Origin of the sequence: Pseudomonas sp. RL_15y_Pfl2_60 (genome assembly GCF_963970595.1) — a bacterium.
Lineage (GTDB): Bacteria > Pseudomonadota > Gammaproteobacteria > Pseudomonadales > Pseudomonadaceae > Aquipseudomonas.
Map to the genome: position 1 here is coordinate 115,343 of NZ_CAXAOE010000002.1, position 54,249 is coordinate 169,591.

A 54,249-nucleotide genomic window follows, 5' to 3' on the forward strand; every position below is an offset into this window, starting at 1 on the left:
TGGCCATGCCAGACCGTTTTGAGCGAACTCTGGGCTGTGTCATTGCCGAAGAAGTAGCAACCGCTGCAATCAACGCCCTCAAACAGTCCCGTATTTTCCCGCTGCAAACCCTGCTCACCGTTGCCGAACTGACCGCCAACGAAGACATGCCCGACCAAGCCAGAGCCAAATTGCACCTGGCCATGGGCAAGATTTACAGCGGCCTGGTGAGCGACGACAAACCGGCCGAAACCGACCACGACAACCTGGAAACCGCCAAGCTGCACTTAATGCGCGCCATCGAGCTGCACACCAACTGCGGTGGTAAAAAAGATTTGGATCGCGTTGAGCGCTTCCTAAAAAAACATGCTGCGCAACAACAGGCAGCTGACTGAGCGTCCCCACGCACCCCGGCGGCTCGGGGCCGATCCAAGGGTTATCTCCTTCCCAAAGTGACGCCCCGACCACCGCCGACTAATTCAACACTGCAGGCCAAACAATGAGCGGATTCATTGCCGGTGGCACAGCCGCCGCATTCACCCTGAGCAATGACGGCTTTTGGCCTGATATAGATGCAAATGCCGTGCGTGAAGCCCAACGCATAAATACCAGCGTCACCAACAAGCGCTTAGAAGTGGCCATCGTAGGCGCGCTGATCAACGTCAACCGCCTGCTCAAGCCGCTCAAGGCCAGCTGGCAGGCCGAAGGCTACGCCACCCTCGCAGATGTACCCGACGAGCAGCTCAACGGTACAAGCATCCTGCAGGCCCAGTACCAGCGCGCCATTTACTGCAGCACCTCAGTCGAAGTGGCTGAGCGTTACCGCAGCTACGACACCACCAACACCGGCGAGAAAAACGCCGAAGAACTCACCACCTCGATTGATGAGCTGCGCCGCGATGCCCACTGGGCGGTTAGTGATCTGCTCGGCCTGCGCCGCACAACGGTTGAGCTCATCTGATGGAAACCACCCACGCCCTGCAAGGCGACACCCTCGACCAACTGTGCTGGCGGCATTACGGCCGCACCGCTGGCGTGGTTGAGCAAGTGCTATTGGCCAACCCCGGCTTAGCCGAACTCGGCACCACCTTGCCCCATGGCACCCGCGTGCAACTCCCTCCAGCCCAAGCCGCTGCTGAGCAACGCCAAATGGTGAATTTATGGGACTGAACACGCGCATTAATCAACATCCAACACTAAGGAACCACCATGCCTGAGCCAACCACCGGCGCTGCAGTAGTCGCCACCGCAACGGCAGGTGTTGGCCTCGCAACACTCTTGCCCACGCTCGACGGCAATGCACTGTTCGGCTCGATTATTGGTGCTGCGCTCATCGCCCTGCATCAACGTGAAATCAAGCCTTGGCAACGCCTGCTTGGGCTGATTATCTCCGCTTGTGTTGGGTACGTCAGCGCCACAGAGATAGTCACGCAAACCCCAATCACCCAAACCGGCCCTGGTGGCTTCGTTGGGGCAATCATTGTTGTGCCCCTTGCACTCAAAGCCCTTGAGCTGATCGAGAAAACCGACTTTTCGAGCATGCTTCCGGCTTGGTTCAAACGAGGCGGAGGAGATTAACCATGATCACCACCCTGCTCCCACTGCTAGCCGCTGTTGCCTACATTGCCTCGGCAATCCGCCTTGTGTGCTTCAAGCGCAACGGAGGCCGCAAACGGCGCGGTATCTCACTCATTGCCTGCATGCTCATCGCCTCCCTGCTGTGTTCCGGGCTCGAAATTCTGCTGTACCAACCCACCGTCAGCCCATGGCAAACCGCGATAGCCGTGTTGTTGTGCATCCTCGTATATCGCTCACGCGGCAACCTCGCCGCAATTTTGAGGCTCAATCAATGACTACAACTTTACGCCCCGGCGACCGCTCGCAAGCAGTGGCCCAGCTGCAGAAAAAACTCAATGCCAACGGCGCCAAGCTGGAGGTAAACGGCAACTACGGCGACGAAACCGAAAAGGCCGTGCGCGCCTATCAACGCAAAGTCGGGTTAATTGATGACGGCGTAGCAGGCTCCAAAACTCAAGGCGCGTTGGCTGGTGCAGACTGCTCACACCTGCTTAGCCATGCCGATCTTGCAGCCGCGGCTAAACGCCTGGGCGTAGACCTCGCCAGCATTTACGCCATCAACCAAGTGGAAAGCCTCGGCAACGGCTTTGCCAGCAACGGCAAGCCTACGGTTTTGTTTGAGCGTCACATCATGTACCGCCAGCTATGCACCCCAGTGCATGAAGGCGACAACGCAGTACAGCTCAAAATGCATGCAGATGAACTGGCTATCACTTACCCCAACCTGGTCAACCCCAAGCCAGGCGGTTACGCGGGCGGCACAGCTGAGCACCAACGCCTGGCGCGTGCCCGCATGCTCGACGACACAAGCGCTCTGGCATCGGCCAGCTGGGGCGCGTTTCAGATCATGGGGTTTCACTGGCAGTTGCTCGGCTACAGCAGCGTGCAAGAGTTTGCGGAGCGCATGGCCAAAAGCGAGGCCGAGCAGCTTGAGGCGTTTGTGCGTTTCATTGAGGCAGACCCAGCCCTGCACAAAGCACTCAAGGCAAAAAAATGGGCCGAGTTTGCCAAGCGCTACAACGGCCCCAACTACGCCCGCAACCAGTACGACACCAAACTTGAGCACGCCTACTCGCAGCACGCTCAATGCCAACCTGAGCCTGTCGCCGCATGAGCACCCTGCGCCAAGCCCTGCTGGGCATTGCGTTGCTTGCAGCCCTTGGCTTGCTTGTATGGGGCCAGCAACAGCGCATCGTGTCTGCTGACTCCAAAGCAGATGCCAGCGCACAGTTGGCCAGCCACTGGCAGCAAGAAGCAAACCGCGAAACCGGCAAAGCCAATCAACTGGCCCAGCTGCTGCAAACCGAGCGCAACGCCCAAGTCAGCCTGCGCCAAACCCAAGACCTGCTGCGCCAAAGCCTTAGCGAGCGTTCGCAACAAATTGAGAGGCTCAAACGTGAAAACCAAGCCTTTAAAAACTGGGCTACTCAGCCTTTGCCTGAGCCTGTTGGCAGCTTGCGCGAGCGCCCCGCCATCACCGGCGCCGACGCTTATCATCAATGGTTGTTCAGCGGTAACGCCCTGCACTCTGTCACCGACCAGCCCTAACAGCAACGGCGCTCTGCTAACCGATATCGAGCGAATCGAAACAGACTGGGCCACCTGCGCAGCACAAGTAGACGCCGTTTACGCCTGCCAACAGCGCCTGGCTATCCCGGCAGAGGCAGCCCAATGAATAAACTCAACAGCCTGCGCACCCACTTGCTGGCTAACTTGCCGGAGCTCAAGCACAACCCCGAGCGCCTGCTGATATTCGTAGACCAGGGCCGCATTCGCGCAACAGCAGCGCCGGGTCTGTCATTTGAATACAGCTACACCCTCAACATCATCCTCACCGATTACACCGGCTCACCCGATGCCGTGGCAGTGCCGTTGCTGGCATGGATCCTGGTCAACCAATCCGAACTCATGACCAACCACGAAAAAAACAAAGAGGCCATACAGTTTGAAGTGGATGTAATTGATGAAAATCAGGTCGATATGTCGCTCACTCTGCCCTTAACCGAGCGCGTGATAGTTGAGCGGCTGGATGACGGCACCCTGCAAATCACACACCCACCAGAGCCGCAGTACACCGAACAACTGCCTGCTACATCCATGCAACTGATCGCAGACGGCGAAGTACTCAGCAGCTGGACCTGCGCCGAGCCCACCGGCGTAGACATCGAAACACCGCAACCGGGGCCAAGCCGTGGCTGATGACCTAAGCGCACTCGAAGACTGGGCCGGTGCCCTGCTCAATAAGCTGCAGCCCAAAGAACGCCGCCAGCTCAACACCCGAATCGCCCGCGAACTGCGCCGCAGCCAACAGCAACGCATGGTCGCCCAGCGCAACCCAGACGGCACAGCCTATGCGCCACGCAAAGCCCGCGCCCAACTGCGCCAAAAGCAAGGCCGCATCAAACGCAAAATGTTCACCAAGCTACGCCAAGCCCGCTATCTAAAGGTACAAAGCACCGCAAACACCATCGGTATTGGCTTTCTCGGGCGCACCGCACGCATTGCCCGTATCCACCAATACGGCTTGCGTGATCGCCCAGGAAAAGCCTCACCCGACACCCGCTATGACCGACGTGAGCTGCTAGGCTTTAGCAGCGATGATCTGGAGATGATTCGCGATAGATTGGTTGATCATCTCTCGGCAAATTAAGTTTTAGGCAGCAATCGTGGGAACAGTTCAGCAATACTGTCCTTTACCAGCGCGGCATGGCACATTTGTACACCAGTGCCACACCTCACCTGGAGTAACCAATGAAAGTAGTCTCAGCAAGTGAAGCCTGCGAGCGTTTATTAAGCGAAGATCCTCTAGGTGACTATTTTACATGGTGGGATCAGGTGAAGCAGAGCGATGTTGAGGCGTTCACGAGTGCTCTTGATAACGCCACTTGCGAAGAAGACATACAACAGTTTCTACAAAATCATCCTCAAATACTGATACAGCATTTCGGTGGTGGCCATGGTCGATGGGTCATCCCGAAGAAAAAACTAGGTAGCGAGCATGTAACAGATTTTATAATAGGACAAAAAAGTTCTATCGGGTTTGAATGGCAAGTAGTTGAACTTGAAAGCCCGCTCAGGCCACTATTCAACAAAAGCGGCGACCCATCCCAGTATCTAAACCATGCAATACGACAAATACAGGATTGGCGCATTTGGTTAAATTCAAACCAAAACTATGCTTCCAGACCAAAATCTGAGAGCGGACTTGGTTTGACCGAAATATCAAGCTCAGTACCTGGCCTAATCATTATTGGGCGGCGAGATAAAACCTTGACAAATAACAATGCACGTCGCAAACAAATGGCTCACAACTTAAATATTGAAATACGCACATATGATCACCTTCTTGACACACTACAAGGACGAATTAACGCTAACAAGCTGCATGAGAAAGAAATAATACTTTGATAGATGCAACAGCATACTGTGCTTCTAGAAGCAAAATAATATAACTAACTACTAACCAACAAGGAAACCCATGTGACGAATGAGCGTTTTGTAAGATGGCAAGGGCAAACTATTAGTCAGTTGTCTACTGCCTTAGCACTATTTTCAGGGCTTTCTGTCGCTGGGCTAGGCTTTCTATTTTCGCTTGTGCATGAAACATCATTCAAACCGACAGGAGTGGTCGCCGCTTTATATCTGTTAGCAATTCTATCGCTCTTTATAGGAACGATTGCAGGCTCTACAGCGGTAGTAACTCGCCTGCTTGACTTCCGTCTAACAGCTAAAAAAACAATCAACACCAGTTATGAACCGCTAACGCTTTTTGGAGCGAACGCCACAACTTTAGGCAAAGCTACATGGGTATCATTCTGGGTTCTTTTAATCTCATTCACCATTGGCATATTACTAAGCAGCCTAGTTATTGGAAGCATCTACCTCAGTGATATATTTTGTTCCATTGGTACCTAACTATTTTCCTATAGTCGACCACTAATATGAACTGCATGATCGCCTAGAAAAACAATTACCCTACAGCTACCAAAGCCCTTGTGGGTAACGAGTCTTTAGCTGGATAACCAAACACATCGCTCAACTACCTCATTAAGGAAGCAATCATGAGCCGAGCCAAGATTATACCTGCCCCCCAAAACAATCGCAGCGCCTTTGGTACCTCTATAAAAAACACTGAGCTTTCACAAAGAGAAACGCTTGAAGAAATAATAGTTAATTTAGCCACTACGCTAGGGGCTAAAAAAATATACAAACAGGAAAGTGCGAGGGGTAGTTATTTTTATGAAGTTCAACTGCCTAGACTTTCTTGCTTTCAAAGCGCTTCAAATACAATACTTGAGCTCTCCAGAGAAATAGTTAAACTCCCTTGACATAGCGATTCAAATCTTTTGACGTGCTCACTTAAACGGCCTAAAACTTACCCACTAACATCCGTTTTTACATTATGGAGCTCCCATGTCACAAGAGAGTTTTAAACTATGGACACGCCGAGCTTTCGCGGCTTACAAAGGATCAGTAGCGTACATCGTTACAACTGATAGTAACGGTGACGAAGGAATCGGAAGTGCTTTCCATGTAGGGAATGGCGTGTTTATTACCGCACGGCACGTATTAGAAGGGCGGGAGCTAAATGAAATAGGGTTTGACGATAATTCAATCTCTCAACTGCTAATTAATAATGCTTTACGGTCAGAGACCTTCTGCATTCCAAAAACATGTATTACTAGCGGACCATTTTTCCATAACAATCCTGAAATTGACATTGCATGCTTCACCCTAAACGTTACGCCCAATTCATTTATTCCGTTGGGTAGCCACTTAGATGACTTCCTTACCCAATATGAATTAGTTCTGTATAGAACGTTAGCTCTGGGTTATCCTCCAATCCCTTTTTCAGATCGGCCCATTCTTTTCGCGTCAAGTGGGGAAGTTAATGCGCTTGTTGATCTTTACGCAGGCACCAAGCATCCTCACTTCATAATATCGAGCATGGCCAGAGGCGGGTACAGTGGCGGCCCTGTAATGGTTGCCTATAACGAAGACAATGAAAAGAGTGGAACCGCACTACTTGGCATGGTTACGCAATCCCTAGTCAAAGATGGGAATTCTTCAGAAACAGGTTATTTTGCTGTTCTCACAGTAGAGCCTATTTATGACTGCCTTGAGCAAAACAGCCTTCTGCCTGACTTCCAGAGTTTTGATTCATCCACATAGTAATACATGACTAATATTACTAACGATGTTCAGTCTTCTCGTAAAATCTGCGTATTATTTTTCCTAGTACTGCACTGTCTCCAACAACTAGCTCTCATTGTAACCCGCCCCGCTACAATTCCCACGCAGTGCACCGCACACGCGAGCAAGCAATCATGGCGACATGAACTTGCTCACCGAAATAACCCGCCGCCTCGACAACATGATCCGCCTTGGCACCATTGCCGAGGTCGACCATGGCGACCCAGCACAGCAAAAAATGCCGCTCTGCAGGGTAACTACTGGCGCAATCACCACTGGTTGGTTGCCGTGGTTCAACCTGCGCGCCGGTACTACTCGCATCTGGAACCCGCCAACGCTTAACGAGCAATGCATGGTGTTCAGCCCCAGCGGTGACCCAGCGCAAGGCATTGTGTTGCTCGGCCTCAACTCGACTGAAAACCCAGCGCCAAGCAACAGCCCAGCAAAAGACCTCACCACATACCCAGACGGCGCGCTAATTGAATACGACCACGTCGCCCATCACCTGCGGGCCATTCTTCCGCCTAAGGGCACAACTGAGCTGGAAAGCCTCGGCGGTATCTCCATCAAAGGGCCAATCACCCATGAGGGCGACTACACCCAAACCGGAAACCAAAACGTCACCGGCAAAGTAACCGTGAGCGTTGATGTCATCGCCGCTGGCGTTAGCCTGGTTAACCATAAACACACCGGCGTAACCGCAGGCAATGCGCAAACAGGTAACCCGGTATGAACCGCAACAACGGCAGCGCCATTGGCGACCTCGACCACCTGCGCCAGAGCGTGAGCGACATTCTCACTACGCCCATTGGCAGCCGAGTGATGCGCCGCGATTACGGCAGTCAGTTGATGGAATTGATCGACCAGCCATTCAACGGCACTACCAAGCTGCGCGCCTATGCCGCCATTGCCATGGGCGTCATGCGTTGGGAGCCACGGCTCAGCATCAGCCGCGTGCAAATCAGCCAGGGCAACGAGGCCAGCCAAGCGATTATTGATCTAGAGGGCACCCGCATCGACACCAACGAAGCCATCAGCCTGCAAGTACCGTTGGTAATGGGAGCAATTGCATGAGCAGTTTCAGCCCGATAGACCTGTCACTGTTGCCCGCACCCGAGGTAGTTGAGCCGCTCGACTATGAAGTGATCTTTGCCGAACGAAAAACTGCACTGATTAACTTGTTCCCAGCAGATCAGCAGGCCACCATCGCCGCCCGCCTGGAGCTTGAGTCAGAACCCCTGGTCAAGCTGCTGCAAGAGAACAGCTACCGCGAACTGAACTGGCGCCAGCGCGTCAATGAATCGGCCCTCGCCGTGATGCTGGCCTTTGCCACTGGGAATGACCTGGAACAGATCGCCGCCCGCTATAACGTCAGCCGTTTAATCATCACCCCAGCGAACCCAAACGCTACGCCACCGGTTGCATCTGTGCTGGAAGGCGACGACAGCCTGCGCGAACGCACCCAAATGGCACTCGAAGGCCTGAGCACGGCAGGCCCACGCAACGCCTACATATTCCACGCCCGCAGCGCTGATGGCCGTGTCGCGGATGCATCCGTCATCAGCCCAGCGCCGTGTTACGCCACCATCACGGTGCAATCAGCCATCGGTGATGGAAGCGCCGACCAAAGCGTGCTCGATGCAGTGACCGCTGCGCTTAATGATGAAGACGTGCGCCCCGTGTGCGACCGCGTAACCGTGCAGAGCGCCACCGTAGTGCCCTACACCGTCAACGCTCAACTGTTTGTAGACAATCTAACGCCCGAGTCAGAGCTTGTGCTGCAAGCTGCTCAAGACGCCCTCGCCGCCTATGTAAATCAGCGACGTCGCCTTGGCCAAGGTGTTTACCGCTCAGCATTAGATGCGGCCTTGCATGTTGAGGGCGTGCGCTATGTCGAGCTGACTGGTTGGGTAGACATCCCGCCGAATGAGACCAGCGCCGCTTACTGCACCGCCACCACCGTCACCCTCGCAGAGCTGCAAGCGTGAGCACCTACCATTCGCTAATGCCCGCCAACAGCACCGCACTTGAGCGTGCTGCAGCACAGGCGTTGGCCAACATCGAGCGGGTACCGGTTCCACTGCGCCAATTGTGGAACCCCGCCACCTGCCCGGTCGATTTATTGCCGTATCTAGCCTGGGCGTTTTCGGTGGATCGCTGGGACAGCAACTGGCCAGAGACAACAAAGCGTAAAGCCATCGACGGCGCGTTTTTCATTCACGCCCACAAAGGCACCATCGGTGCGCTGCGCCGCGTGGTTGAGCCGCTGGGTTATCTGATTGAAGTACTCGAATGGTGGGAAACCGTCCCCCAGGGCGAGCCCGGCACCTTCCAGTTGTTGGTGGGTGTGCTGGAAACCGGCATCACCGAAGAGATGTACACCGAGCTTGTGCGCCTTATAGACGACGCCAAACCCCTCACCCGCCACCTCACCGGCCTCGCCATTAGCCTGGAAACCAGCGGCTACCTGCATGTTGGCAGCTGCATCACCGAAGGCGATGAACTCACCGTGTACCCGCCGCAATCGCGTGACATCGAAGTCACCGGCTCCTTTGGCCATGCAGGCCGCGAACACAGCATCGACACAATGGACATAGCCCCGTGGACATAAAGCCATGACAGACCAGAACAGCCAGTTTTTCGCCATCCTCACCGCTGTTGGTGAGGCCAAACAAGCCAATGCCGATGCCCTGGGCATTGCTTGGCAAATTACCCAGCTCGGCGTTGGCGATGCCAATGGCACCGAACCAATCCCAGACCGCGAGCAAACCGCACTCATCAACGAGCGCCGCCGCGCCCCGCTCAATCAACTCAGTATTGATCCACAAAACGCCGCGATAATCATCGCAGAGCAAGTGATCCCTGCAGAAGTTGGCGGCTGGTGGATTCGTGAGATTGGGCTATACGACGCCGATAATGACCTGGTCGCAATCGCCAACTGCGCGCCCAGCTTCAAACCGCTGCTGAGCCAAGGCTCAGGCCGCACGCAAGTGGTGCGCATGAACCTCATCGTCACCAGCTCGGCCAGCGTGCAACTGAAAATTGACCCCAGCGTGGTGCTGGCAACACGCGCCTATGTTGATTTAGGTGACGCCATCGCCACCAAGCCGCAAGCAGAGGCAGGCGAAGACAACAGTAAGAAAATGACACCGCTGCGTGTATTCCAGGCGCTGCGCTCTGCTACAGCAAATGCAACAGAAGTACTACGTGGGGTACTGCGAATTGCCACACAGGCAGAGGTCGAAGCTGGGATTATGGATGACATTCTCGTCACGCCTAAAAAGCTTCGTATGGGCTTTTCCACAGTACTGAGTAGCAGCGGGTATATCGCATTTCCAACATGGATGGGCGGACTCATTCTTCAATGGATGACAGCTCCTCCCACTGCGTCTGGCTCGTCTTCAGTTGTGACTTTTCCAATCGCTTTCCCAAGTAGTTGCAGACAGTTATTTGCGGGGTATCGCGGAGGAGTAGTTGCCGGGCTTTCTATGCCGTCATTCGGTGATGTGGGTCTAACTCAAGCCACTATTTATAACAACAACACATCAGCCGGAAGCATGAGCCCGGCTGTGCTTGCCATCGGTTATTAGCCCCCGGGGGATTTATGCTCTATTTTTCGAAAGCTACTGGTGGATTTTATGACGGTGCAGTCCACGCGAGCATGCCGTCTGACGTGGTTGAAGTCTCTCGAAAGTCTCACGAAGCATTAATGGCTGGGCAATCTGCTGGTCAAGTAATCACGGGGGATGACTCTGGCAACCCAATCCTGACTGCCCCAGTACCTATTGTCTTAACTACCCCAGAACTCTGTAAGAACATTGATGCCGCCGCCGACGCTACCCGCCTTGCCATAATCGGTGACCCATTGCGGGCAACTGAATACGAGCGTGCCGCAATCGAGGCTCAAGACTTCAAAGACGCTGGCTACCCTGATGAATCAGTCCCGCGCACCGTTTCCGCCTGGGCGATCAATGGCCGTACAGCGCAGCAAGCGGCAGATAGCATTCTTGCTAAGTCGGCAGCGTTTGATGAGGCGCTTTACAGTCTGCGAGAAACCCGATTGAGCGGCAAAGAGCAAGTACGTGCGGCTATGGCCGCTGGCGATTATGAGTTAGCGAACGACATAGCGGCTTCAACAGTTACAGCGCTTGAATCCATCATCAAAAATACAGGTGATAATTCCATATAGCTGCAGCAATTGATGATAAGTTCGACAACCTATCTGTGCCTTCTAGCATCGAGCGTGAGGTTGTATGAACCTAACTGAACTGTCCATTACCGAGCTCCTCAACCTCCAGGTGTCCGCTGTTGAGGAACTCAGAAGCCGTGGGGTTGTACGAACGTCAAACAATCCGATTGGGGATTACACTGAGTGGCTAGTCGCAAAGGCTTTAGGGTTGGAACTGGCGAACAATTCATCTGCCGGTTACGACGCGCTATCCCCGACAGGAACACGCATCCAGATCAAAGGGCGGCGCGTAACTCAGCGCAACAAATCACGTCAGCTAGGCGCTATCCGTAACCTTGCGATGAAAGACTTTGATGTACTTATTGCCGTAATATTTGATGAGAACTTCAAAATCATTGAAGCTGTATCTATCCCTCACGGTGTTATTAACGATTACGCCCCATTCAGGAAGCATACAAACGCCAACATCCTTAATTTACGAGGCCCAGTACTTGACGATGAAAGAGTAATTGACATTACAGGGCGATTATTGTCACCCCTAAACAACTAAGATTTTGCTAGGCAAGAAACATAATCCTAAACAAATCTAATTGGATCCTTATATGACGCTAGATCTTTTTTACAAGCTATCAACCATTATCATTCCACTAGCAACTGCATGGGTAGCGTTTAAGAATTTGTCTTTTACAAGCAGCTCAAAGCAAAAAGACGAATATCGATTCGCTAAAGACTTCATAGAAGATATAACCAGAACGCCGAATCAGCACCCACTTGTGATAGACAGAGGATTTAGAGCTATTGCAGGGAGTACTAAACTGTCCGCAAATGAAGCGGCATATATAATCAATCAAAAAGATTCGCCCGAAAGAGCCTTACAGAACTATATTTTTTCTCATGAATATTTAAAGTTTTATGAGAATGAACAGTCGAGCAAAATTGATTACCGGCCGTGTTATCAAAACAAATATAAACGCATGGGGCTTAAAGTTCTCCACTGGATAACCTATATTGTATTTAGTTACTTTGCCCTCTCCCCACTATTACTTATCCCTATATCAAAAATGGATTTCGAAAAAATCACATTACCTTTAATTTTCACATTAACAGTTGGTGGTAGCTTCGCAGTTTACTCATTACTATCCCTTGTTAAGCTTTCATTAGCTAAGAAGCTAATTGCTAAGTTCTCGACAAACATAGATGAATTGCCAGAGGGATAAATCCCATCTCCTCATGAGTCTTAACCTAAGCGAGAGGGTGTAAACCTTTCCCTGACAACGCCAACCACTCGCCCTGCTCCCGCGCGCGCGTCACCCTGCAGGCTCAATGGCTCAGCACTCTGGGCCGCGACTCAGCCACAGATTCGCTCAACAAGCCGCGCAGGAGCAGCCGCCCATGGCAACCGATTACCACCACGGCGTTCGCGTCATCGAAATCAACGTGGGCACGCGCCCTATTCGTACAATCTCAACCGCTGTGATTGGTATGGTCTGCACCGCTGCCGACGCCGACGCGGTGACCTTCCCGCTTAACACCCCGGTACTGCTTACTGATGTACTCAGCGCCATTGGCAACGCCGGAACCCAAGGCACACTGGCCGCTAGCCTCGACGCCATTGCCGACAACGCCAGCCCGTTCACCATCGTTGTGCGTGTGGAAGAAGGCGAAGACGCCGCCGGCACAACCGCCAACATCATCGGCACAGTGACTGCTGAGGGCCAATTCACCGGCCTTAAAGCGCTTCTCGCAGCTAAAACCAAACTGGGCGTTACACCGCGCATTCTCGGTGTGCCTGGGCTTGATTCGCAGGAAGTCACCACCGAACTGGTTGCCGTTGCTCAACAGCTGCGCGCCTTCGCCTATGCCAGTTGCTGGGAGTGCGCCACCAAAGAGGATGCCGTGGCCTACCGCGACAACTTTGGCGCCCGTGAGCTGATGCTCATCTGGCCCGACTTCTTGTCATTCGACACCGTAGCCGAAGCCACGGCCACCGCCCCAGCTGTTGCCCGCGCACTTGGCCTGCGCGCCAAGCTCGATGAGCAAGTGGGCTGGCACAAAACCATTTCCAACATCCCGGTAAACGGTGTCACCGGCATCAACAAAGACGTGTTCTGGGATATGCAAAACCCAGCCACCGACGCAGGCCTGCTCAATGAAAACGATGTAACCACCCTCATCCGTGAAGGCGGCTTCCGTTTCTGGGGCTCGCGCACCTGCAGCGATGATCCGCTGTTTGCCTTTGAGAACTACACCCGCACTGCACAGGTACTGGCAGACACCATGGCCGAGGCGCACTTGTGGGCAGTAGACAAGCCCATGCACCCAAGCCTGGTGCGCGACATCATGGAAGGCATCAACGCCAAGTTCCGTGAGCTCAAGTCTCAGGGCTACATCATTGATGGCGAGTGCTGGTATGACGAATCAGCCAACGACGCCACCACGCTCAAAGCCGGCAAGCTCTACCTCGATTACGACTACACCCCCGTGCCGCCGCTGGAAAACCTGCTGCTACGCCAGCGCATCACCGACCGTTACCTGGTCGACTTCGCCAGCCGCATCGGCGGTTAACCATAGGCCGCACCCGGCAACTATTTAGGAGAGCGCCACCATGGCCCTGCCCAAAAAATTAAAGAACATGAACCTGTTCAACGACGCCAACAGCTACATGGGCGTTGCTAAAACCGTCACCCTGCCAAAACTCGGCCGCAAGATGGAAGCCTGGCGCGGTGCCGGTATGGATGGTCCAGTGAAAGCCGATATGGGCCACAGCGATGACGGCATCCAGCTTGAATGGTCCCTCGGCGGATGGGATCTAACCGCCATGCGCCAATACGGCGCCATTTCCGCCACCGGCGTGCAACTGCGCTGGGCAGGTGCCGTACAGCGTGACGACACCGGCGAGGTTTCCGCTGTTGAGGTTGTAGTGCGTGGCCGACACGAAGAAATCGACTTTGGCGACGCCGAGCCCGGTGAAGACACCGAGCACAAAATCACCACCACCTGCGCCTATTACAAACTCACCGTAGACGGCAACACCGAAGTAGAAATCGACCTGCTCAACTTCGTGTTCCTGGTCAACGGTGAAGATCTTCTCGCCGAGCAGCGCAAGGCCATCGGCCTCTAACCCACCGCTAACCCCATGCGCGCCACCACCGTGGCGCCATTTCCGGCAATACCCAAAGGAGCAACCCCATGAGCAAGCCCGAATACAGCGCCCCCATTGAACTGGTCAACGCCATTGCACGCGGCAGCAAAAAAACCACCTCTATTACCCTGCGCAAACCCGGCGCCGGTGAGCTGCGTGGCCTGCGCCTGAGTGACCTGCTGCAAGGCGATGTCAACGCAGTAATCCGCGTGGTACCGCGCATCAGCGAGCCGAGCATCACTGAGCAAGACGTTGCCGCCATGGATGTTTACAACCTCACCGAATGCGCGGATGCCATTGCCGTTTTTTTGCAAGTGAAGGGCACGCCTGCGCAGGCGGACTCCCCCGAGGCGTAGACGACGCAATGGCAGACATTGCTCTGGTGTTCCACTGGGCGCCAGAGCACATGAACAGCATGTCATTAACCGAACTGATTGGATGGCGCGAGCGCGCCCGAGAACGCTGGGAGCTAATGCATGGCGCGCGATCTAACCCTTAAAGTCACCCTGCAGGCCTTAAATCGTGTATCCGGGCCGTTCCGCAGCATCAGTCAACAAGCCCAGCGCACTGGCCAAGCCATGCGCGACACCAATACACGGTTAAAGGCACTCAACGCCACTCAAAAGCAAATAGGTGAGTTCCGCGAACTACGCGCCGGGCTCACCTCTACCCGCACCCAGCTCGATGCAGCGCGCAAGCGCACCCAACTGCTGGGCCGTCAGCTGGCGCAAACCAGCAACCCGTCACGCGCACTACGTCGAGAATTCGAGCAGTCCCGCCAAGCCCTCAAACAGCTTGGCCAACAAGAAACCGAACAAAACAGAAAACTCCAACAGCTGCGCGCAACCCTGCGCGAAACGGGCGTTAATACCCGGCAGCTGGGCGACTCTGAGCGCCGTTTGCGCGAGGAAATCCGCAGCAGCAACAACCAGCTTGAGCAGCAACGCAGGCGTATGCAGCAGCTCACCCGCCAGCAAGAACGCCTAACCCGCGCTCGCCAGCAATACAGTCGAACCCAGCAAATGGCCGGTAGCATGGCAGGCAGTGGCGCAGCTGGGCTGGCCACCGGCAGCGCCATTCTCTATAGCGGCGCCCGCATGCTGGCACCTGGTCTTGAGTTCGACGCCAGCATGAGCAAGGTGCAAGCCCTCACCCGGCTTGATAAAGAGTCACCCGAGCTCAAAGCCCTGCGCGCACAAGCCCGCCAGCTCGGTAGTAGCACCCAGTTCACGGCTGTAGAAGCTGCCAACGCCCAAGGCTTTCTCGGTATGGCGGGCTTTAAACCGCAAGCCATTCAGGACGCCATGCCCGGCATGCTCGACCTGGCCAAAGCAGGTGACAGTGACCTAGCAGAAACCGCAGACATCGCCTCAAACATTCTCACCGGCTTTAACCTGCAGGCCAAAGAAACGGGGCGTCTTGGTGATGTGTTGGTCGGCAGCTTCACCCGGTCCAATACCAACCTGCAAATGCTCGGCGAAACCATGAAATATGTGGCGCCCGTAGCCTCAAGCGTTGGTCAAGACATTGAAACCGTAGCGGCCATGGCCGGTAAACTCGGTGATGCGGGGATACAAGGCAGCATGGGCGGTACCGCATTGCGGGCCATCATCAGCCGCCTATCGGCGCCGCCCAAAATGGCAGCTAAAGCCCTCGACAAACTCGGCATCAGCGCCAAAGATGCCCAGGGCAACCTGCGCGATATGCCAACTGTACTGCAGGAGATTTACGAAAAAACTAAAACCATGGGTGACGCCGACCGCGCAGGTTTGCTCAAAGGCATTGCCGGCGAAGAAGCCGTCAGCGGGCTGCAGGTGCTGGTCAAACAAGCCGGTACCGGTGAACTGCAAAAGTTCATCAGCACATTGCGCGATACCCGTGGAGAAGCACATCAAACTTCTAAGGTGATTGGCGACAACCTAAAAGGCGACGTCACCGCACTAGGCAGCGCTTGGGATGACCTCGGCATTCAGATCCAAGAGCAGCAGGATGGCCCGTTCCGACAGTTAGCTCAATCAGTCACCAGCGTACTGGGTGGCATTAAAAATTGGGTAGCAGAAAACCCAAAGTTGGCCAGCGGAATCGTCAAAACAGCAGCTGGCCTTGGTTTAGTAATGGCCGTTATGGGTGGCCTTACATTAGCCATGGCCAGCATACTCGGCCCGTTCGCTATGGTGCGTTATGGCCTCATGCTGTTCGGCATCCGCAGTGCTGGCCTGTTGTCGCCGCTGCTAGCCCTTGGCCGCAAAGCTTTGCCCTTAGTCGCCAAGGGCATCATGCTTATTGGCCGTGCGCTGCTACTCAATCCAATCGGGCTGGCCATCACCGCTATTGCTGGTGGCGCCTACCTGATTTACCGCAACTGGGACACCGTAGGCCCCTATTTCAAAGGCCTCTGGGCGGAGCTTAAACAGGGCTTTAGCGGTGGGTTGGGAGACATGGCCACAACCATTCTTAATTTCAGCCCCGTAGGTTTGTTTTACCGTGCCTTCTCGGGCGTTATGAACTATTTCGGCGCTGAGCTACCGGCAAAGTTCAGCGACTTTGGCGCCATGCTGATTGCCGGTTTGGTGAGCGGCATCACCGGCGCGATGGGCAGCGTTAAAAGCGCCATCACCGGCGCCGGTGAATCCACCATCGGCTGGTTTAAAGAAAAGCTGGGTATTCACAGCCCATCGCGTGTATTCGCAGAGCTGGGCGGCTTCACTATGGCAGGGCTCAGCCAAGGCATCGAGCGCAATCAGAACGGCCCACTGGCCAGCATCACCAGCATTGGCAAGCAACTCGCGCAAGCAGGCGCACTTACCCTGGGTATGAGCGCCGGTAGCGCCGTCGCGCTAGACCAACGCCCACCGCTTGCAGCAGGCAACAGCAAACCGGCCATCAGCATTGCGGGCGACAGCATACAAATCACTATTCAAGCCACGCCCGGTACCGACACCGCAGGGCTGGAGCAAATCATCAACAAGCTGCTCAACGAGCGTGAGCGCAGCAAGGCCGCGCGTGTGCGTAGCGCCCTGTTTGATACCGAATAACCGGAGTACTCCCGCATGATGATGACCCTCGGCATGTTCGTATTCGGCATGCAAACACTGGCCTACCAAGAGTTTCAGCGCGAAACAGACTGGCGCCACAGCAGCACATCACGCATTGGCGCCCGCCCTGCTCGGCAATACATTGGCCCAGGCGATGATCTCATCACCCTGCCCGGTGTGTTGCTGCCCGAACTGGCGGGCAAAACCCTGAGCCTCGACGCCTTGCGCATCATGGCCGACACAGGCAAAGCCTGGCCGCTGATCGAAGGCACTGGGCGCATCTACGGCATTTACGTGATCGAATCCATGAGCGAAACCAAAACTCTGTTTTTCAGGGATGGTGCCGCACGGCGCATTGAGTTCTCACTCAAACTCACCCGCGTAGATGAAGGCCGTATTGATTTACTTGGTAGCGTGCTGGGCAACATTGGCGACCTGCTGCGATGATCGATCAAGCCCTCGGTGAGCTACGCAGCCAAGCCGACCAGCTGCGCCAAGATCTCAGCTATCCAACCCCGGTTTGTCGCCTGATAGTCGATGGCCGGGACATCACCACCATGGTCAACGCCCGCTTGAGCAGCATCAGCCTCACCGACAACCGAGGCCTTGAGACCGACACGCTCGACATAAGCCTCAGCGACCACGATGGTCTGCTCGCAATCCCGCCACGCGGTGCGGTGGTGCGCTTATGGCTTGGCTGGAGTGACACCGGGCTGATCGACAAAGGCACTTACACCGTGGATGAAGTCGAGCACAGCGGCGCGCCCGACGTGCTCAACATCCGCGCCCGAAGTGCAGACATGCGCGAAGGCCTGGCACGCAAGCGCGAACGCAGCTGGCACGAACAAACCCTTGGCCAAATCATCAACGCTATTGCCGTGGAATACGCCCTGCAACCGTTAATCGAAGTGGCGCTGGCGGCTGTAAGTTTGCCGCACCTCGACCAAACCGTAGAGAGTGACCTCAACCTGCTCACCCGCCTGGCACATGAAAACGACGCCATCGCCAGCATCAAAGCTGGCCGTTTGTTGTTTTTGCCCACTGGAGCCAGCACATCGGCCAGTGGCCTGGCCTTGCCGCACATCAGCCTCACCCGTAAAGACGGCGACCAACACCGCTACCTGGCGGCAGACCGCAACAGCTACAGCGGTGCCAAAGCCTATTACTACCAAACCAACAGCGCCCAGCGCCTGGAAGCCATTGCCGGTACCGATGACAACGCCAAAACGTTGCGCCACACCTTTACCGACCGCGACAGCGCATTACGCGCAGCCAAGGCTGAGTGGCAACGCTTACAGCGCGGCAGCGCGACGCTCAGTTACACATTGGCCCGAGGCCGAGCTGATCTAATCCCAGAACTCACCTACAGCCTCAGCGGCATCAAAGCCGATATTGGAGCCATTATTTGGCTGGGCAGCAACGTCACCCATTCATTTACGCCCGAGGCCTACACCACAAACCTTGAGCTTGAGTCGCAGTTGCCCGATGACGATGCTCTGGTCAGTGATGCAGAGCAGAAGTACACAGGCGTGCTGGCGTGGTATCGAGAGATAAAAACAGGAGTTCAGAAGAAAATCACAGCGGGTGATCAAACCGCGCCAAAGCGGCTTACGACCTTGTATGCAAGCAAGGGCGGTGCTCAAAAGGCGGTTGACCGGGAGGCGTTAAAAATTTTGTAGTGGCGCTTTACTAAGAAAGTGAAATTCTTCACCCTCCTCACGAGTTAAAAATCAATGCGAGGAGAACACAGACATGGAAGGCTTCTTTTTTATTGCGCTATTTTTTTTGTACATACCATTTCTATTCGGATTGAGTGCTCACCTTGCAATCAAGCAGGGCTTCCCTAACAAGTCAGCAATTGGCTTTATCGCAAGAAAAATACGCTACAGCGACAATCAATCACGCCACCTCATTTTAGTGGCTGTCGTTTTTGCAGTGCTAATGCCCGCGTTCATTTACAAAGCTGTAGTGAACTCTCATAGCGCAATTGCGACTTACACCGGAATAACATCCCTCACCGTAATACTAATACTATCCATACTAATAATTGCAAACTCAGCAACAGTTAAGGGCACTTACAAGAAATACACTTACCTGTTCAACTCTGCTCTAGCATTAGTAGTGACAATTAACATATCACGTGCAACGAGTTATGCAGAAAACATTGTCGTCAACTTAACCAATATAAGAGCAAGCGAAATACCAACGGGCTTGGCATGGCTTACGATAGTTATGCTGCCTGTCGCTTGGATTATTACCACTGCTATATTTTCAATAGCAGTATATGCAGTAGCCCTTTTAGGAACTACCATTAAAAACCCGAGCCCTAGCTCCAATAAAAAAACTTACTCATTAACACCCTTGCCAAATAATAAAACTAACAGCTCGTCAAATGGCTACATACTTGCCTGCGGCTTTGCAATGCTTGCCCTGGCCCCACTAAACTTAATGGAATACGTATTAAAAACACCGTGGGCAGAAAAACAAATTCGAAAAGAACTGGTGCAAGCTAGCTTCCATTCCAGGGCTGAGAAATGCGGAGTCGAAAATATTGATGGTGCAAAAATTGCCTACGTAGAAACGGGGAAGGCAATAATCGCAGTTCCAGATGAGAAGCTAGGTTATACGTTCACTCCCATTGAATGTGATATAAAATGGAGGACAGTCCAGAGTGTTTCAGAAGAGTACAAAAGGGTAGAAAAAAATTAGTTACTTGGATGGAAGCTCCATTTAGAGCTTCCACCACATTGCATCATGGATAACCTTGGGCTAACACATCAGCCGCCAGCGTTCACTTTGTAACCAAAAAACCTCACATAACCGCATCAAATCCTGTTGCTGTTGGCTAGTCATACATCTAAACCTAGAAACCAATAGCAGCTCGTGCTCGTCAAGAATTTCGATCTGGCTGGTGCCTTCCTTTGAGGCTGGCAAATTATTATTTTCCATAGCATTACTCCATACAGATTATACAGGCGATCGATACAATTGCAGTACCGTGAGACTTGCCCTGGGAGCAATCTATTATCTGTGTGACTTTGCAGTAATATCAGCACCTATCAAAATAATTTTTCTTTTCAAACAACTTAAAACCGCACTTCACTAATAGTTCTTCTAGGCGATGCTATGTGCAAGATCAACATAATTCGGATATTTTTTCATAGTTCCGTATCCCTTTCCATTGAATCGCCATAGAACAAATGACTTCATTGTTCCATGACTTTCGTCTTGTTGAATTAGCTTTTGTATTTCAGAGGTGCTTTTATGCATCAAGTGAAAGTATCTTTTCGCAAGACTATGAATAGGATCATTAGCTCCTCCAGAGTAAAGCTCCCTCGATGGATATTTACTTTCAATTATATTCCAGTCTTCAGTAGCATTATGCTCCAAAATTTGTCTGTATTGAGTAGGAGCCTCATCTCTGAATACAATAAGATAAAAAGCAAAAAACAGATCAAAATCAAGCTCAGCAACTGTGCGAATTGCTGTTAACTGTTTGAAACACTTCTCAAACTCACGAGGCTTAATATTGAATGTTTTAGCCACTGCCAGAAGCACAACTTGATATTTATTCAGATCTAGCGCACCGGCGAGAACTGATTTTGCAGACGGTGCAATCGATGATCTATCCCTAGGCCGATAAAAACCATTTTGATCTTCCTGGCTTACCAACACAGGAATATCCGCCAAACTACTTTCATCAATCTCTAACGACTTAATCAGAGCGTCAAGGTTAGAATAACTGAGTGAATATTCGGCATCAAAAAACCGTTTAAGATACTTACCTCCTTCAAACCCACTACCATAAACTGCACCAATAGAATGCTGAAGCTGTTCTAAGTCACATGCAATAATAAACTTGCACCCTTTAACGTCAAAAAAATGCTTTACTCGCTCAAGTAACTCAATAGAAAATGTTGGTCTACACCTATCAAGCTCATCAATAAAAATATAGAGAGGTCTTACATCAACATTTGCCTTTTTAGCCTGAAACTCTGAAGCTTGACTAGCTAAACTAGAAAATTTTTCTTTGAAGTCGTCTACCACTTGCATTGTCTTGCGGTTACTTTTCAACAGCTCTTCTAGAGCTTTCTCGGTTGCATCACCCAACGCATCAGACTCTAAAATTTCTGATAAAACCGAAACATCAACACCGGTAAATTTTTTAATAACTCCTTTGGCTAACGCTGGGGTTGCTGCCTTAATTACACCAACAGCCTTACCTCTGAACTCTTTAAGCTCTTCCTCCGCTTTCGCTAAGGGAATATACTTCACCAACGCATCATTTATTGAGGCTGTTAATGCAATGAAAGCATCACCAGCATAATCATGCTTCCAAGCATTAAAATAAATTACTGCTCTTTCTGACTGTAATCCAGCACACCAGTTTTCGAGAAAAAAAGTTTTACCGGCTCCCCATGGAGCATTCACATTCAACACATTTATATCAATATTGTTGTCGAGGTAATGAGTTAAGAATTTTGCAACCCCTTTCCTCTCCATTTTATCTTTAGACCATGGTTCTCCAATCTCAGCTGTCATACACACTCCATAACCATTCATAATTCAGTGGAAATAAAAAAGGTCAACACAGTATTTAACCCGTATCAAGCAAATGCAGAAACTCAATTTCGCTTAAAACAAATGCACCGGCAGCACTACCGGCTATACGTATCGTCGTGCCCATTTTTTGGGGCTGAGTATCTCGCCTGTTTTGCATTCAGTCAGATCACCAATAACTCGTTCCAGTCGAAAGGTTCTCTCGGCCTGCTTTTCATGACACTCACCTTTGAGGTGCGTAGTGGAAACTGAGTGAACTGTAACCGTCCGATAGCTGATGTCACCCGACGAGTCTTCGTAAGTAAAAGCCACCTCGCCAATGCTCCAACCTGCGCTAATAGCACGGGTGTTGGCTCTTGACTGTCTCGGTGAAGATTTAGGAACGCTTATGCTTCGGGGCAGGTCGCCCGTATTAGTTTTTCGCTCTTTAAGCTTGAGAGCCCTACGCTGCGCTTCAGTAAGAGGTTTAGGGCGGTGGCCCAACTCCCGTCCTTTGGCATTTGTACGCCGAACATTCATCACAAACGCCGCAACAGCAGCAATCGAGACAACAAATATCAAAAACACATCCATGCTGAACTCCCCAAACTAAGCTTCCCTACTTCCCTTCTCTACCCATCGCAGCCATAGCTGCAGCCATCCGCCGCATTGAAGCGCGGTCGGCTTCTGGTAATTCACGGTAATGCTCGATGAGTTTTGCTTCTTCGGCTGAGAAGCTTTCCGCTGCTTTAGGTGTGCGAGCACCAGTTATGACGTAAAGCACGTCAACACCTATGCCCGCAACTGCTGACAGGTATGCAAGATCGGGGTTTCTTTCCCCTTTTTCGTATTTGCCTTGGGTGTTGCGATTCACTCCGCCTATTTGGCCAAGCTCTTCTTGTTTCAACCCCAAACGCTCCCGCTCTTCGCGCAGGCGATCACTAAATGCACACGTTTGCACGCAAAATCCTTTGACACGCACATCAATGCGTGCATAATCAGTACTTCATGAACACGTTTGAACACATATGAACACTATGCACGCACTCCTCACACCCGAGCAAGTACGCACAGCTTTCGATAGGCAAGGACTTTCCATTGCCGAGTTCAGCCGATTGCACAGACTCAACAAAAACCTTGTGAGCGACCTGCTTAACGGCCGCAAGAAAGGCACGCGAGGAGAAGCTCACCGGGCCGCCGTTCTACTCGGCATCAAAGAAGGCGTAGTTGCACAGTAGTGCGGCTGAGCGCAGGGAGAAACGAGAACATGCCACGCCAAATACCCAACAGCCGCCGGAAAGTCATTAGCGCGATCATTCATGCTTACCCCGGTGGACGTGAAGGTGCCGCCGCCCTACTCGGTATAGAGCTCAAGAAGTTCGACAACCAAGCCTATGAAAGCACTGGGCATCGCCCGCTTTCAGATGACCAACTGCACGCCCTTGAGCAAGTAACCCAAACCAGCTACCTGCCCGACTACCTTAGCGCCGTGTATGGCGGTGTGTTCGTTAAGCAGGCGGATGCAGAGCAATTAGACAACCTCGACCTCTACACACGCGGCATGGCCACCGCCATCAAACGCGGTGCGGTTGATGCATTGATCGCTAAAGCCTTGGAAGACGGTGTGATCAATGAAGCCGAGCTGGCTGAGATAGTCCACGCCCACCGTCAGCACATCGCCGCGCGCCACTCAGAGGTTGATGCAGTCATCACCCTGCACCGGAGGCCGCAACAGTGAGCACGTACAAGCTAGTTTGCCCGCACTGCCGTGGCTCTATCCGTATTCGTACAAGTGAAGGCCAGCACATTTGTTTACGCACCGCTTACTTGCAGTGCACCAACGAAGCCTGCGGGGCGACATTCCGGGCACAGTTTGAAATCACTCACCAGATGAGTCCATCAGGCATGCCCAACCCACAGGTGCAGCTTCCCGCTGCGCCTACGTCAATACGGCGCGAGTCGATGCGCAATAACGACGAAACCCAGCTCGATCTGTTGGAGGCTTAAACGTGAACGAACAAGCGCTAGACCTTGCCGATTACCGCTCAACCATGCAGCACGCCGCACTGTGCTTTCTGCAGAACCATGACGCCGAACACCTTAGTGGTGACACACAACTAACAGACCGGGCAGTACAGCATTTGATGCACGTGCTCGATGTACCGGTGTTTATGGCGACTGAGTTTGTCCAGGCGGCACTCAAGCAACTACCTATCAACTCACCTCAGCGGGTATCCATCACGGCGCATGTAAATCGTGCATCCGTGATGATCACTGACCGACTCACCGGAGATGCTGTTTTGATTCCGCGCCGCATCCTGCCTGAGCGTTTTCTGGCTGTAGCTTTCAGCCACGCAACACCGACCCACTAAGTATTTTTTAACCCACCCATGCTGTGGGTTTGGGGATGTTTTGCCCGCATTTCGAGGAGGTAGCCATGCAAAAAGCCGTAGCGATTCATCTAGACCTACCTCAATCGGTGGCTGAGGCATGGCTTGTTGACCTTCGTAGCGAGCTACGCCGCGCAATGGCGGAGCACTGGTATGACGACCGCTATCGAGCTGTGCCGGACTTCCAGCGCACCAACCGCATTCTTGATGACTACCCGGCGCTTGCGGGCCACAAACGCACCATCGGCGCCCTAAAAGCCGCCCTCAAATCGACCAATCAAGGCCAATCATGCACGACCAACTAAGGGCCGAAGTTCTCACCCGCCTGCAACGCGACTATGGCCTCACGCATATCGCAGGTACCAACTACCTGCGCAAAGGCACATGCCCGGTATGCAACAAAAAGGAGCTGTACAGCTTCTTTGATAAACCCTGGATGTTGCACTGCGGGCGCCTGAGTAAGTGCGGCTCGCAGATCCACGCTAAAGACGTATACGCCGACCTCTTCAACGACTGGAGCGAACGCGCACCAGTCACCAGCGACAACCCAACAGCAACAGCCCGCGCCTACCTTGAATTTGCACGCGGCTTTCGCCTGGAGCTGCTAGAGGGGCTGTTTACCCAAGAGCAATTCTGGTGCCGCGACATTAACGAAGGCAGCGCCACGGTGCGCTTTGCTTTGCCTAAAGGCGGTTATTGGGAGCGCCTTATTGACCGCCCCGAGCGCTTTGGCAAACAGAAAGCACGCTTCAAACCGGGCACCAGTTACAAAGGCCAGTGGTGGTGCTCACCACAGGTCGATTTAGCCGCGGTTAGTGAGGTGTGGATTGTTGAAGGCATCTTTGATGCCGTGGCCCTGCAGCACCACCACTTCACTGCCGTTGCTGCAATGAGCTCTGGCAACTTTCCTGATGAATCACTCAAGCAGTTAATCAAAGACCGCAGCAGTGCCGGCACACGCTTGCCAAAGTTGGTATGGGCGTTAGACAACGAGCCGAGCGGCCACCGTTTCACCCGTAAATTCGTAAAGGCTGCACGCGAGCTGGGCTTTACCTGTGAGGCGGCGCAAATCCCCCAGCGTGATGGGCGCAAAGTTGACTGGAATGACCTTCACCAACGCTGGGTGTTTATCGAAGACGACGCCAAACGAGCTGACCGAGTAACCGCCGACCTCAAAGAAGCCCGCCACCACGGTGCTTTGCTCATTGCTGAAAGCCCCGGCGAGAAGGCTTTGATCATGTACGAATGGCAGAAACGCGCTGAGTTTCACTTCGGTTTTAACAGCCGCTTGTACTGGTTCAAGCTCGACCTGGAGAAATTCAACAAGGCCATGACCGCGCTGGAAGACAGCGAAGATCATGACGATCAGCAGCTCAACGACCGGCAAATGCGTGAGAAGGCGCTGCAGGAATCGGGCTGCACCGCAGAAATCGCCAACTGCTACCCCGAGGCACTCTACTACCAACGCAATGAGGTAACCGATGAGTCCTGGTACTACCTGCGTGTTGATTTCCCACATGACGAACCCAGCGTAAAGAACACCTTCACCAGCACCCAACTTGCCGCTGCAAGCGAATTTAAAAAGCGCCTGCTGGGCATGGCTGCGGGCGCGATGTTTACCGGCACCGGGCTACAGCTCGACAAAATCATGAAAGACCAACTCTACGGGATCAAAACAGTGACAACTATCGACTATGTGGGCTACAGCAAAGAGTACAAAAGCTATGTGTTTGGCGATGTTGCCGTGCGTGACGGCCAAGTGCTTGAGGTCAACGATGAGGATTATTTCGAGTTCGGCAAGCTGCGTTTAAAAACCCTGCAGAAAGGTGTACGTGTTCACCTGCAACGTAACGATAAAGACTACAACGAAGAATGGCTAGACCTGCTCTGGACGTGCTTTGCAGAGCAAGGCCTGGTCGCCCTCACCTTTTGGTTTGGTTCGCTGTTTGCTGAGCAAGTTCGGGTTAAATATCAATCCTTCCCGTTTTTGGAAGCCACAGGCGAAGCCGGGGCCGGTAAGACCACCCTGCTTAATTTGCTGTGGAAACTGCTGGGCCGCGACGGTTATGAAGGCTTCGACCCCATGAAGTCGACCAAAGCAGGCCGTTCACGCCTTATGGGCCAGGTTTCAGCCATGCCGGTGGTATTTCTTGAGGCTGATCGCCACGGCGATGACAAAAGCCACGCCAAAACCTTTGAATGGGATGAACTGAAAGACTTTTACAACGGCGGCACGCTGGCAACCAAGGGCGTTAAAACAGCGGGCAACGAGACTTATGAGCCGCCGTTTCGCGGCACCATCGCCATCAGCCAGAACGCGCCAGTAGTTGCACACGAAGCAATCATGACGCGCATCTGCAAGCTGCATTTCAAGCGCCCGGAAGTAACACCCGCAAGCCGCGCTGCAGCTGCGCGCCTGAATATGCTCGATGGCGACACGCTGAGCCACTTCTTGCTGCTAGCCGTTAAGCATGAGGCCAAGGTGCTGGAGATATTTGAGCAACGCTTTCCTGAGCATGAGCAGCGTTTGCGAACCCTCAACAGCCACTGCATCAACTGCGGCACTGATTACCAGGCTGAACGTGAGCAAGCGGCCTGCCACAAGTGCGGTAACACGCTGCGCGGCTATATCCGTGTTGAACGAATCATCAAAAACCATGCGCAACTGCTGGCTTTGCTCGATGGCTTACGGTTGATCGTTGGCCTTACTGACGCTCAGGTCAGCAGCACGCAACGCAAAATCATCAGCATGGCCATCGAGCGCCAAGTCTCGATCAGCGCAGATCATCCGCAAGTGGCTGAGTTCTGGGAAGTCTACGACTACCTGGAAAGCCTCGATGCCGAAGGCCCGGTGGTCAATCACAGCAAAAAAGAAGACCTCATTGCCATCAACCTCAACGAGTTCTGTGAACGCGCCGCAGAACACCGCCAGAAGCTGGCAGACGTTGGCGTACTGCGCGACCTGCTCAAAGAGAGCCGCAGCCGCAGATTTGTAGATTCCAACCGAGCAGTTGATAGCGCTGTGCGCGGCTACCAGGCCGCCAGGCACAACAGCACCATCACCAAATCCCCCACCGTTAAATGCTGGCTTTTTAAAGCGCAATAACCCCGCTTGAGCGCGGCAACGCTCGAGCAAACGACCCAAAAGGAGAAGCACCATGCAGCAAGACCAATACCCAGAGCACCAACCCAGCAAGGGCGAAAAGCTGGCAACCCTGACCTGCAGCGCCCTCGCCCTGTTAGCCCTCATTGCCATCGGCAATCAAGCGCCAGAGTTGCTGATTGCCCTGGCCAAGTAACGCATCTGCCCTGGTGCGGCAACATCAGGGCAAAACAACCAAAGGAGAAGCACCATGCAAGCAGCAAACAAGTGCATAACGGACGAGCTCAACCGGCTCGCCGTTGAAGAAGCTGAGCGGCCCTACATCCGCACCGCAGGGGTAAAGGCACTTCAACGCTTAGTGCCTGTTGCACAACGCGACTCAGGCCAAAGCGGTGTGATCGCCCGCTTTCTGCTCAGCCTTTACAACGGCAGAGCCTATCCATTCTCACTAACTGATTTGCGCGGGATAGACAGCACCTTATGGGATGACTGCCTGGCAGTGCTGCGCCTGGACCGCAGGCCTGAACAAGAGGTGCATCAATACATTGAGAACGGCGATGTGATCTGGGAGGGATTCAAAACGGTTTGGCGTGCCTGGCACACCCAATACAACTGACAACGGCAAAGCCGGAAAGAAGCGGCGCCTGGAGGCGGCAACCCCCAGACGCCAACCGACCCAAAAGGAGAAGCACCATGCAAGCACATCAACCCAAAGGCGGCACCGATAAGGCTACCACAGAGCGCACCCGCCCGCCGATGGCAAGCCACAGGCTCTGCCTACCAAGCATTTGCGACATTTGCGGCCATGCCCGCTCAACACGCAAGCACAGCACCTGCAGTCGCATACGCCAACAACGCAAATCAGCTGAATGGGCTGCGCGAATGGCTGAACATGCAGCCGCAAAACTGGCCAAGGGGAAGCGTTATGCTCGCTAAATTACTGGCAAAACTCACTAGTGAGCGTGCCCTCAAGTACTTCTCGCTTTCACTTCTGGCCGTTTTAATCGGCTTCATGGTGGTAATGGAGTATCGCCAGCACCAAGCCATGCTGGCCAACTACTGCGAACGCCTTCACGCAGGCAAAGACAGCAACTGGCGTGTCCAGCTTGGGTATGAGTGCCCAAAGGTGAAGCCATGAAAGCGCTGAGTATCTGCCCGCCCTGGGCCTGTCTGTTCACACCTGCAGACGGAGGGTTTTGCCGTGTCTGATACCAGTGAATTTCTGACCGGGGAAGAAATTGCAGCCATGATCTGCGCGAAGTCAGCGCGTAAACAAATGGAATGGCTGGATCAACATGGCTGGAAATACGAGAAGAATGCGGCAGGAAGGCCGGTTGTTGGGCGTATCTATGCACGACTCAAGCTCGCAGGCCTTAAACCATCCGAATCAACCGCCGTGGCTGAGCCATGGCAGATCGATCTTTCTAAAGTGAGCTGAGATGCGGCCCAAGGAACCAACAAACCGAGATTTGCCGCCACGGATGATCAAGCGTCAACGGATCATGAAGTCTGGAAAGGTATGGGTTGGGTATTACTACAACGGGCGGGACGTGAATGGGAAGCGCATAGAAATACCGCTAGGTACTGATCGTAATGAAGCCAATGCAGAGTGGGCGCGGCTCGAACGCAAAGCCGCGCCAGTCGCCCAGCGGGTGATGGCTGCAATATTCGATCAGTATGAGCGTGAGATTATCCCAGGCAAAAGCCCGCGCACCCAACTCGACAATATGGCCGAGTTGAAAAACCTCAGAAAAGCTTTTGACGACGCCCCAATTGATGCGATTACACCTCAAGTAGTCGCTCAATATCGTGACGCCAGAACCGCAAAGACGCGCGGTAATCGTGAGATCGCCCTGCTCTCCCATGTATTCAACATCGCCAGAGAGTGGGGCCTTACCGATAAAGAGAACCCTTGTGCAAGGGTGCGCCGCAACAAAGAGCGAGTGCGCGACTACTACGCCGCCGATGACGTGTGGGATGCGGTTTACACCGAGGCAGCGCAAGAGCTACGGGATGCAATGGATCTGGCCTATCTCACCGGCCAACGTCCAGCTGACGCGCTAAAACCAGTTGTCACAGACCTCTGCGAGGATTACTTGCAAGTTGACCAGGGCAAAACGGGTAAGCGCCTGCGCATCCGCTTGCACAACGGCACTCAGCTTACGGGCTTGGGCCTGTTCATTGCCGGGCTTATTGAGCGGCGAATGCTCGCAGGCATCAAAACCAGCACGCTAATTACCAACCAGAAAGGTTTGCGGCTGAGCAAGCCAATGCTGCGTAACCGCTGGGATGAAGCCAGAGCACGCGCCGCAAGTGTTGCTGAGGCCGCTGGTGACCTGGCCCTTGCTGAGCGAATACGCCAGTTTCAGTTTCGGGACATCAGACCCAAAGCAGCAACAGAAATTGAAAGCCTCACAGAGGCAAGCAAGCTACTTGGCCACACCAAAGAGGAGATCACAAATAGGGTTTACCGGCGCCTTGGCGAGATCGTAAACCCCACAAAATAACGGAGGGTTGCGGAAACGGCCCCCAAAAGTTGCGGAAACTACAGCCATTCACGAAGACATAAAAAAGCCCCGCAAGCTAGACGCTGCGGGGCTTTCTATTTGGAGGCTGAGGTCGGAATCGAACCGGCGTTCACGGATTTGCAATCCGGTGCATAACCACTCTGCTACTCAGCCTTGAAACTAAACGGGCCGCTATAAAACGGCCCGTTGAAAAACTGGAGCGGGAAACGAGACTCGAACTCGCGACCCCGACCTTGGCAAGGTCGTGCTCTACCAACTGAGCTATTCCCGCTTGTCTTGTAGACGGGCGCCATTCTATATGTTCCGCGCCCAACGTCAACCCCTTGATTCAAAAAAGTTTATTTCTTTTCCGCTGATGGGCTCAGATGCGGCCAGGCAGCCAATAAGTAGTGCACCATCGACCACAACGTTAGGATTGCCGCAACGATCAACAGCCCGTAGCCAAAAGCAACCCAGGGGGTAATCAGTGGTGGATTGGCTAGCAGGATGACCAATGCAACCATTTGCGCAGCCGTTTTCCACTTGCCTAAATTCGACACCGCGACATGAGCCCTGGCCCCCATCTCGGCCATCCACTCGCGCAGTGCTGAAACAACGATTTCACGACAGATAATCACTGCCGCCGGTAAGGTAAGCCAAAGATTGCTGTGCTCGGCAACTAGCAAAACCAGCGCCACGGCAACAATCAGCTTATCTGCCACAGGGTCCAAAAAAGCCCCGAAAGGCGTACTTTGCTGCCACAGGCGTGCGAGGTAACCGTCCAGCCAGTCAGTAATGGCGGCGATGGAAAAGACAATGCTTGCAGCCCAATAGCTCCATGAAAACGGGAGATAGAACAGCAGCACAAAAACGGGGATCAACAGTACGCGAAGCACTGTAAGCAGATTGGGGATATTCATCAGCACAACTGTTCAGGGTGAGCCGGCATTCTACTCGCTGTGCAATGCCGCATAAATGAGCTCTGCAAGCTTTTTGCTAATGCCGGGTGATTTAGCAATTTCTTCGATACTCGCACGCGACAACTCTTGCAGGCCACCAAAATGATTGAGCAATTCGCGCCGACGCTTTGGCCCAACGCCAGCAACCCCCTCCAACGTTGAGGTGCGTCGAGTTTTACCGCGACGGGCACGGTGGCCAGTAATAGCGAAACGGTGAGACTCGTCACGAATTTGTTGAATCAGATGCAGCGCGGGCGAATTGCCTGGCAAGGTAAATTCATGGGCAGCATCATTGAGATAGAGGGTTTCCAGGCCAGGTTTACGGGTCGTACCTTTGGCCACGCCAAGGAGAATCAACTCCGGCACCGCCAGTTCCTCAAGCACCTCACGGGCCATGGCCAACTGACCCTTGCCGCCATCGACCAGCAATATGTCCGGCAGCTTACCCTCGCCGTCCTTGATCTTGCTAAAACGGCGTGTGAGCGCTTGATGCATGGCAGCGTAATCATCGCCGCCGGTAATGCCTTCAATGTTGTAGCGCCGATAATCAGATTTAAGCGGGCCTTCAGGGCCAAATACCACACATGAAGCAACTGTCGCCTCGCCGCTGGAGTGGCTGATGTCAAAACACTCAAGGCGCTGTGGTACTTCATCAAGCTTGAGCGCTTCGGCCAATGCCTCAAAGCGTGCAGCTACATGCTGGCGGTTAGCCAGTCGCGCACTCAGCGCCTGCTCAGCGTTGGTTACCGCCAGCTGTTGCCAGCGCGCGCGCGTTGCTCTCACCCGATAGCTAATGGCAAGCTCACGGCCGCGCGACGCCTCGATGGCAGCTATCAGCGTCGGATAATCTTCATTCTGAACATTGACGATTAGCTCGGTTGGCAAGTCGCGCTCGTGACTGCTCAGGTAATACTGTGAGAGAAACGCCAGCATCACGGCACTGCTGTCTTCTTCAATGGCGACCTGCGGGAAGAAGTTCTTGCTGCCAAGCACCCGCCCGCCTCGAACCGTAATCAAATGCACGCATGCACCACCCGGGGTCACGATGCTGGCAACCACGTCGACATCACCGGTGCCGCCTTCCATGCTTTGTTGATCCTGCACACGACGCAGCAGCGATATCTGGTCGCGAAGCTCGGCTGCACGTTCGAAATTAAGCTCGCTGGAAGCCTTTTGCATGGCCGTAGACAACTCGTCGGTTAGCGCATTGCTGCGCCCTTCGAGAAACATCACCGAGTGACGAACGTCCTCGGCGTACTCTTCAGGCTCAACCAGGCCAACACAGGGCCCCTTGCAGCGTTTGATTTGGTATTGCAGGCATGGCCGGGTGCGATTCTTGAAATAGCTGTCCTCACACTGGCGAACCAGGAATGTCTTCTGCAGCAAGCCAAGGCTTTCACGAATGGCCCCAGCGCTCGGATAAGGGCCGAAGTAGCGACCTTTGAACCTTTTCGCCCCGCGATGAATACTGAGCCGCGGAAACTGGCTATCCGAGAGAAACACATAGGGATAGGACTTATCGTCACGCAGGAGAATGTTGTACGGCGGTCGCCATTCCTTGATAAGCGTCTGCTCAAGCAGCAGCGCCTCAGTTTCATTGGCGGTAATGGTGGTTTCAACTTGCGCAATCTTGGCTACCAGCGCCGCTGTTTTTGGCGCCAGACCGGTCTTGCGAAAGTAGCTGGATAGCCGGCTTTTAAGGTTCTTGGCTTTGCCGACGTAAAGCAGCTTGCCCTCGGCATCGGACATCCGGTAAACCCCGGGACGCCCGCTGCAGGTGGCTAGGAAAGCGCTGGAATCAAAGGCGCCAGACTCATTACTGGGATGCATCGACCATGCCGTGGCGAACCGCCAGCAAAGCCAGTTCGACGTCACTGGTAATCGCTAGCTTTTCGAAAATGCGATATCGATAGGTGTTGACCGTTTTCGGCGACAAGCAAAGCTTATCGGAAATGCTCTGCACTTTCTGGCAGCCGGCAATCATCAAGGCGATCTGGATTTCACGCTCTGAAAGCAAATCAAACGGCGAGTTGCTGCTTTGTGGCTGAAATGACTTTAACGCGAGCTGCTGGGCAATTTGCGGGCTGATATAGCGCTGCCCTGCAAACACCATGCGAATCGCCTGCACCATCTCATCCAGCGCCGCGCCCTTGGTCAGGTAGCCTGAAGCACCCGCTTGCAGTAAACGTGTGGGAAATGGGTCTTCCTCGCAAGCCGTCACGGCGACAACTTTAACGTCTGGATTGCTGCGAATCAGTTTGCGCGTGGCTTCCAGGCCACCAATGCCCGGCATCTTGACGTCCATGAGAATGACATCAGGCTTAAGCTCGCGGGTTTTGAGTATTGCTTCTTCACCACTTTCAGCTTGACCTACGACGGCAAGTCCTTCGATATCAGCCAGCATCCTGGTGATTCCGGTACGAACCAAGTCATGATCATCAACCACTAGCACTCGAATCAATGGGACACCTCGCTATACCTGCCGCATTATACAGCGGTCCATTTCATCTATAACGGCAGCCCTGCCTAAAAGCGCGTGCGCTATCTCTAGCGTGGTGAATCGCAGCTCAAAGAGCAAGCGCTTGTTCTGCACTTGCTCTTTGAGCCAAAAGATGGCGGAAGCGTAGAGATTCGAACTCTAGGACAGTTTCCCATCGACGGTTTTCAAGACCGTTGCCTTAAACCACTCGGCCACGCTTCCAATATTGCATACGCAGTTCTGTTTAAGATCAAGACATTAACTCGGGTTAATGTAGTTCTCCCTGACTGCGGGCGGCAATCTTACCCGAACGAAACACGCTGTCAAACTCTCTGAAGCGTTTTTTTTCAACACAGTGCTAATATCGGTGTCAGTATCGCTTATGGAACCAATGGTTTTTTATTAGGAGTGAGGCCATGCAACAACAAAATTACGCAATTGACGGCACGCAGGTCGAGCAGCAGGAAGTAAGCCGCGTATTACGCAATACCTACGGCTTGCTGGCGATCACCCTGGCTTTCAGTGGACTGGTTGCTTTCTTGGCTCAGCGCGCAAACGTCGCCTATCCCAACATCTTTGTCGTGCTGATAGGTTTCTACGGCTTGTTTTTCCTTACTGCAAAACTGCGCAACTCGCCTTGGGGCTTGGTTTCGACCTTGGCCTTGACCGGTTTCATGGGTTACACCCTGGGCCCGATCCTCAACCGCTACATGGGCATGGCTAACGGCGCGGAAGTCGTCAGCTCGGCATTTGCCATGACCGCGCTGGTGTTTTTTGGCTTGTCAGCCTACGTACTGACCACGCGCAAGGACATGAGCTTCCTCAGTGGCTTCATCACTGCCGGTTTCTTTGTCCTGCTCGGTGCAATGGTTGCTAGCTTCTTCTTCCAGATTAGTGGCTTGCAACTGGCAATCAGCGCAGGTTTTGTACTGTTCTCGTCGGTCTGCATCCTGTTCCAGACCAGCGCCATTATTCATGGCGGTGAGCGCAACTACATCATGGCGACCATCAGCCTGTATGTTTCGATCTACAACCTGTTCATCAGCTTGCTGCAGATCTTCGGCATCATGGGTGGCGACGACTAAAAGCCGCTGCGTTTGCAAAAAAGCCCGCCTCGTGCGGGCTTTTTCGTTGCGATGGCGAGCATCTTGGCGCGTCAGGCTTTATTATTCGCACAGTGATAACTGACTGGTCAGCCATGAAATTCGCCATTGCATTGTTTGCAGCACCCCATCAGCCCTCCTCTCGTCGAGCCCTGCGCTTTGCCCAAGCGGTAATTGCACAAGGCCATGAGATAGTTCGGCTGTTTTTTTACCAAGACGGTGTATACAACGCATCTAGCGCAGTGGTCAGCGGCCAGGATGAAATTGATTTACCCCGCCAATGGCGCGAGTTCGTTGATGAGCATCAACTCGATGGCGTGGTGTGCATCGCCGCCGCATTACGCCGCGGCGCACTGAATGACGAAGAAGCCGAACGCTATTCGCGTTCGGCGGCAAGTATTCAAGCGCCCTGGCAGCTTTCTGGGCTAGGCCAACTGCATGAAGCCAATCAAATTGCAGACCGTCTAATCTGTTTTGGAGGCGCTTGAGGTGAAGTCCTTGTTGATCATCAATCGTCAAGCACCTTGGTCTGGCCCTGGCGCACGCGAAGCATTGGATATTGCCTTGGCCGGAGGTGCATTCGACTTACCCATTGCTATGCTGTTTCTTGATGACGGCGCACTGCAACTGATGCCTCAGCAAGATCCGCAAAAATTGCAACAGAAAGACCTGGGCGCCAATCTGCAGGCGCTCCCCATGTTCGGTGTCGACTCACTCTACGTCTCTGCGCGCAGCCTGACAGAACGCGGGATGCTGCCAACTACACTCACGCTGCCTGCCGAAGTCTTGGATGATACGGCGCTACGCACACTTATAGAGCGTTACGATCAAGTGGTGACAATCTAATGCCTACCTTGCACGTACTCTCCGACTCCCCGTTCACTGACGCCAGCCTCAGCAGTTGCTTGCGCCTGCTGGGCGAAGACGACGGTTTACTGCTCTGCGGTGATGCGGTTTACGCATTGCTCGCCGACACCCCGCAACTACAAGCCCTAGAGCTGATCCCTGACAGCATTCAGCTCTATGCACTTGAAGAAGATGTTCAGGCGCGCTCGATTGACACCCCTGCTTGCGCGCAAGTCATCGATTACCCGGAATTTGTGCGTCTGAGCCTGAAGTTCGCCAAGGTCAACAGCTGGTTATGAGCGAGTTGACAGTTGCAGGCCGGACCATTGCCCTGGATAAGGACGGCTATCTATGCGAGCTCGGCGACTGGTCTGAAGCCGTTGCCAGCGAACTGGCACAACGCGAGGCGCTGACCTTAACCGAAGAGCACTGGCAAATACTCAAGCTACTGCGTGAGTTCTATGCCGAGTTTCAGCTCTCGCCCGCCAATCGCCCACTGATCAAGTATGTAGCCCTCAAGCTCGGCCCTGAACGGGGCAACAGCTTGCACCTCAACCGATTATTCAACGGCACCCCCGCCAAACTTGCCGCCAAGCTGGCGGGCCTGCCCAAACCGACCAATTGTCTATGAACCTTCAGACACCTGCAGAACATCCTTTCGCCCAATTCGTGCGTATTTTGGGCAAAGGCAAGCGCGGCGCGCGAAACCTCACCCGCGCCGAAGCCTACTCGGCGATGAGCATGCTGCTCGATGACAAGGTGGAAGACACTCAACTTGGCGCCTTCTTGATGCTGCTCAGGCACAAGGAAGAAAGCGCTGAAGAAATGGCCGGCTTTGCCCAGGCTGTGCGCGAACGCTTGAATGCCCCAGCAATCGAAGTCGACATCGACTGGCCAAGCTATGCTGGCAAAAAGCGACACCTGCCTTGGTTCTTGCTTGCAGCCAAAGCCCTTGCAGCCAGCGGCGTGCGAATCCTCATGCACGGTGGTGGCGCCCATACAGCAGGTCGCCTGTACAGCGAACAACTCCTGACGCAGCTCGATATTCCGCTATGCCGTTCATGGATTGAGGTCGAGCAGGCGCTTAAGCAACATTCATTGGGCTTTATTCCGCTGGGCGATTGGTCGCCACAACTGCAAAAGATGATCGACCTGCGCAACACCCTTGGTTTGCGCTCGCCTATCCACTCGCTCACGCGGATTATTAACCCCTTGAGTGCACGCTGCTGCCTGCAGAGTATCTTTCATCCCGGCTATCAGGCCGTGCACCGCGAGGCGAGCCAGTTACTTGGCGATTGCGCCATCGTGATCAAAGGCGAAGGTGGTGAAATTGAAATCAACCCCGACGCGACCAGCCATCTCTACGGCACCGCCCAGGGCCAGAACTGGGATGAAGACTGGCCTGCCCTGTCTGCGCAGCGCCATGTAAAACCAGAAAGCCTTGAGCCTGATCATCTGCTACGTTTTTGGCACGGTGAGGCCGATGACAGCTACGCGAAAATGGCGGTAATCAGCACCATGGCACTGGCCTTGCGTGGCCTTGGAGCAAGCCGCGAACTGGCCTTAGAGCGCGCCGAAGCCTACTGGTCGGCGCGATTAACATCGAAATGACTGATAAAACCATTGGGTAATTTGAGACTTTAAATCAATTTACTCGCGATAGACTGTGCCAATCAATCATTAGCAAGCCCGGCACTTATGCAGCCAGGCCTACCTAAAGGACACAGATCATGGGTTTATTAGTTGATGGCAAATGGCAAGACCAGTGGTACGACACCAAGTCCGATGGCCGCTTCAAGCGCGAAAGCGCACAGCGGCGTAACTGGGTAACCGCCGATGGCAGTGCTGGGCCTAGCGGCGTGAGTGGATTCAAGGCCGAGGCCGGACGCTATCATCTTTATGTGTCACTGGCCTGCCCTTGGGCCCATAGAACCCTGATTTTCCGCCAGCTCAAAGGCCTTGAGTCGTTGATTGGCGTGTCTGTCGTCAGCTGGCTGATGCGCGAAAATGGCTGGACCTTCGATAAGACGACCGGCTCCAGCGGTGATGCGCTCGACGACCTCCAGCTGCTGCATCAACGTTATACCCGTGATGACCCGCAATACACCGGCCGGGTGACCGTGCCTGTGCTTTGGGACAAGCAACAGCAACGGATTGTCAGCAATGAATCCGCGGAAATCATCCGCATGTTCAATACAGCCTTCAATCACCTGACTGACAACCACCTCGACCTTTATCCGCAAGCACTGCGCGGCGCCATTGATGAGCTCAACGAGCGGATTTATCCGGCGGTAAACAACGGTGTGTATCGCGCAGGCTTTGCCACCAGCCAAGAAGCCTATGAAGAAGCCTTCGATCAGCTGTTCGCCGAGCTGGATGCGATCGAAGCGCTACTTGAGCACACACGCTATCTGGCGGGTGAGTACCTGACTGAAGCTGACTGGCGCCTGTTCACCACGATAGTTCGCTTTGACGCCGTGTATCACGGGCACTTCAAGTGCAATCTCAAGCGCATCGAGGACTACCCGAACCTGTCGAATTGGCTGCGCGAACTTTACCAATGGCAAAACATTGCACCGACGGTCAACTTCGAGCACATCAAGCATCACTACTACGCCAGCCATGCCACCATCAACCCGACCGGTATAGTGCCCAAGGGGCCGGCACTGGATCTTTTACGCGCACATGATCGCTTGCGCTTGCTAGGCAAAGGCATCTTCAGCGCTGACTGATATCCACCTGATGAAGAAGCGCTCAGACCTTGGCCTGAGCGCCTTCAAACCATGCCAATTGCTTGCGCAGTTGCACCACTTCCCCGACGATCACCAAGGTCGGTGCGCGAACCGCATGCTCTGCAACCAATGTTGGTAAATCCGCCAAGGTCCCGGTGTAGACACGCTGATTCTGCGTAGTGCCTTGTTCAATCAGCGCGGCTGGCGTGTTTGCGGCGCGGCCATGGGCAATCAACTGCTGACAGATCACTGGCAGACCGACCAGCCCCATGTAGAACACCAGTGTCTGGCTCGAAGCGGTTAGCTCGTTCCAGGGCAGATCGCTGCTACCGTCTTTAAGGTGCCCGGTAACAAAGCGCACGGATTGAGCATGGTCCCGATGGGTCAATGGAATCCCTGCATAGGCTGCGCAACCACTGGCAGCAGTGATACCTGGCACGACCTGGAATGGAATGCCGTGGGCGGCCAGTTGTTCGATCTCCTCGCCTCCGCGCCCGAAGATAAACGGATCGCCGCCTTTGAGGCGTAGCACGCGCTTGCCTTGCTGCGCCAGATCGACCAGGCGCTGATTGATTTGCTCCTGCGGCAACGTATGATCGGAACGCTGCTTGCCCACATAAATCCGCTCAGCATCACGCCGGCACAGCTCAATAATGGCTGGCGCAACCAAGCGATCATAAAGCACCACATCCGCTTGCTGCATCAAGCGCAACGCGCGGAAGGTGAGCAGGTCTGGATCACCTGGTCCGGCGCCTACCAGATACACCTCCCCGAGCATTTGCGGTGCAGCACCATTGACCTTCTCAGCCAGCAAACGCTCACCTTCCTGCAATTTGCCAGCGAATACGCTTTCGGCGATCTGTCCCTGAAACACATCTTCCCAGAACACCCGGCGCTGCTGAACATTTGGAAATAGCGTTTTAACCTGAGCGCGAAATTTTTTAGCCAGAGCGGCCAGTTGACCGTATGTTGATGGTATCCAGGTTTCGATCTTGGCGCGGATCAAGCGCGCCAGCACTGGAGCATCGCCGCCGCTGGTGATGGCCACGATCAATGGCGAGCGATCGACGATCGCCGGAAATATCACGCTGCACAATGCGGGCGCATCTACCACGTTTACCGGAATACCCAGCGCTTGAGCCTGGGCCGATATTTGGGCATTAAGCGGCTCATCATCCGTAGCCGCAATGATCAGGGCCACGCCTGCGAGATCGTCTGCCTGATAGCCGCGCAGCAGCAACTCGCCGCCACCCGCCTCGACCATATCGCTGAGTTCCGCGCGGATATCGGGAGCGACTACCCGCAAGCGCGCACCGGCATCAGCTAGCAATCGCGCCTTACGCACGGCGACTTCACCACCCCCAACGACCAACACCAAGCGGTCCTTGAGTTTGTGGAACAAGGGCAGAAAATCCATGGCGGCCTCAACAGACAACAAATCTAAAGCGGGCGCCAGAGCAGCAACCGCAATCGGTGTTAGTCGGCTAGCGGTTTACCGCTAGCTCGCGCAAGTCAGCCGATGATTTCGATACCGCCCATGTAGGGCTTGAGCACTTCAGGCACCTTGATGCTGCCATCGGCTTGTTGGTAGTTCTCAAGCACTGCAACCAAAGTACGGCCAACCGCCAGGCCTGAGCCATTGAGCGTGTGAACCAACTCAGGCTTGCCGGTTTCCGGGTTGCGGTAGCGGGCTTGCATGCGCCGCGCCTGGAAGTCGCCACAGTTGGAGCACGAAGAGATCTCGCGGTATTTATCCTGGCTCGGCACCCAGACTTCGAGATCGTAGGTTTTAATGGCGCTGAAGCCCATGTCACCAGTGCACAGCGACAGTACGCGGTATGGAAGTTCAAGCAACTGCAAAACTTTTTCGGCGTTGGCAGTGAGGTCTTCGAGCGCTTGTTCAGAGGTGCCCGGCTCAACCACCTGGACCATTTCAACCTTATCGAACTGATGCTGGCGAATCATGCCACGGGTATCGCGACCCGAAGCCCCAGCTTCGCTACGGAAGCACGGCGTGTGCGCCACGAACTTGATCGGCAACTGCTTGGCATCGAGGATTTCACCGGCGACGATGTTGGTCAGCGATACTTCAGCCGTTGGAATCAGATAGAAATCGGCTTCGCCTTCACGGCTGATCTTGAACAGGTCTTCTTCGAACTTAGGCAACTGGCCTGTGCCCTGTAGCGCCGGGGCCTGGACCAGATAAGGCGTATAGGCCTCTTCATAGCCGTGCTCGGCAGTGTGCAGGTTGATCATGAACTGCGCGAGCGCACGGTGCAGGCGAGCAATAGGGCCACGCAGCAAGGCAAAACGGGCGCCGGATAGTTTTGCTGCCGTTTCGAAATCCAGCCAACCGTGCTGTTCACCCAAGGCAACGTGGTCCTGGACCGTGAAATCAAAGGCTTTTGGCGTGCCCCAGCGACGCACTTCGACGTTGTCATCTTCGTCGGCGCCCACTGGCACCGATTCATGGGGCAGGTTTGGCAGGTTTAGCAAAATACTATCGAGCGCGACCTGGATGGCATCCAGGTCGCGCTTGCCCTGGTCCAACTCGCTGCCCATGCGATCAACTTCTGCCAACAGAGGCGCAATGTCTTCGCCGCGCTGCTTGGCCTGACCGATCGACTTGGAGCGAGCGTTGCGCTCAGCTTGCAGTTGTTCAGTACGGGTTTGCAGGGTCTTGCGCTGCGCTTCAAGTTCTTCGAAACGCGCTACATCTAGCTGAAAACCACGAGTGGCAAGGCGCTGAGCGACTTCTTGAAGTTCGGTGCGCACCAATTTGGCGTCGAGCATGCTGATATCTCAATACAAAAGTGTGAATTGCATGGCCTAAGCCATGAGACAGAATGAGTGAAGTTTAAGGGTTCAGGGCGCCGAGTGCTAAGTATCTGCTGCAAAAAGTGGTCATCTGCATGACCGCTCTAACAAAAAAGCCTGGGAATCCCTTAAATAAGCCCGTTTACATCCGCGCCAATGACAATCCGCCCCAAGCAGCCAGCAAGCCACCAATCAGGCTCGCTGCCAGATAGCCCATGGCAACCGCCGCCTGACCGCCCTCAATCAACCGTATGGTTTCCAGGCTGAATGATGAAAAAGTCGTCAAGCCACCAAGCACACCCACAGTAATACCGGTGCGCAGCTCTAGCGGAATATCGGTGCGCAGCAAAAATAGCCCGCTCAGCAGGCCGATCAAAAAACAGCCCACAATGTTGACGCTAAAGGTGGCCATGTAAAAGTGCTGCGGCCAATGGCGCTGCACCCAATAGCTGGTCAAAAAACGCAAGGTACTGCCCAGCGCCCCACCCGCAGCAACCGCCGCGACCACCTTGATCATGATTCTCTCCGTTTGCGTGGACTGGCAGCATCCTGCGCGGATAAATGCTTGAGCTTGTCGCCAATTTTCAGCTCAAGGCCGCGGGGCACCGGTTGATAATACTGGCGCGGTTCTAGCTGCTCCGGGAAGTAGTCTTCTCCTGCCGCATAGGCATCAGGCTCATCATGGGCATAGCGATATTCATCACCATAACCCAGCTGCTTCATCAATTTTGTTGGTGCGTTACGCAAATGCAGCGGCACTTCCATCGAACCGTTTTCGGCCACGTCACGCATGGCGGCTTTGAACGCGCTGTATACCGCATTACTTTTGGGTGCGCAGGCCAGATAAACAATCGCCTGGGCGACCGCCAACTCGCCTTCAGGGCTGCCCAAACGCTCCTGAACATCCCAGGCGGACAAACACAGGCTCAGCGCGCGCGGATCAGCATTGCCAATATCTTCGCTGGCCATGCGCACCACACGCCGGGCGATATACAGCGGATCGCAGCCGCCATCGATCATCCGTGCATACCAATACAGTGCACCATCCGGACTAGAGCCTCGCACGGACTTGTGTAGCGCGGAAATCTGGTCATAAAACGCCTCGCCGCCTTTATCGAAACGTCGACGACTGTCGCCCAGCAAGTCCTGCAGCAACTCCGCAGTGATCACCCCGCCGTCATCGACCAGGTCTGCCGCATTCTCCAGGAAGTTAAGCAGGCGCCGGCCATCACCGTCGGCTGCCGCCATTAGGATAGCGAAACTCTCGTCTGGCAGGCTCAGCTGCCGATCAGCCAAACCCTTGGGATCGCGCAAGGCGCGGTCTACCAGCTTACGCAGTGCGGGCTCATCCAGGCTCTTAAGCACATAGACCCGTGCACGGGAAAGCAATGCGTTGTTCAGTTCAAAGGATGGGTTTTCGGTGGTCGCCCCGATGAAAATCAGAGTGCCGTCTTCAACATAGGGCAAGAAGGCATCTTGCTGCGACTTGTTGAAGCGATGAACCTCGTCGACAAATAGGATGGTCTGCCGGCCATATTGCGCCGCATGCTGTTGAGCCACCTCGACAGCCTGGCGAATTTCCTTGACGCCGGAAAGCACCGCCGAGATGGTTTCAAAGTGCGCATCGGAAACCTGGGCCAGCAGTCGCGCCAGGGTAGTTTTACCTACACCAGGCGGCCCCCAGAAGATCATCGAGTGCAGCGTGCCCTGCTCAAGTGCCTCGCGCAGCGGCTTGCCACGGGCGAGCAAGTGCTCCTGACCGACATACTCATCCAGCGTAGTGGCTCGCAGACGCGCAGCCAGGGGTTGAGCAACAGGAGCCTTGCGAAACAAATCCATAAAGGCGAGCTACGACCTCTTACTCTTGAATGACATCCGCGCCCTTGGGCACTTCGAAGGTGAATTCAGTGTCCTTGATCGGCTGATTCATCTTCACATTGAGAAACAGGATATTGGTACGCTGGCCAATACTGTCAATCAGCTGCATGTCATTGACCACGCCGCTACGAAACGACAGGCGCAGGTTATCGAACAACGTGTCCTTGGATTTGGGCTTCAAGGTGAAATCGACCACGTTACCCGCTTCCTTGTAGCTGATATCAAAGCTTTCGCTGATTTTGGACAGATCACCAGACAACAAAAGCGCTGGGGTGTGAGTCAGGCGCTGATCCATTTTCTGGATGGTCACCTGCTCAAGATCCGGGTCGTACAGCCAGACCTGTTTACCATTGGACACCAGCAACTGCTCTTGCGGAGCGTCGGTGTGCCAGCGGAACAAGCCTGGGCGCTTCAGTGACAGCTCACCAGCAGTTTCCTGCAACTGGCTACCACTGCCATCAAGGGTCAACTGCGAGAATCGCGCAGTAATGGTTTGCGCCTGACTGAGCAGTTCGGTCAAGCGCTTGACCGCGGCACTGTCATCCGCCACGGCATTAAGGCAAGTCAGGCTCAGCACACTCAGTAACAACATGCGGAAAAGGCGCATGGGACTCCTTAAGATTCGGTTGAAAACAATTAATCGCGAACAGGGCTTGGGGCTATAACTTCACGTGAGCCGTTGGTGCTCATTGAGGTTACGACACCGGCGTTTTCCATTGATTCGATCATGCGTGCGGCACGGTTGTAACCAATCTTGAGCTTGCGTTGCACGGCTGAAATCGATGCACGGCGGCTTTCAGTCACAAAGCGTACAGCCTCGTCGTAAAGCGGGTCATCTTCGCTGTCATCACCGCCTTCGCTACTGCCTTCAAAGCCACTGCCCGACTCTTCGACGCCGGCCAGGATTTCTTCGATATAGTCCGGCGTGCCGCGCAGTTTCCAGGCCTCGACCACACGGTGAACCTCGTCATCCGAAACAAATGCGCCATGTACACGTATCGGCAAGCCGGTGCCTGGCGGCAAGTAGAGCATGTCACCATGGCCCAGCAATTGCTCGGCACCACCCTGGTCGAGAATGGTCCGCGAGTCGATCTTGCTCGACACCTGGAACGCCATCCGCGTTGGAATGTTGGCCTTGATCAAGCCGGTGATCACGTCAACCGACGGGCGCTGCGTGGCCAGGATCAAATGAATACCTGCAGCACGGGCTTTCTGGGCGATACGCGCGATCAGTTCTTCAACCTTCTTGCCGACGATCATCATCATGTCGGCAAATTCGTCGACTATCACCACGATAGTCGGCAGCGGCTTGAGCAGTGGTGCTTCGTCTTCCATGCTTTCACGGCGATACAGTGGATCCGGAATCGGCGTGCCCGCCTCGATTGCATCTTTGACCTTGCGGTTGAAACCGGCCAGGTTGCGCACGCCCATCTTCGACATCAGCTTATAACGACGTTCCATCTCGGCAACGCTCCAGCGCAGCGAGTTGGCGGCCTCCTTCATGTCGGTTACCACCGGGCAAAGCAGGTGCGGGATGCCTTCGTAGATCGACAATTCAAGCATTTTCGGGTCGATCATGATCAAGCGCGCCTCCTCAGGCGTGGACTTGAACAGAATCGACAGGATCATGGCGTTTACACCAACCGACTTACCGGAGCCCGTGGTACCGGCTACCAGCAGGTGCGGCATCTTCGCCAAATCGGTGATGACCGGCTTACCGCCGATGTCATGCCCCAAAGCCAGGGTGACAGGCGACTTGGCATCATCGTACTCGGGGGACGACAAGACTTCGGAAAAACGCACCATCTGTCGATCTTCGTTGGGAATCTCGATACCGACGGTGGTCTTGCCGGGAATGACCTCGACCACGCGCACACTGATTACCGCCATCGAACGCGCAAGGTCTTTGGCCAGGTTGGAAATACGGCTGACCTTGACCCCCGCAGCGGGCTGGATCTCAAAACGGGTAATCACCGGGCCTGGATGGACCGACTCGACAATGACCTCGACACCAAACTCCTTGAGCTTGATTTCAACCAGCCGCGACATGGCCTCAAGCGACTCAGGCGAGAATTGCTTTTGCACTTTTTCCGCAGCGTCAAGCAATGAAATTGGCGGCAATGTGCCTTCAATCGCGCTGTCGACAAAGAGCGGTACCTGCTTCTCTTTCTGCACGCGCTTGCTCTGCTCAGGCACAGCAGGTGCCGAAGGCGGTGTAATAATTGGCGCCGGACGACCTTCGCGGGCGCTCATGTGCTTGTTCAGCGAATCTTCACGCTCAATCATGCGTTCCTTGGCCTTGACTTGGTCGCGGCGATCGCGAGCCACGGGGGCCGCCACTTCCGCTACACGCTCATCAACCTCGCGCAACTGGATACGCAACTGCTTACGCTCAGTGCGAGCGCTCCACCAGCGATTGGCCAGGCTTTGGATGAGTTCAATCAAATCCAGGGTGATCTTGCCGGTCAGGTCCATGACCTTGAACCAGGATAAATCGGTAAAAATGGTCAAACCAAACAGGAACAAAGCGATCAGCAACAGCGTGCTGCCCTGCACATTCAAGGCATTTTCAGCCAATTGACCGATACTTTCACCCAGCGCGCCGCCGGATGAGGCCGGCATGCTGTTACCCGCCGGGAAGTGGATGTAGGCCAGTGCAGCACCCGAGAGCACCAGGAATACCAGGCCAATCAAACGCCAGGAAAACAGCCAGCCGCTCCACTGCCAAGGCTCATGCCGGGCGCGGAATACCTGCAAGGTCTTGACCCCAAGCAACAGGGGAAACAGATAAGCGAAATAGCCCAGCGCCATAAACAGGATGTCAGCGGACCAGGCACCAGCGCGCCCCGCCGCATTCTGCACCTGGGCGACATTACTGGTATGGGTCCAGCCCGGGTCATTTGGATCGTAGGTCAGCAAGGCCATCCAGACGTACAGGCACAGTGCTCCGAGAGCAATAAGCGCCCCTTCCTTGAGTCGATACGGTAATTGCTGACGCCACATGGGCAATTGAGCTGTAGGGCTAGTTTTCTTCAAAACGCATCTGTTCCTGTGCCATGGCCTGCAACAAAGCCAATGGCGAGTTATGACTTATCCACCTATTGTACGGGTTTAGCGGCGCGACGCCATGCTCCGTGCAGGCTTGCGCGTAGTTTTGCCGCAGACAATAGTCCTTGATTCCCGCTCAAGCCTGCTTCGGTGTAGCATAGCCGCCAAGCTATTTCCGCGCAGTTCAATTTGAGCATGCATTCTCTTTGGTGACAAAGGCTTATGAGGTGTTTCTATGAGCGAAGTCAAGCATTCACGTCTGATCATTCTAGGTTCCGGCCCTGCCGGCTACAGCGCAGCAGTCTATGCAGCACGGGCCAATCTCAAGCCTGTGATCATCACCGGCATCCAGCCCGGCGGCCAGCTAACCACCACCACCGAGGTCGACAACTGGCCGGGTGATGTTGAAGGTTTGACCGGTCCAGCATTGATGGAGCGCATGCAAAAACACGCCGAGCGCTTTGACACCGAGCTAGTCTACGACCACATCCACACCGCCGAGTTGCAGCAGCGCCCGTTCACCCTCAAAGGCGATAATGGCACCTATACATGTGATGCCCTGATTATCGCCACCGGCGCCAGCGCGCAATACCTTGGCCTGCCATCGGAAGAAGCATTCTCTGGCCGCGGTGTTTCCGCCTGCGCGACCTGCGATGGCTTCTTTTACCGCAACCAGGTCGTTGCAGTCATCGGCGGCGGCAATACTGCAGTCGAGGAAGCGCTGTACCTGTCCAACATCGCCAAGGAAGTCCATCTGGTACACCGTCGCGACAAGCTGCGCTCCGAGAAAATCCTGCAAGACAAGCTGTTCGACAAAGTTGCCAATGGCAATATGCGCATGCACTGGAACACCACGCTCGAAGAGGTCCTAGGCGATGCCAGCGGCGTCACCGGCGCACGCCTGAAAAGCACCGAAACTGGTGAAACCCAGGACCTGCCGCTCGCCGGCGTGTTTATCGCCATTGGCCACAAGCCAAACACCGACCTGTTCCAAGGCCAGCTCGACATGCACGACGGCTACCTGAAAATCAAAGGTGGCAGCGAAGGCAATGCAACGGCTACCAGTATTGAAGGCGTGTTTGCCGCTGGTGATGTGGCGGATCACGTTTATCGCCAAGCCATTACCTCTGCGGGCGCTGGCTGCATGGCCGCACTGGATGTTGAGAAGTTCCTCGACGACAACTGATACCAGCTCAGCGGGCTTATCACTCTCGGCTAACAGATGAACCGGGCGGCTGCCAATGCACCGCCCTACCCTTTCGGGCCAATTCAATGCTGACCTGGTTACAACGCGACTCACTGCACTTTCCCGCCCTCGACAAAGCCCTGCAAGAACCCAACGGACTGCTCGCAGCGGGTGGCGACTTGAGTGCCGAGCGCCTGATCATGGCTTACCGCCATGGCTGCTTCCCCTGGTTTAGTGATGGCCAGCCGATTCTCTGGTGGTCACCAGACCCACGCACGGTGCTATTTCCTGACGAACTGCATGTTTCACGCAGCCTGGGCAAAGTACTGCGCCAAGGACGCTATCGGGTCACCTTCGACCAGAACTTCGCCGCAGTCATTACCGCTTGCTCCGAGCCGCGCGCCTACGCTAATGAAACCTGGATTACCAGCAGCATGCGCGACGCCTACTTAGAGCTGCACAAGCGAGGGCTGGCGCATTCGGTTGAGGTGTGGCAAGACCAGCAATTGGTTGGCGGCCTGTATGGTCTTGCAATGGGACGGCTATTTTTTGGTGAATCGATGTTCAGTCGCGCCGACAATGCATCGAAAGTTGGCTTTGTTACCTTGGTTGAACATCTCAAAACCGCAGGCTTCGTGATGATCGATTGCCAAATGCCGACTCAGCACCTGCACAGTTTTGGCGCCAGGGCCATCAGCCGCCAACTGTTTGCCAGCACCTTGCGCCAACACCTTGATCAACCCTGCGCAATTGATTGGCAATCCTCTATCGGCTAGTCGAGTCAGCTTGTCTGGCTTACACTGATTAAAGGCATTCCACGAGAGTCAAATATGACCGAGCTGGCCCGTCTGAAGTTTTATGCGACCCAGCCTCACCCTTGCAGCTATCTGCCCGATGAACAGGCCACAACGCTGTTCCTCGACCCTAGCCAACCAATGGATGGCCAGGTGTATGCAGAGCTATCGGAAATGGGTTTTCGGCGCAGCGGCGACCATCTTTACCGTCCACACTGCCAAGGCTGTACGGCGTGTGTGCCTGCGCGCATTCCGGCAGCTGATTTCAGCCCTAACCGACAGCAACGGCGGATCATCAAACGCAACACTGATATTCAAGTCACCAGCGTTCGCCCGAGCTTTACCGAAGAGTATTACGCGCTGTATTCACGCTACATTGAGCAGCGCCATGCGGACGGCGACATGTTCCCGCCAAGTCGCGAGCAGTTTTCGACCTTTCTGGTACGCGACCTGCCTTTTTGTCGTTTCTTCGAATTCCGCCTTGACGGCCAACTGGTTGCACTCGCGGTAACCGACGTGTTGCCCAATGGTTTATCTGCGGTCTACACCTTCTACGAGCCAAGCCAGGAGCGCCGCAGCCTCGGTCGCTTCGCCATTCTTTGGCAGATAACCGAGACCGTCCGGCTTGGGCTTCATGCCGTGTACTTGGGTTACTGGATAAAAAATTGCAGGAAGATGAACTACAAGACTCAATACCGCCCCATTGAGCTCTTCATCAACCAGCGCTGGCTTAGCCTCGTGTAGACGGCTGACTAAAACAGCTTGCTTGGGTATTTTCCAAACAAGCGTGACTCAAGCAGATCATGGCGAATGACTGCCGTTTAACCGGCGTTTTGCCCATTCTGGGCCTTGATTAGGTACAGCTTGCTACCTTTTTCTGAGGATCACTTGGCGTAAGCACCTGTTTTCGGGCACAATGCACGCCGCTTTTGCCTGGCGCCAGTTGCACCGGGCCATTCATTGGATACCGAGGGCTTTACTGCATGTCGAAAGAAGACAGCTTCGAAATGGAAGGCACTGTCGTCGACACCCTGCCCAACACCATGTTTCGCGTGGAGTTGGAAAATGGGCACGTCGTAACTGCGCACATCTCCGGAAAGATGCGCAAAAACTACATCCGTATCTTGACCGGCGATAAGGTGCGCGTTGAGCTAACGCCTTACGACCTTAGCAAAGGTCGCATCACCTACCGCGCTCGTTAATACCTGCAAACCGCTTTGCGCTAACAGGGTTGAATCTACCTGGACGTTGTTTTTTTGCTTCGTCTTTAGCTTTAGCCTAGAACCTGCAGCGCAATGCGTTTAAGTGTATTTGCATAAACAGCAGATACAAAAAATGCCCGGTTATCAGCCGGGCATTTTTGTTGCTGCACCGGCCAGGCAAGCCTGGCCGGGCACTACCGATCAAGCCATCTCGGCCGTTGTCTCAAACTCGAAGGTTAGCTCACCGCCTTCAAGGTCGACATGCACCACCCCGCCATGATCTGACAGCTCGCCAAACAGAATTTCTTCTGCCAGTGGACGCTTGATCTTGTCCTGAATCAAACGCGCCATCGGACGTGCGCCCATGGTGGCGTCGTACCCCGACTCCGCAAGCCATGTACGTGCAGCTTCGCTGACTTCAAGCATGACGCGCTTGTCCTCAAGTTGCGCCTGCAACTCGGTGAGGAACTTGTCGACAATGCTCTTGATCACCTCAGTGTTCAAGCGACCGAACTGAATGATTGTATCCAGGCGATTGCGGAACTCTGGGGTAAAGCTCTTCTTGATGACCTCCATCGCATCACTTGAGTGATCCTGATGGGTGAAACCAATCGATGCACGGGCTGCCGTTTCTGCGCCAGCGTTAGTTGTCATGATCAGAATGACGTTACGGAAATCAGCCTTGCGACCGTTGTTATCCGTCAATGTGCCGTGATCCATCACTTGCAACAGCAAGTTGAACACCTCTGGATGCGCCTTCTCGATCTCATCGAGCAACAGCACACAATGCGGTGTTTTAGTGATGGCTTCTGTCAGCAAGCCGCCCTGATCAAAACCAACGTAACCTGGAGGCGCACCGATCAAGCGCGAAACGGTATGGCGCTCCATGTATTCGGACATATCGAAACGAATCAGCTCAATACCAAGCGACTTCGACAATTGACGCGCCGCCTCGGTCTTGCCGACACCTGTCGGGCCCGCGAACAAGAACGAGCCAACTGGCTTGTCTGGCGCTTTCAGACCCGCCCGCGAAAGCTTGATCGCCGTCGACAACGAGTCGATAGCGGCTTCCTGACCAAACACGGTCAACTTCAAATCGCGCTCAAGGTTGCGTAGCAATTCTTTATCAGAGCTGCTGACGTGCTTAGGCGGAATTCGCGCGATTTTAGCGACGATATCCTCAACCTCGGCCACATCAATGCGCTTAGCACGCGTTTCGATTGGCTGTAGGCGCTGATAGGCTCCCGCCTCATCAATCACATCAATGGCTTTATCCGGCATATGCCGGTCGTTGATGTAGCGCGAAGCCAGTTCAGCGGCGGCGCGCAACGCCTCATCACTGTATTCGATATTGTGGTGCTGCTCGAAACGCGCACGCAGACCGCGAAGAATACTGATGGTGTCGTCTACCGACGGTTCGACCACATCAACCTTCTGGAAACGCCTTGCCAGCGCGCGGTCTTTCTCGAAGATGCCGCGGAATTCCTGGAAGGTGGTCGAACCAATACAACGGATTTCACCCGAGGAAAGCATTGGCTTGAGCAGGTTGGATGCGTCCATGACGCCGCCAGAGGCTGCACCTGCACCGATGATGGTGTGGATCTCATCGATGAACAGAATCGCGTGAGGACGCTTGCGCAGCTCGTTGAGCAGCGCCTTGAGACGCTTCTCGAAGTCGCCCCGGTATTTGGTGCCGGCCAACAACGCGCCGAGATCCAGCGAGTAGACGATGCTGTCAGCCAGTAGATCCGGAACCTGGTTATCGACGATGCGCTTGGCCAGGCCTTCGGCGATTGCGGTTTTACCGACACCGGCCTCACCCACCAACAGCGGGTTGTTCTTACGCCGCCGCGCAAGGATCTGCGCAACACGCTCAACTTCAGTTTCGCGACCGACCAGCGGATCAATCCGACCCTGGCGGGCTAGCTCATTGAGATTGCTGGCAAAGGAGTCCAGCGGATTACCGGAAATCGAAGATTCACCGCCTTCTTCATCGCCCATGTCCTGCTCACCGTCAGGCTGACCACCGTGCCCCGGCACCTTGGAAATGCCATGAGCAATGAAATTGACCACATCAATGCGCGCAACACTTTGCTGCTTGAGCAAAAATACCGCTTGGCTTTCTTGCTCGCTGAAAATGGCAACAAGCACATTGGCACCAGTGACTTCGCGCTTGCCGGAGCTCTGCACATGAAAAACCGCGCGCTGCAAGACACGCTGGAAGCCCAGAGTTGGCTGGGTTTCGCGCTCTTCGTCGTGCAGCGGGATCAGTGGCGTGGTTGAATCGATGAACTCCAGCAAATCGTGCCGCAGCTTATCGAGGTTTGCACCACAGGCTCGCAGCACACTGGCTGCAGCCTCATTGTCCAATAGGGCCAGTAGCAAATGCTCTACTGTCATGAACTCGTGACGCTTTGTACGAGCCTCCTTGAATGCCAAGTTGAGGGTAACTTCGAGCTCTCGATTTAACATAGCTTCACCTCATGCCCAAGCGAACGGTACTAACCGTCCTTCTCGATCTCACAGAGTAGTGGATGCTGGCTTTCTTTTGCGTACTGGTTTACCAGCATTGCCTTGGTTTCGGCAACATCGCGGGTAAACACACCGCATACGGCCCGCCCTTCTGTATGGACGGTCAGCATAATTTTGGTTGCCAGCTCGCGATTTAGGCTGAAAAACGTCTCCAGCACCTCCACCACAAAATCCATTGGCGTGTAGTCATCATTAAATAAGACAACTTTGTACATTGGCGGCGCCTGCAGTGCGGGCTTTGACTCCTGCACAACAGTGCCTGTGGAGTCGTCCTCATGATGTGCAGGTTGATCCTGATTGAATGTTAGTCGAATCTGGCTACTTGCATGCATGGTTGTAAAAGTTCGTTGTAGGGCGAATGAATGACCCAATCCAAAGTATGGTGCAGCTCAGTATTTATGCACTGAATCACCTTGACTATCGGCAAATCGGTGTTACAAACAATAAATACCCGGATTGGGTGTAAGGGGTTCCGCGCTTTACCCCGCAAATGGACAAGGGATGGCGCGAAATCAAAGTGGATGATACCCCAGAGACGGGGTCCTTTGCAGAGGGATATCAGCATGCTAAGCGGTAAGGTCAAGTGGTTCAACAACGCTAAAGGTTATGGTTTTATCGTGGCTGATGGCGGCGATGAGGACCTATTCGCCCATTATTCGGCGATCCAGATGGACGGCTATAAAACGCTGAAAGCCGGACAACCTGTGAGCTTCGACATTATTCAGGGCCCCAAAGGACTTCATGCAGTCAACATCACCAACGTCATGGCCAGCACCGAGGCGCCAGCTACCGTCACTCAAACCCACGACACGACAGTAGAAGTCTAACGATGGATGAAAAAGCCGGTTAGATAACCGGCTTTTTCTTGCCTGCTGACTACATGTGCGAAATCATCTGGTCACCAAACTCCGAGCAAGACATCAGCTTCGAGCCCTCCATCAACCGCTCGAAATCATAGGTCACTGTCTTGGCCTCAATCGCGCCCTCGGTGCCCTTGATCAATAAATCGGCCGCCTCAAGCCAGCCCATGTGCCGCAGCATCATTTCGGCAGATAGAATCAGCGAGCCTGGGTTGACCTTGTCCTGGCCGGCATACTTGGGTGCAGTGCCGTGCGTCGCCTCGAACATGGCGATGGTGTCGGACAGGTTGGCGCCTGGCGCAATGCCAATCCCGCCCACCTCGGCCGCCAGGGCATCAGACAGGTAGTCACCATTGAGGTTGAGCGTGGCGATCACATCGTACTCGGCGGGCCGCAATAGAATCTGCTGCAGCATCGCATCAGCAATTACGTCCTTGACCACGATGTTTTTGCCGGTTTTCGCATTTTTGAATTGCATCCATGGGCCGCCATCGAGCAATTGAGCGCCGAACTCATCTCGCGCAACTTCGTAGCCCCACTCCTTGAAGGCGCCCTCGGTAAATTTCATGATATTGCCCTTGTGTACCAGGGTTACCGAGCTACGGTCGTTATCGACCGCATACTGCAGGGCCTTGCGAACCAAGCGCTTGGTGCCTTCAAGTGAAACAGGCTTGATGCCGATGCCGCAGTTTTCAGTGAAGCGAATCTTTTTGACACCCATTTCCTCGGTGAGAAACTTGATGACCTTTTCGGCTTCAGGTGAACCGGCTTTCCACTCAACCCCGGCGTAAATATCTTCGGAGTTCTCGCGGAAAATCACCATATCGACATCGCCTGGCTTCTTAACCGGGCTAGGCACCCCGGTAAACCAGCGCACCGGGCGCTGGCAGACATACAGATCCAGCTCCTGGCGCAGCGCAACGTTCAGCGAGCGAATACCGCCACCTACAGGGGTGGTCAGCGGGCCCTTGATCGAGACAACATAGTCACGTACCGCTTCCAGGGTTTCTTTGGGCAGCCATGTGTCCTGATCGTAGACTTGAGTGGCCTTCTCTCCTGCATAGACTTCCATCCAGGAAATCTTGCGTTTGCCGTCGTATGCCTTGGCGACTGCTGCATCAACAACCTTGATCATGACGGGGCTGATATCAGCGCCGATGCCATCCCCTTCGATGTAGGGAATAACCGGATTATTCGGGACGTTGAGCGACATATCTGCATTAACGGTAATTTTGTCACCGACTGCCGGTATCTGGATCTTTTGATATCCCATGCTGAACTCCTTTGCTTGAATGAACCCTTTGATTGCCTTTGAGCTTAGCGCAGTAAATAAGGGCAACCACCAACACTCAGACCCAGACTACAGGTTTTGGTGCCTTTTTGGCGGCTCATCAGGGCGCTGATCTTGTTACTGAAGCCTGCAAGAACTTAAAGACAGCGCCCAATAGCAAAGGACTTAGCGCTCGCGTAGTGCTTCCTTGGCTTTGTTGAAGGGCTTGATCAAGTAAGTGAGAACTGTTTTTTTGCCAGTGCCGATGTCTACGCTTGCAATCATCCCAGGAAAGATCGGGAATTTCTGATGCGCCTTGTTTTCCAGTTCAGCAGAATCGGTCTGAATGTAGACGCGGTAATAAAACTCATCGCGCTTGACTTCGTCCTGGATAGTATCGGGGGAAATGATCGTCACCTCCCCGGTCAGTGCGCCGTAAATTGAATAGTCGTAGGCCGTAATCTTGACCAATGCCTTTTGCTTAGGATGGATAAAGGCAATGTCACGCGGCGATATACGGGCCTCGACCAGAATACTGTCATCCAAGGGCACAATGGTCATCAACTTGCCATTGGGCGGAATCACGCCTCCCGTGGTGGTCACTTCTACATCCTTGATGATGCCTCGGACCGGGGCCGTCAGGGTCGAGCGACTAAGGGAATCCTGGCGCCCACGAATGACCGAACGCAAGGACGCGACATCACGGCTTGCTTTTGCCAGCTCCTCTCGCGCCTTGACCAGATATTGACCGCTGGTGTCCGCCAACTTGTTCTGCAATTCGCTGATTTGCCTGCGCAAACGCAACACATCCACGGCACTGGCGGCCCCTCTGGAAACATATGGCTCTGTCATACGCAACTCACCTCTGACCAACTCAAGCTCACGATT

General features: G+C 54.2%; 69 protein-coding genes, 3 tRNA genes and 1 pseudogene (2 of these 73 only partly in view). 54 read left to right on the forward strand and 19 right to left on the reverse strand.

Annotation, left to right across the window (positions count from 1 at the left end; genetic code table 11):
- The 31 genes and pseudogenes from gpM to AACY26_RS05775 form a co-directional block, all read left to right on the forward strand.
- On the forward strand, positions 1-374 hold the 3' portion of the coding sequence (gpM, locus tag AACY26_RS05630; protein ID WP_339511889.1) for a phage terminase small subunit. The gene continues 343 nt to the left of window position 1, outside the view; only the last 374 of its 717 coding nucleotides appear in the window; its start codon lies beyond the left edge, outside the window; its stop codon occupies positions 372-374.
- A gap of 104 nt (positions 375-478) precedes the next feature.
- Complete coding sequence (locus AACY26_RS05635) at positions 479-940, forward strand: head completion/stabilization protein (RefSeq protein ID WP_339511891.1); 462 nt, start codon at positions 479-481, stop codon at positions 938-940.
- Positions 940-1,149 carry a tail protein X gene (locus tag AACY26_RS05640; RefSeq protein ID WP_339511893.1) on the forward strand — a complete coding sequence of 70 codons (210 nt, stop codon included), beginning with the start codon at positions 940-942 and terminating at the stop codon, positions 1,147-1,149. The genes AACY26_RS05635 and AACY26_RS05640 overlap by 1 nt, the downstream gene beginning before the upstream one ends.
- Before the next feature lie 39 nt (positions 1,150-1,188).
- Positions 1,189-1,557, forward strand: coding sequence for a putative holin (locus tag AACY26_RS05645; protein ID WP_339511895.1), 369 nt, complete (start codon positions 1,189-1,191; stop codon positions 1,555-1,557).
- Between the two features lie 2 nt (positions 1,558-1,559).
- Positions 1,560-1,832 carry a phage holin family protein gene (locus tag AACY26_RS05650; RefSeq protein ID WP_339511897.1) on the forward strand — a complete coding sequence of 91 codons (273 nt, stop codon included), beginning with the start codon at positions 1,560-1,562 and terminating at the stop codon, positions 1,830-1,832.
- Complete coding sequence (locus tag AACY26_RS05655) at positions 1,829-2,671, forward strand: N-acetylmuramidase family protein (protein WP_339511899.1); 843 nt, start codon at positions 1,829-1,831, stop codon at positions 2,669-2,671. The genes AACY26_RS05650 and AACY26_RS05655 overlap by 4 nt, the downstream gene beginning before the upstream one ends.
- Positions 2,668-3,105 carry an Rz-like lysis system protein LysB gene (lysB, locus tag AACY26_RS05660; RefSeq protein WP_339511900.1) on the forward strand — a complete coding sequence of 146 codons (438 nt, stop codon included), beginning with the start codon at positions 2,668-2,670 and terminating at the stop codon, positions 3,103-3,105. The genes AACY26_RS05655 and lysB overlap by 4 nt, the downstream gene beginning before the upstream one ends.
- Entirely contained in the window at positions 3,005-3,232 is a 228-nt protein-coding gene (lysC, locus tag AACY26_RS05665) for an Rz1-like lysis system protein LysC (protein ID WP_445261280.1), read from the forward strand. The genes lysB and lysC overlap by 101 nt, the downstream gene beginning before the upstream one ends.
- Complete coding sequence (locus AACY26_RS05670) at positions 3,229-3,756, forward strand: phage tail protein (RefSeq protein ID WP_339511902.1); 528 nt, start codon at positions 3,229-3,231, stop codon at positions 3,754-3,756. Before lysC ends, AACY26_RS05670 begins: the two co-directional genes overlap by 4 nt.
- Positions 3,749-4,207 (forward strand): phage virion morphogenesis protein, encoded by a 459-nt coding sequence (locus AACY26_RS05675; protein WP_339511904.1) that lies wholly within the window; start codon positions 3,749-3,751, stop codon positions 4,205-4,207. The genes AACY26_RS05670 and AACY26_RS05675 overlap by 8 nt, the downstream gene beginning before the upstream one ends.
- Before the next feature lie 101 nt (positions 4,208-4,308).
- A complete protein-coding gene (locus AACY26_RS05680; protein ID WP_339511906.1) occupies positions 4,309-4,965 on the forward strand; it encodes a Shedu immune nuclease family protein in 657 nt (218 codons plus the stop codon).
- 72 nt (positions 4,966-5,037) lie between these two features.
- Complete coding sequence (locus AACY26_RS05685; protein ID WP_339511908.1) at positions 5,038-5,472, forward strand: hypothetical protein; 435 nt, start codon at positions 5,038-5,040, stop codon at positions 5,470-5,472.
- A gap of 146 nt (positions 5,473-5,618) precedes the next feature.
- Entirely contained in the window at positions 5,619-5,885 is a 267-nt protein-coding gene (locus tag AACY26_RS05690; RefSeq protein ID WP_339511910.1) for a hypothetical protein, read from the forward strand.
- 85 nt (positions 5,886-5,970) lie between these two features.
- The gene (locus tag AACY26_RS05695) at positions 5,971-6,729 is read left to right on the forward strand and encodes a S1 family peptidase (RefSeq protein WP_339511912.1); all 759 of its coding nucleotides are present in this window, start codon (positions 5,971-5,973) and stop codon (positions 6,727-6,729) included.
- A 163-nt stretch (positions 6,730-6,892) separates the two neighbouring features.
- Entirely contained in the window at positions 6,893-7,483 is a 591-nt protein-coding gene (locus tag AACY26_RS05700) for a phage baseplate assembly protein V (RefSeq protein ID WP_339511914.1), read from the forward strand.
- Positions 7,480-7,824, forward strand: coding sequence for a GPW/gp25 family protein (locus AACY26_RS05705; RefSeq protein ID WP_339511916.1), 345 nt, complete (start codon positions 7,480-7,482; stop codon positions 7,822-7,824). The genes AACY26_RS05700 and AACY26_RS05705 overlap by 4 nt, the downstream gene beginning before the upstream one ends.
- Complete coding sequence (locus AACY26_RS05710) at positions 7,821-8,738, forward strand: baseplate J/gp47 family protein (RefSeq protein ID WP_339511918.1); 918 nt, start codon at positions 7,821-7,823, stop codon at positions 8,736-8,738. The genes AACY26_RS05705 and AACY26_RS05710 overlap by 4 nt, the downstream gene beginning before the upstream one ends.
- 17 nt (positions 8,739-8,755) lie before the next feature.
- Positions 8,756-9,361 carry a phage tail protein I gene (locus tag AACY26_RS05715; RefSeq protein WP_339513091.1) on the forward strand — a complete coding sequence of 202 codons (606 nt, stop codon included), beginning with the start codon at positions 8,756-8,758 and terminating at the stop codon, positions 9,359-9,361.
- Between the two features lie 4 nt (positions 9,362-9,365).
- A pseudogene (locus AACY26_RS05720) lies at positions 9,366-9,833 on the forward strand (phage tail protein); the annotation flags it as partial.
- A 261-nt stretch (positions 9,834-10,094) separates the two neighbouring features.
- The gene (locus AACY26_RS21350) at positions 10,095-10,340 is read left to right on the forward strand and encodes a gp53-like domain-containing protein (RefSeq protein ID WP_445261289.1); all 246 of its coding nucleotides are present in this window, start codon (positions 10,095-10,097) and stop codon (positions 10,338-10,340) included.
- 14 nt (positions 10,341-10,354) lie between these two features.
- Positions 10,355-10,939, forward strand: coding sequence for a hypothetical protein (locus AACY26_RS05725; protein ID WP_339511920.1), 585 nt, complete (start codon positions 10,355-10,357; stop codon positions 10,937-10,939).
- A gap of 64 nt (positions 10,940-11,003) precedes the next feature.
- On the forward strand, positions 11,004-11,489 hold the full coding sequence (locus AACY26_RS05730; RefSeq protein ID WP_339511922.1) for a DUF6998 domain-containing protein: 486 nt from the start codon (positions 11,004-11,006) through the stop codon (positions 11,487-11,489).
- A 52-nt stretch (positions 11,490-11,541) separates the two neighbouring features.
- A complete protein-coding gene (locus AACY26_RS05735) occupies positions 11,542-12,156 on the forward strand; it encodes a hypothetical protein (protein WP_339511924.1) in 615 nt (204 codons plus the stop codon).
- A gap of 175 nt (positions 12,157-12,331) precedes the next feature.
- Complete coding sequence (locus tag AACY26_RS05740) at positions 12,332-13,504, forward strand: phage tail sheath protein (RefSeq protein WP_339511926.1); 1,173 nt, start codon at positions 12,332-12,334, stop codon at positions 13,502-13,504.
- A gap of 40 nt (positions 13,505-13,544) precedes the next feature.
- Complete coding sequence (locus tag AACY26_RS05745; protein ID WP_339511928.1) at positions 13,545-14,060, forward strand: phage major tail tube protein; 516 nt, start codon at positions 13,545-13,547, stop codon at positions 14,058-14,060.
- A gap of 68 nt (positions 14,061-14,128) precedes the next feature.
- Complete coding sequence (locus tag AACY26_RS05750) at positions 14,129-14,437, forward strand: phage tail assembly protein (protein WP_339511930.1); 309 nt, start codon at positions 14,129-14,131, stop codon at positions 14,435-14,437.
- An 8-nt stretch (positions 14,438-14,445) separates the two neighbouring features.
- Entirely contained in the window at positions 14,446-14,580 is a 135-nt protein-coding gene (locus tag AACY26_RS05755) for a GpE family phage tail protein (protein WP_339511932.1), read from the forward strand.
- Entirely contained in the window at positions 14,558-17,116 is a 2,559-nt protein-coding gene (locus tag AACY26_RS05760; RefSeq protein ID WP_339511934.1) for a phage tail tape measure protein, read from the forward strand. Before AACY26_RS05755 ends, AACY26_RS05760 begins: the two co-directional genes overlap by 23 nt.
- A 15-nt stretch (positions 17,117-17,131) precedes the next feature.
- Positions 17,132-17,563, forward strand: coding sequence for a phage tail protein (locus AACY26_RS05765; RefSeq protein WP_339511936.1), 432 nt, complete (start codon positions 17,132-17,134; stop codon positions 17,561-17,563).
- Positions 17,560-18,795, forward strand: a complete 1,236-nt coding sequence (locus AACY26_RS05770) for a phage late control D family protein (protein WP_339511938.1) — start codon at positions 17,560-17,562, stop codon at positions 18,793-18,795. Before AACY26_RS05765 ends, AACY26_RS05770 begins: the two co-directional genes overlap by 4 nt.
- Before the next feature lie 73 nt (positions 18,796-18,868).
- Complete coding sequence (locus AACY26_RS05775; protein WP_339511940.1) at positions 18,869-19,825, forward strand: hypothetical protein; 957 nt, start codon at positions 18,869-18,871, stop codon at positions 19,823-19,825.
- A 405-nt stretch (positions 19,826-20,230) separates the two neighbouring features.
- Here AACY26_RS05775 and AACY26_RS05780 read toward each other — a convergent pair whose 3' ends face one another.
- From AACY26_RS05780 to AACY26_RS05790, 3 genes are all read right to left on the reverse strand, one after another.
- Complete coding sequence (locus tag AACY26_RS05780; protein ID WP_339511942.1) at positions 20,231-21,658, reverse strand: KAP family P-loop NTPase fold protein; 1,428 nt, start codon at positions 21,656-21,658, stop codon at positions 20,231-20,233.
- A gap of 123 nt (positions 21,659-21,781) precedes the next feature.
- The gene (locus AACY26_RS05785) at positions 21,782-22,249 is read right to left on the reverse strand and encodes a hypothetical protein (protein WP_339511944.1); all 468 of its coding nucleotides are present in this window, start codon (positions 22,247-22,249) and stop codon (positions 21,782-21,784) included.
- 25 nt (positions 22,250-22,274) lie between these two features.
- Positions 22,275-22,616: a helix-turn-helix domain-containing protein gene (locus tag AACY26_RS05790; protein WP_339511946.1), complete on the reverse strand. Its 342-nt coding sequence runs from the start codon at positions 22,614-22,616 to the stop codon at positions 22,275-22,277.
- Positions 22,617-22,692: 76 nt separating this feature from the next.
- Between AACY26_RS05790 and AACY26_RS05795 the strand changes: the two genes are divergently transcribed.
- From AACY26_RS05795 to AACY26_RS05850, 11 genes are all read left to right on the forward strand, one after another.
- Entirely contained in the window at positions 22,693-22,893 is a 201-nt protein-coding gene (locus AACY26_RS05795; RefSeq protein WP_339513092.1) for a DNA-binding protein, read from the forward strand.
- 29 nt (positions 22,894-22,922) lie between these two features.
- Positions 22,923-23,393 (forward strand): YmfL family putative regulatory protein, encoded by a 471-nt coding sequence (locus tag AACY26_RS05800; RefSeq protein WP_339511948.1) that lies wholly within the window; start codon positions 22,923-22,925, stop codon positions 23,391-23,393.
- On the forward strand, positions 23,390-23,662 hold the full coding sequence (locus AACY26_RS05805; protein WP_339511950.1) for an ogr/Delta-like zinc finger family protein: 273 nt from the start codon (positions 23,390-23,392) through the stop codon (positions 23,660-23,662). Before AACY26_RS05800 ends, AACY26_RS05805 begins: the two co-directional genes overlap by 4 nt.
- Before the next feature lie 2 nt (positions 23,663-23,664).
- Positions 23,665-24,027, forward strand: coding sequence for a hypothetical protein (locus AACY26_RS05810; RefSeq protein ID WP_339511952.1), 363 nt, complete (start codon positions 23,665-23,667; stop codon positions 24,025-24,027).
- A gap of 65 nt (positions 24,028-24,092) precedes the next feature.
- On the forward strand, positions 24,093-24,350 hold the full coding sequence (locus AACY26_RS05815) for a hypothetical protein (RefSeq protein ID WP_339511954.1): 258 nt from the start codon (positions 24,093-24,095) through the stop codon (positions 24,348-24,350).
- Positions 24,335-27,151: a toprim domain-containing protein gene (locus tag AACY26_RS05820; protein WP_339511956.1), complete on the forward strand. Its 2,817-nt coding sequence runs from the start codon at positions 24,335-24,337 to the stop codon at positions 27,149-27,151. Before AACY26_RS05815 ends, AACY26_RS05820 begins: the two co-directional genes overlap by 16 nt.
- 52 nt (positions 27,152-27,203) lie before the next feature.
- Entirely contained in the window at positions 27,204-27,344 is a 141-nt protein-coding gene (locus AACY26_RS05825; RefSeq protein WP_339511958.1) for a hypothetical protein, read from the forward strand.
- A 54-nt stretch (positions 27,345-27,398) separates the two neighbouring features.
- Complete coding sequence (locus AACY26_RS05830; RefSeq protein WP_339511960.1) at positions 27,399-27,764, forward strand: DUF7673 family protein; 366 nt, start codon at positions 27,399-27,401, stop codon at positions 27,762-27,764.
- 309 nt (positions 27,765-28,073) lie between these two features.
- Positions 28,074-28,286, forward strand: coding sequence for a hypothetical protein (locus AACY26_RS05840; RefSeq protein WP_339511964.1), 213 nt, complete (start codon positions 28,074-28,076; stop codon positions 28,284-28,286).
- Positions 28,287-28,349: 63 nt separating this feature from the next.
- On the forward strand, positions 28,350-28,586 hold the full coding sequence (locus tag AACY26_RS05845) for a DUF4224 domain-containing protein (protein WP_339511966.1): 237 nt from the start codon (positions 28,350-28,352) through the stop codon (positions 28,584-28,586).
- Position 28,587: 1 nt separating this feature from the next.
- Positions 28,588-29,655, forward strand: coding sequence for a phage integrase (locus AACY26_RS05850; protein WP_339511968.1), 1,068 nt, complete (start codon positions 28,588-28,590; stop codon positions 29,653-29,655).
- Positions 29,656-29,755: 100 nt separating this feature from the next.
- On the opposite strand, the gene AACY26_RS05855 is transcribed toward AACY26_RS05850, so the two are convergent.
- The 6 genes from AACY26_RS05855 to AACY26_RS05880 all read right to left on the reverse strand — a co-directional run bounded on the left by AACY26_RS05855 (position 29,756) and on the right by AACY26_RS05880 (position 33,315).
- Positions 29,756-29,829 (reverse strand) — tRNA-Cys (locus AACY26_RS05855).
- 42 nt (positions 29,830-29,871) lie between these two features.
- Positions 29,872-29,947: transfer RNA gene (locus tag AACY26_RS05860), tRNA-Gly, on the reverse strand.
- Positions 29,948-30,014: 67 nt separating this feature from the next.
- Positions 30,015-30,575: a CDP-diacylglycerol--glycerol-3-phosphate 3-phosphatidyltransferase gene (pgsA, locus tag AACY26_RS05865; RefSeq protein WP_339511970.1), complete on the reverse strand. Its 561-nt coding sequence runs from the start codon at positions 30,573-30,575 to the stop codon at positions 30,015-30,017.
- A 30-nt stretch (positions 30,576-30,605) separates the two neighbouring features.
- On the reverse strand, positions 30,606-32,444 hold the full coding sequence (uvrC, locus tag AACY26_RS05870; RefSeq protein ID WP_339511972.1) for an excinuclease ABC subunit UvrC: 1,839 nt from the start codon (positions 32,442-32,444) through the stop codon (positions 30,606-30,608).
- The gene (gacA, locus tag AACY26_RS05875; RefSeq protein WP_089359103.1) at positions 32,431-33,075 is read right to left on the reverse strand and encodes a response regulator transcription factor GacA; all 645 of its coding nucleotides are present in this window, start codon (positions 33,073-33,075) and stop codon (positions 32,431-32,433) included. The genes uvrC and gacA overlap by 14 nt, the downstream gene beginning before the upstream one ends.
- 152 nt (positions 33,076-33,227) lie before the next feature.
- Positions 33,228-33,315, reverse strand: a tRNA-Ser gene (locus AACY26_RS05880).
- Positions 33,316-33,509: 194 nt separating this feature from the next.
- Between AACY26_RS05880 and AACY26_RS05885 the strand changes: the two genes are divergently transcribed.
- From AACY26_RS05885 to AACY26_RS05915, 7 genes are all read left to right on the forward strand, one after another.
- The gene (locus AACY26_RS05885) at positions 33,510-34,178 is read left to right on the forward strand and encodes a Bax inhibitor-1/YccA family protein (protein ID WP_339511975.1); all 669 of its coding nucleotides are present in this window, start codon (positions 33,510-33,512) and stop codon (positions 34,176-34,178) included.
- Positions 34,179-34,291: 113 nt separating this feature from the next.
- On the forward strand, positions 34,292-34,684 hold the full coding sequence (gene tusD / locus AACY26_RS05890; protein ID WP_339511977.1) for a sulfurtransferase complex subunit TusD: 393 nt from the start codon (positions 34,292-34,294) through the stop codon (positions 34,682-34,684).
- A 1-nt stretch (position 34,685) separates the two neighbouring features.
- Positions 34,686-35,042 carry a sulfurtransferase complex subunit TusC gene (gene tusC, locus AACY26_RS05895; RefSeq protein WP_339511979.1) on the forward strand — a complete coding sequence of 119 codons (357 nt, stop codon included), beginning with the start codon at positions 34,686-34,688 and terminating at the stop codon, positions 35,040-35,042.
- Positions 35,042-35,341, forward strand: a complete 300-nt coding sequence (gene tusB, locus AACY26_RS05900; RefSeq protein WP_339511981.1) for a sulfurtransferase complex subunit TusB — start codon at positions 35,042-35,044, stop codon at positions 35,339-35,341. The genes tusC and tusB overlap by 1 nt, the downstream gene beginning before the upstream one ends.
- On the forward strand, positions 35,338-35,673 hold the full coding sequence (locus AACY26_RS05905) for a TusE/DsrC/DsvC family sulfur relay protein (protein ID WP_339511983.1): 336 nt from the start codon (positions 35,338-35,340) through the stop codon (positions 35,671-35,673). Before tusB ends, AACY26_RS05905 begins: the two co-directional genes overlap by 4 nt.
- Positions 35,670-36,653 carry a glycosyl transferase family protein gene (locus AACY26_RS05910; protein ID WP_339511985.1) on the forward strand — a complete coding sequence of 328 codons (984 nt, stop codon included), beginning with the start codon at positions 35,670-35,672 and terminating at the stop codon, positions 36,651-36,653. Before AACY26_RS05905 ends, AACY26_RS05910 begins: the two co-directional genes overlap by 4 nt.
- A 119-nt stretch (positions 36,654-36,772) precedes the next feature.
- The gene (locus AACY26_RS05915; protein ID WP_339511986.1) at positions 36,773-37,774 is read left to right on the forward strand and encodes a glutathione S-transferase family protein; all 1,002 of its coding nucleotides are present in this window, start codon (positions 36,773-36,775) and stop codon (positions 37,772-37,774) included.
- 22 nt (positions 37,775-37,796) lie between these two features.
- On the opposite strand, the gene cysG is transcribed toward AACY26_RS05915, so the two are convergent.
- The 6 genes from cysG to ftsK all read right to left on the reverse strand — a co-directional run bounded on the left by cysG (position 37,797) and on the right by ftsK (position 45,472).
- A complete protein-coding gene (gene cysG / locus AACY26_RS05920) occupies positions 37,797-39,191 on the reverse strand; it encodes a siroheme synthase CysG (RefSeq protein WP_339511987.1) in 1,395 nt (464 codons plus the stop codon).
- Between the two features lie 95 nt (positions 39,192-39,286).
- Positions 39,287-40,567 (reverse strand): serine--tRNA ligase, encoded by a 1,281-nt coding sequence (gene serS, locus AACY26_RS05925; protein ID WP_339511988.1) that lies wholly within the window; start codon positions 40,565-40,567, stop codon positions 39,287-39,289.
- A 166-nt stretch (positions 40,568-40,733) separates the two neighbouring features.
- Entirely contained in the window at positions 40,734-41,108 is a 375-nt protein-coding gene (gene crcB, locus AACY26_RS05930; protein ID WP_339511990.1) for a fluoride efflux transporter CrcB, read from the reverse strand.
- On the reverse strand, positions 41,105-42,430 hold the full coding sequence (locus AACY26_RS05935) for a replication-associated recombination protein A (RefSeq protein WP_339511992.1): 1,326 nt from the start codon (positions 42,428-42,430) through the stop codon (positions 41,105-41,107). The genes crcB and AACY26_RS05935 overlap by 4 nt, the downstream gene beginning before the upstream one ends.
- 19 nt (positions 42,431-42,449) lie before the next feature.
- The gene (gene lolA / locus AACY26_RS05940; RefSeq protein WP_339511994.1) at positions 42,450-43,076 is read right to left on the reverse strand and encodes an outer membrane lipoprotein chaperone LolA; all 627 of its coding nucleotides are present in this window, start codon (positions 43,074-43,076) and stop codon (positions 42,450-42,452) included.
- Between the two features lie 29 nt (positions 43,077-43,105).
- Positions 43,106-45,472, reverse strand: a complete 2,367-nt coding sequence (gene ftsK / locus AACY26_RS05945; protein ID WP_339513095.1) for a DNA translocase FtsK — start codon at positions 45,470-45,472, stop codon at positions 43,106-43,108.
- A 280-nt stretch (positions 45,473-45,752) separates the two neighbouring features.
- Here ftsK and trxB point away from each other — a divergent pair, with 280 nt between their 5' ends.
- From trxB to infA, 4 genes are all read left to right on the forward strand, one after another.
- Positions 45,753-46,703, forward strand: coding sequence for a thioredoxin-disulfide reductase (gene trxB, locus AACY26_RS05950; RefSeq protein WP_339511996.1), 951 nt, complete (start codon positions 45,753-45,755; stop codon positions 46,701-46,703).
- Between the two features lie 86 nt (positions 46,704-46,789).
- Positions 46,790-47,479, forward strand: coding sequence for a leucyl/phenylalanyl-tRNA--protein transferase (gene aat, locus AACY26_RS05955; RefSeq protein ID WP_339511998.1), 690 nt, complete (start codon positions 46,790-46,792; stop codon positions 47,477-47,479).
- A 54-nt stretch (positions 47,480-47,533) separates the two neighbouring features.
- A complete protein-coding gene (locus tag AACY26_RS05960) occupies positions 47,534-48,241 on the forward strand; it encodes an arginyltransferase (RefSeq protein WP_339512000.1) in 708 nt (235 codons plus the stop codon).
- Positions 48,242-48,480: 239 nt separating this feature from the next.
- Complete coding sequence (infA, locus tag AACY26_RS05965) at positions 48,481-48,699, forward strand: translation initiation factor IF-1 (protein ID WP_002553999.1); 219 nt, start codon at positions 48,481-48,483, stop codon at positions 48,697-48,699.
- A gap of 201 nt (positions 48,700-48,900) precedes the next feature.
- On the opposite strand, the gene clpA is transcribed toward infA, so the two are convergent.
- Entirely contained in the window at positions 48,901-51,171 is a 2,271-nt protein-coding gene (gene clpA / locus AACY26_RS05970; protein WP_339512001.1) for an ATP-dependent Clp protease ATP-binding subunit ClpA, read from the reverse strand.
- A gap of 29 nt (positions 51,172-51,200) precedes the next feature.
- On the reverse strand, positions 51,201-51,563 hold the full coding sequence (gene clpS / locus AACY26_RS05975) for an ATP-dependent Clp protease adapter ClpS (protein ID WP_339512003.1): 363 nt from the start codon (positions 51,561-51,563) through the stop codon (positions 51,201-51,203).
- Positions 51,564-51,794: 231 nt separating this feature from the next.
- Here clpS and cspD point away from each other — a divergent pair, with 231 nt between their 5' ends.
- Positions 51,795-52,058, forward strand: a complete 264-nt coding sequence (gene cspD, locus AACY26_RS05980; protein WP_339512005.1) for a cold shock domain-containing protein CspD — start codon at positions 51,795-51,797, stop codon at positions 52,056-52,058.
- A 49-nt stretch (positions 52,059-52,107) separates the two neighbouring features.
- Here the strand turns inward: cspD and icd are convergent, their stop codons facing one another.
- Both icd and AACY26_RS05990 read right to left on the reverse strand, forming a co-directional pair.
- Entirely contained in the window at positions 52,108-53,364 is a 1,257-nt protein-coding gene (gene icd, locus AACY26_RS05985; RefSeq protein WP_339512007.1) for an NADP-dependent isocitrate dehydrogenase, read from the reverse strand.
- Positions 53,365-53,547: 183 nt separating this feature from the next.
- Positions 53,548-54,249 carry the 3' portion of an HlyD family efflux transporter periplasmic adaptor subunit gene (locus tag AACY26_RS05990; RefSeq protein WP_339512009.1) on the reverse strand. The gene runs 486 nt beyond the window's last position, so only the last 702 of its 1,188 coding nucleotides appear in the window; its start codon lies off the right edge, out of view; its stop codon occupies positions 53,548-53,550.

Excerpts from the sequence above, each read along its gene's own strand:
- lysB (WP_339511900.1), top strand. The coding sequence starts at position 2,668 with ATGAGCACCCTGCGCCAAGCCCTGCTGGGCATTGCGTTGCTTGCAGCC.
- AACY26_RS21350 (WP_445261289.1), top strand. The coding sequence starts at position 10,095 with ATGGGCGGACTCATTCTTCAATGGATGACAGCTCCTCCCACTGCGTCT.
- trxB (WP_339511996.1), top strand. The coding sequence starts at position 45,753 with ATGAGCGAAGTCAAGCATTCACGTCTGATCATTCTAGGTTCCGGCCCT.
- AACY26_RS05695 (WP_339511912.1), top strand. The coding sequence starts at position 5,971 with ATGTCACAAGAGAGTTTTAAACTATGGACACGCCGAGCTTTCGCGGCT.
- clpA (WP_339512001.1), bottom strand. The coding sequence starts at position 51,171 with ATGTTAAATCGAGAGCTCGAAGTTACCCTCAACTTGGCATTCAAGGAG.
- AACY26_RS05735 (WP_339511924.1), top strand. The coding sequence starts at position 11,542 with ATGACGCTAGATCTTTTTTACAAGCTATCAACCATTATCATTCCACTA.
- AACY26_RS05770 (WP_339511938.1), top strand. The coding sequence starts at position 17,560 with ATGATCGATCAAGCCCTCGGTGAGCTACGCAGCCAAGCCGACCAGCTG.
- ftsK (WP_339513095.1), bottom strand. The coding sequence starts at position 45,472 with ATGTGGCGTCAGCAATTACCGTATCGACTCAAGGAAGGGGCGCTTATT.
- AACY26_RS05780 (WP_339511942.1), bottom strand. The coding sequence starts at position 21,658 with ATGACAGCTGAGATTGGAGAACCATGGTCTAAAGATAAAATGGAGAGG.
- AACY26_RS05650 (WP_339511897.1), top strand. The coding sequence starts at position 1,560 with ATGATCACCACCCTGCTCCCACTGCTAGCCGCTGTTGCCTACATTGCC.
- AACY26_RS05910 (WP_339511985.1), top strand. The coding sequence starts at position 35,670 with ATGAACCTTCAGACACCTGCAGAACATCCTTTCGCCCAATTCGTGCGT.
- cspD (WP_339512005.1), top strand. The coding sequence starts at position 51,795 with ATGCTAAGCGGTAAGGTCAAGTGGTTCAACAACGCTAAAGGTTATGGT.
- AACY26_RS05755 (WP_339511932.1), top strand. The coding sequence starts at position 14,446 with ATGGCAGACATTGCTCTGGTGTTCCACTGGGCGCCAGAGCACATGAAC.
- infA (WP_002553999.1), top strand. The coding sequence starts at position 48,481 with ATGTCGAAAGAAGACAGCTTCGAAATGGAAGGCACTGTCGTCGACACC.
- AACY26_RS05730 (WP_339511922.1), top strand. The coding sequence starts at position 11,004 with ATGAACCTAACTGAACTGTCCATTACCGAGCTCCTCAACCTCCAGGTG.
- AACY26_RS05830 (WP_339511960.1), top strand. The coding sequence starts at position 27,399 with ATGCAAGCAGCAAACAAGTGCATAACGGACGAGCTCAACCGGCTCGCC.
- icd (WP_339512007.1), bottom strand. The coding sequence starts at position 53,364 with ATGGGATATCAAAAGATCCAGATACCGGCAGTCGGTGACAAAATTACC.
- AACY26_RS05700 (WP_339511914.1), top strand. The coding sequence starts at position 6,893 with ATGAACTTGCTCACCGAAATAACCCGCCGCCTCGACAACATGATCCGC.
- serS (WP_339511988.1), bottom strand. The coding sequence starts at position 40,567 with ATGCTCGACGCCAAATTGGTGCGCACCGAACTTCAAGAAGTCGCTCAG.
- AACY26_RS05680 (WP_339511906.1), top strand. The coding sequence starts at position 4,309 with ATGAAAGTAGTCTCAGCAAGTGAAGCCTGCGAGCGTTTATTAAGCGAA.
- AACY26_RS05765 (WP_339511936.1), top strand. The coding sequence starts at position 17,132 with ATGATGATGACCCTCGGCATGTTCGTATTCGGCATGCAAACACTGGCC.
- AACY26_RS05645 (WP_339511895.1), top strand. The coding sequence starts at position 1,189 with ATGCCTGAGCCAACCACCGGCGCTGCAGTAGTCGCCACCGCAACGGCA.
- AACY26_RS05815 (WP_339511954.1), top strand. The coding sequence starts at position 24,093 with ATGCAAAAAGCCGTAGCGATTCATCTAGACCTACCTCAATCGGTGGCT.
- AACY26_RS05840 (WP_339511964.1), top strand. The coding sequence starts at position 28,074 with ATGCTCGCTAAATTACTGGCAAAACTCACTAGTGAGCGTGCCCTCAAG.
- AACY26_RS05740 (WP_339511926.1), top strand. The coding sequence starts at position 12,332 with ATGGCAACCGATTACCACCACGGCGTTCGCGTCATCGAAATCAACGTG.
- tusB (WP_339511981.1), top strand. The coding sequence starts at position 35,042 with ATGCCTACCTTGCACGTACTCTCCGACTCCCCGTTCACTGACGCCAGC.
- AACY26_RS05800 (WP_339511948.1), top strand. The coding sequence starts at position 22,923 with ATGCCACGCCAAATACCCAACAGCCGCCGGAAAGTCATTAGCGCGATC.
- AACY26_RS05850 (WP_339511968.1), top strand. The coding sequence starts at position 28,588 with ATGCGGCCCAAGGAACCAACAAACCGAGATTTGCCGCCACGGATGATC.
- aat (WP_339511998.1), top strand. The coding sequence starts at position 46,790 with ATGCTGACCTGGTTACAACGCGACTCACTGCACTTTCCCGCCCTCGAC.
- clpS (WP_339512003.1), bottom strand. The coding sequence starts at position 51,563 with ATGCATGCAAGTAGCCAGATTCGACTAACATTCAATCAGGATCAACCT.
- AACY26_RS05670 (WP_339511902.1), top strand. The coding sequence starts at position 3,229 with ATGAATAAACTCAACAGCCTGCGCACCCACTTGCTGGCTAACTTGCCG.
- AACY26_RS05960 (WP_339512000.1), top strand. The coding sequence starts at position 47,534 with ATGACCGAGCTGGCCCGTCTGAAGTTTTATGCGACCCAGCCTCACCCT.
- crcB (WP_339511990.1), bottom strand. The coding sequence starts at position 41,108 with ATGATCAAGGTGGTCGCGGCGGTTGCTGCGGGTGGGGCGCTGGGCAGT.
- AACY26_RS05640 (WP_339511893.1), top strand. The coding sequence starts at position 940 with ATGGAAACCACCCACGCCCTGCAAGGCGACACCCTCGACCAACTGTGC.
- AACY26_RS05775 (WP_339511940.1), top strand. The coding sequence starts at position 18,869 with ATGGAAGGCTTCTTTTTTATTGCGCTATTTTTTTTGTACATACCATTT.
- AACY26_RS05725 (WP_339511920.1), top strand. The coding sequence starts at position 10,355 with ATGCTCTATTTTTCGAAAGCTACTGGTGGATTTTATGACGGTGCAGTC.
- AACY26_RS05905 (WP_339511983.1), top strand. The coding sequence starts at position 35,338 with ATGAGCGAGTTGACAGTTGCAGGCCGGACCATTGCCCTGGATAAGGAC.
- AACY26_RS05690 (WP_339511910.1), top strand. The coding sequence starts at position 5,619 with ATGAGCCGAGCCAAGATTATACCTGCCCCCCAAAACAATCGCAGCGCC.
- AACY26_RS05750 (WP_339511930.1), top strand. The coding sequence starts at position 14,129 with ATGAGCAAGCCCGAATACAGCGCCCCCATTGAACTGGTCAACGCCATT.
- AACY26_RS05655 (WP_339511899.1), top strand. The coding sequence starts at position 1,829 with ATGACTACAACTTTACGCCCCGGCGACCGCTCGCAAGCAGTGGCCCAG.
- tusD (WP_339511977.1), top strand. The coding sequence starts at position 34,292 with ATGAAATTCGCCATTGCATTGTTTGCAGCACCCCATCAGCCCTCCTCT.
- AACY26_RS05745 (WP_339511928.1), top strand. The coding sequence starts at position 13,545 with ATGGCCCTGCCCAAAAAATTAAAGAACATGAACCTGTTCAACGACGCC.
- AACY26_RS05705 (WP_339511916.1), top strand. The coding sequence starts at position 7,480 with ATGAACCGCAACAACGGCAGCGCCATTGGCGACCTCGACCACCTGCGC.
- pgsA (WP_339511970.1), bottom strand. The coding sequence starts at position 30,575 with ATGAATATCCCCAATCTGCTTACAGTGCTTCGCGTACTGTTGATCCCC.
- AACY26_RS05935 (WP_339511992.1), bottom strand. The coding sequence starts at position 42,430 with ATGGATTTGTTTCGCAAGGCTCCTGTTGCTCAACCCCTGGCTGCGCGT.
- AACY26_RS05885 (WP_339511975.1), top strand. The coding sequence starts at position 33,510 with ATGCAACAACAAAATTACGCAATTGACGGCACGCAGGTCGAGCAGCAG.
- AACY26_RS05785 (WP_339511944.1), bottom strand. The coding sequence starts at position 22,249 with ATGGATGTGTTTTTGATATTTGTTGTCTCGATTGCTGCTGTTGCGGCG.
- AACY26_RS05795 (WP_339513092.1), top strand. The coding sequence starts at position 22,693 with ATGCACGCACTCCTCACACCCGAGCAAGTACGCACAGCTTTCGATAGG.
- uvrC (WP_339511972.1), bottom strand. The coding sequence starts at position 32,444 with ATGCATCCCAGTAATGAGTCTGGCGCCTTTGATTCCAGCGCTTTCCTA.
- AACY26_RS05825 (WP_339511958.1), top strand. The coding sequence starts at position 27,204 with ATGCAGCAAGACCAATACCCAGAGCACCAACCCAGCAAGGGCGAAAAG.
- AACY26_RS05715 (WP_339513091.1), top strand. The coding sequence starts at position 8,756 with ATGCCCGCCAACAGCACCGCACTTGAGCGTGCTGCAGCACAGGCGTTG.
- AACY26_RS05635 (WP_339511891.1), top strand. The coding sequence starts at position 479 with ATGAGCGGATTCATTGCCGGTGGCACAGCCGCCGCATTCACCCTGAGC.
- AACY26_RS05760 (WP_339511934.1), top strand. The coding sequence starts at position 14,558 with ATGGCGCGCGATCTAACCCTTAAAGTCACCCTGCAGGCCTTAAATCGT.
- AACY26_RS05915 (WP_339511986.1), top strand. The coding sequence starts at position 36,773 with ATGGGTTTATTAGTTGATGGCAAATGGCAAGACCAGTGGTACGACACC.
- cysG (WP_339511987.1), bottom strand. The coding sequence starts at position 39,191 with ATGGATTTTCTGCCCTTGTTCCACAAACTCAAGGACCGCTTGGTGTTG.
- AACY26_RS05710 (WP_339511918.1), top strand. The coding sequence starts at position 7,821 with ATGAGCAGTTTCAGCCCGATAGACCTGTCACTGTTGCCCGCACCCGAG.
- AACY26_RS05820 (WP_339511956.1), top strand. The coding sequence starts at position 24,335 with ATGCACGACCAACTAAGGGCCGAAGTTCTCACCCGCCTGCAACGCGAC.
- lolA (WP_339511994.1), bottom strand. The coding sequence starts at position 43,076 with ATGCGCCTTTTCCGCATGTTGTTACTGAGTGTGCTGAGCCTGACTTGC.